This window comes from Pseudomonas quasicaspiana (genome assembly GCF_021147825.1).
In the GTDB taxonomy this organism is placed as follows: domain Bacteria; phylum Pseudomonadota; class Gammaproteobacteria; order Pseudomonadales; family Pseudomonadaceae; genus Aquipseudomonas; species Aquipseudomonas quasicaspiana.
Map to the genome: position 1 here is coordinate 1 of NZ_JAGTPI010000018.1, position 57,671 is coordinate 57,671.

52 protein-coding genes and 2 pseudogenes (1 of these 54 running past the window's edge) are annotated in these 57,671 nt (G+C 56.8%); 12 read left to right on the top strand and 42 right to left on the bottom strand.

The window, feature by feature from the left end; genetic code table 11:
• Positions 1-79: 79 nt before the first annotated feature.
• The 7 genes from KDX30_RS12975 to prfB all read right to left on the bottom strand — a co-directional run bounded on the left by KDX30_RS12975 (position 80) and on the right by prfB (position 7,014).
• Complete coding sequence (locus KDX30_RS12975) at positions 80-409, bottom strand: hypothetical protein (protein WP_099267670.1); 330 nt, start codon at positions 407-409, stop codon at positions 80-82.
• Positions 406-1,260: an alpha/beta hydrolase gene (locus KDX30_RS12980; RefSeq protein ID WP_231676243.1), complete on the bottom strand. Its 855-nt coding sequence runs from the start codon at positions 1,258-1,260 to the stop codon at positions 406-408. Before KDX30_RS12980 ends, KDX30_RS12975 begins: the two co-directional genes overlap by 4 nt.
• A 192-nt stretch (positions 1,261-1,452) precedes the next feature.
• Complete coding sequence (locus tag KDX30_RS12985) at positions 1,453-2,730, bottom strand: flavohemoglobin expression-modulating QEGLA motif protein (protein ID WP_027897880.1); 1,278 nt, start codon at positions 2,728-2,730, stop codon at positions 1,453-1,455.
• Between the two features lie 14 nt (positions 2,731-2,744).
• Positions 2,745-3,332, bottom strand: coding sequence for a hypothetical protein (locus tag KDX30_RS12990; protein ID WP_231676138.1), 588 nt, complete (start codon positions 3,330-3,332; stop codon positions 2,745-2,747).
• A 25-nt stretch (positions 3,333-3,357) separates the two neighbouring features.
• Positions 3,358-4,089 (bottom strand): TetR/AcrR family transcriptional regulator, encoded by a 732-nt coding sequence (locus KDX30_RS12995; RefSeq protein ID WP_231676140.1) that lies wholly within the window; start codon positions 4,087-4,089, stop codon positions 3,358-3,360.
• Positions 4,090-4,342: 253 nt separating this feature from the next.
• Positions 4,343-5,845 carry a lysine--tRNA ligase gene (gene lysS, locus KDX30_RS13000; protein ID WP_099267666.1) on the bottom strand — a complete coding sequence of 501 codons (1,503 nt, stop codon included), beginning with the start codon at positions 5,843-5,845 and terminating at the stop codon, positions 4,343-4,345.
• Positions 5,846-5,918: 73 nt separating this feature from the next.
• A protein-coding gene (prfB, locus tag KDX30_RS13005; protein ID WP_099267665.1) for a peptide chain release factor 2 occupies positions 5,919-7,014 on the bottom strand; the annotation gives its coding sequence in 2 pieces (ribosomal slippage) (positions 5,919-6,941 and positions 6,943-7,014; 1,095 coding nt in all).
• Positions 7,015-7,423: 409 nt separating this feature from the next.
• Here prfB and KDX30_RS13010 point away from each other — a divergent pair.
• On the top strand, positions 7,424-7,768 hold the full coding sequence (locus KDX30_RS13010) for a hypothetical protein (protein ID WP_231676142.1): 345 nt from the start codon (positions 7,424-7,426) through the stop codon (positions 7,766-7,768).
• Between the two features lie 216 nt (positions 7,769-7,984).
• Positions 7,985-9,553, top strand: a complete 1,569-nt coding sequence (locus KDX30_RS13015; protein WP_231676145.1) for a hypothetical protein — start codon at positions 7,985-7,987, stop codon at positions 9,551-9,553.
• A 424-nt stretch (positions 9,554-9,977) separates the two neighbouring features.
• Here the strand turns inward: KDX30_RS13015 and KDX30_RS13020 are convergent, their stop codons facing one another.
• The 11 genes from KDX30_RS13020 to KDX30_RS13070 all read right to left on the bottom strand — a co-directional run bounded on the left by KDX30_RS13020 (position 9,978) and on the right by KDX30_RS13070 (position 23,468).
• Positions 9,978-10,982, bottom strand: a complete 1,005-nt coding sequence (locus KDX30_RS13020) for a response regulator (protein WP_231676148.1) — start codon at positions 10,980-10,982, stop codon at positions 9,978-9,980.
• Positions 10,983-11,027: 45 nt separating this feature from the next.
• Positions 11,028-12,038 carry a chemotaxis response regulator protein-glutamate methylesterase gene (cheB, locus tag KDX30_RS13025; protein WP_231676150.1) on the bottom strand — a complete coding sequence of 337 codons (1,011 nt, stop codon included), beginning with the start codon at positions 12,036-12,038 and terminating at the stop codon, positions 11,028-11,030.
• Positions 12,035-14,428: a hybrid sensor histidine kinase/response regulator gene (locus KDX30_RS13030; protein WP_231676153.1), complete on the bottom strand. Its 2,394-nt coding sequence runs from the start codon at positions 14,426-14,428 to the stop codon at positions 12,035-12,037. The genes cheB and KDX30_RS13030 overlap by 4 nt, the downstream gene beginning before the upstream one ends.
• On the bottom strand, positions 14,425-15,114 hold the full coding sequence (locus tag KDX30_RS13035; RefSeq protein ID WP_231676156.1) for a chemotaxis protein CheW: 690 nt from the start codon (positions 15,112-15,114) through the stop codon (positions 14,425-14,427). The genes KDX30_RS13030 and KDX30_RS13035 overlap by 4 nt, the downstream gene beginning before the upstream one ends.
• Positions 15,111-16,412, bottom strand: a complete 1,302-nt coding sequence (locus tag KDX30_RS13040; RefSeq protein WP_231676158.1) for a CheR family methyltransferase — start codon at positions 16,410-16,412, stop codon at positions 15,111-15,113. Before KDX30_RS13040 ends, KDX30_RS13035 begins: the two co-directional genes overlap by 4 nt.
• Positions 16,409-16,948, bottom strand: a complete 540-nt coding sequence (locus KDX30_RS13045) for a chemotaxis protein CheW (RefSeq protein WP_231676160.1) — start codon at positions 16,946-16,948, stop codon at positions 16,409-16,411. The genes KDX30_RS13040 and KDX30_RS13045 overlap by 4 nt, the downstream gene beginning before the upstream one ends.
• Before the next feature lie 9 nt (positions 16,949-16,957).
• The gene (locus KDX30_RS13050; protein WP_231676162.1) at positions 16,958-18,580 is read right to left on the bottom strand and encodes a methyl-accepting chemotaxis protein; all 1,623 of its coding nucleotides are present in this window, start codon (positions 18,578-18,580) and stop codon (positions 16,958-16,960) included.
• 333 nt (positions 18,581-18,913) lie between these two features.
• The gene (locus KDX30_RS13055) at positions 18,914-19,651 is read right to left on the bottom strand and encodes a tellurite resistance TerB family protein (RefSeq protein ID WP_231676164.1); all 738 of its coding nucleotides are present in this window, start codon (positions 19,649-19,651) and stop codon (positions 18,914-18,916) included.
• A 232-nt stretch (positions 19,652-19,883) separates the two neighbouring features.
• Positions 19,884-20,990: an NADH:flavin oxidoreductase/NADH oxidase gene (locus KDX30_RS13060; RefSeq protein ID WP_122396179.1), complete on the bottom strand. Its 1,107-nt coding sequence runs from the start codon at positions 20,988-20,990 to the stop codon at positions 19,884-19,886.
• A gap of 101 nt (positions 20,991-21,091) precedes the next feature.
• Complete coding sequence (gene recJ / locus KDX30_RS13065) at positions 21,092-22,807, bottom strand: single-stranded-DNA-specific exonuclease RecJ (RefSeq protein WP_027902613.1); 1,716 nt, start codon at positions 22,805-22,807, stop codon at positions 21,092-21,094.
• A 118-nt stretch (positions 22,808-22,925) separates the two neighbouring features.
• Entirely contained in the window at positions 22,926-23,468 is a 543-nt protein-coding gene (locus tag KDX30_RS13070; protein WP_027902612.1) for a YaeQ family protein, read from the bottom strand.
• A 277-nt stretch (positions 23,469-23,745) separates the two neighbouring features.
• On the opposite strand from KDX30_RS13070, the gene KDX30_RS13075 reads away from it, so the two are divergent.
• A complete protein-coding gene (locus tag KDX30_RS13075; protein ID WP_231676166.1) occupies positions 23,746-24,636 on the top strand; it encodes a TIGR02285 family protein in 891 nt (296 codons plus the stop codon).
• 171 nt (positions 24,637-24,807) lie between these two features.
• Here the strand turns inward: KDX30_RS13075 and KDX30_RS13080 are convergent, their stop codons facing one another.
• On the bottom strand, positions 24,808-25,104 hold the full coding sequence (locus KDX30_RS13080; RefSeq protein ID WP_027902610.1) for a DUF3509 domain-containing protein: 297 nt from the start codon (positions 25,102-25,104) through the stop codon (positions 24,808-24,810).
• 42 nt (positions 25,105-25,146) lie between these two features.
• On the opposite strand from KDX30_RS13080, the gene KDX30_RS13085 reads away from it, so the two are divergent.
• Positions 25,147-25,290 carry a hypothetical protein gene (locus KDX30_RS13085; protein WP_231676168.1) on the top strand — a complete coding sequence of 48 codons (144 nt, stop codon included), beginning with the start codon at positions 25,147-25,149 and terminating at the stop codon, positions 25,288-25,290.
• On the opposite strand, the pseudogene KDX30_RS13090 reads toward KDX30_RS13085, so the two are convergent.
• From KDX30_RS13090 to ffh, 10 genes and pseudogenes are all read right to left on the bottom strand, one after another.
• A pseudogene (locus KDX30_RS13090) lies at positions 25,274-27,553 on the bottom strand (transporter substrate-binding domain-containing protein); the annotation flags it as partial. The gene KDX30_RS13085 and the pseudogene KDX30_RS13090 sit on opposite strands and share 17 nt — an antisense overlap.
• Positions 27,554-27,726: 173 nt before the next feature.
• On the bottom strand, positions 27,727-29,136 hold the full coding sequence (gene thrC, locus KDX30_RS13095; protein WP_027902609.1) for a threonine synthase: 1,410 nt from the start codon (positions 29,134-29,136) through the stop codon (positions 27,727-27,729).
• A gap of 106 nt (positions 29,137-29,242) precedes the next feature.
• The gene (locus tag KDX30_RS13100; RefSeq protein WP_231676170.1) at positions 29,243-30,547 is read right to left on the bottom strand and encodes a homoserine dehydrogenase; all 1,305 of its coding nucleotides are present in this window, start codon (positions 30,545-30,547) and stop codon (positions 29,243-29,245) included.
• A 103-nt stretch (positions 30,548-30,650) separates the two neighbouring features.
• Entirely contained in the window at positions 30,651-31,391 is a 741-nt protein-coding gene (locus tag KDX30_RS13105) for a DsbC family protein (protein ID WP_027902607.1), read from the bottom strand.
• A gap of 150 nt (positions 31,392-31,541) precedes the next feature.
• Positions 31,542-32,438: a site-specific tyrosine recombinase XerD gene (gene xerD, locus KDX30_RS13110; RefSeq protein ID WP_027902606.1), complete on the bottom strand. Its 897-nt coding sequence runs from the start codon at positions 32,436-32,438 to the stop codon at positions 31,542-31,544.
• A gap of 111 nt (positions 32,439-32,549) precedes the next feature.
• Entirely contained in the window at positions 32,550-32,900 is a 351-nt protein-coding gene (gene rplS / locus KDX30_RS13115; protein WP_027902605.1) for a 50S ribosomal protein L19, read from the bottom strand.
• Between the two features lie 42 nt (positions 32,901-32,942).
• Entirely contained in the window at positions 32,943-33,695 is a 753-nt protein-coding gene (gene trmD, locus KDX30_RS13120) for a tRNA (guanosine(37)-N1)-methyltransferase TrmD (protein ID WP_027902604.1), read from the bottom strand.
• Positions 33,696-33,698: 3 nt separating this feature from the next.
• On the bottom strand, positions 33,699-34,235 hold the full coding sequence (gene rimM, locus KDX30_RS13125) for a ribosome maturation factor RimM (RefSeq protein WP_027902603.1): 537 nt from the start codon (positions 34,233-34,235) through the stop codon (positions 33,699-33,701).
• Between the two features lie 5 nt (positions 34,236-34,240).
• Positions 34,241-34,498, bottom strand: coding sequence for a 30S ribosomal protein S16 (gene rpsP / locus KDX30_RS13130; protein ID WP_027902602.1), 258 nt, complete (start codon positions 34,496-34,498; stop codon positions 34,241-34,243).
• Positions 34,499-34,746: 248 nt separating this feature from the next.
• Complete coding sequence (ffh, locus tag KDX30_RS13135) at positions 34,747-36,123, bottom strand: signal recognition particle protein (RefSeq protein ID WP_027902601.1); 1,377 nt, start codon at positions 36,121-36,123, stop codon at positions 34,747-34,749.
• A gap of 210 nt (positions 36,124-36,333) precedes the next feature.
• Here ffh and KDX30_RS13140 point away from each other — a divergent pair, with 210 nt between their 5' ends.
• From KDX30_RS13140 to KDX30_RS13150, 3 genes are all read left to right on the top strand, one after another.
• Positions 36,334-37,146 (top strand): cytochrome C assembly family protein, encoded by an 813-nt coding sequence (locus KDX30_RS13140; RefSeq protein WP_122707835.1) that lies wholly within the window; start codon positions 36,334-36,336, stop codon positions 37,144-37,146.
• Between the two features lie 13 nt (positions 37,147-37,159).
• Positions 37,160-38,395 carry an HlyC/CorC family transporter gene (locus KDX30_RS13145; RefSeq protein WP_231676186.1) on the top strand — a complete coding sequence of 412 codons (1,236 nt, stop codon included), beginning with the start codon at positions 37,160-37,162 and terminating at the stop codon, positions 38,393-38,395.
• Positions 38,396-38,709: 314 nt separating this feature from the next.
• Positions 38,710-40,032, top strand: coding sequence for an MFS transporter (locus KDX30_RS13150; RefSeq protein WP_231676188.1), 1,323 nt, complete (start codon positions 38,710-38,712; stop codon positions 40,030-40,032).
• Between the two features lie 175 nt (positions 40,033-40,207).
• Here KDX30_RS13150 and purT read toward each other — a convergent pair whose 3' ends face one another.
• From purT to KDX30_RS13175, 5 genes are all read right to left on the bottom strand, one after another.
• The gene (purT, locus tag KDX30_RS13155; RefSeq protein ID WP_099267645.1) at positions 40,208-41,389 is read right to left on the bottom strand and encodes a formate-dependent phosphoribosylglycinamide formyltransferase; all 1,182 of its coding nucleotides are present in this window, start codon (positions 41,387-41,389) and stop codon (positions 40,208-40,210) included.
• A gap of 99 nt (positions 41,390-41,488) precedes the next feature.
• Entirely contained in the window at positions 41,489-41,956 is a 468-nt protein-coding gene (locus KDX30_RS13160; protein WP_231676191.1) for a VUT family protein, read from the bottom strand.
• A gap of 205 nt (positions 41,957-42,161) precedes the next feature.
• On the bottom strand, positions 42,162-42,356 hold the full coding sequence (locus KDX30_RS13165) for a DUF1289 domain-containing protein (RefSeq protein ID WP_406643857.1): 195 nt from the start codon (positions 42,354-42,356) through the stop codon (positions 42,162-42,164).
• Positions 42,356-42,880 (bottom strand): gamma carbonic anhydrase family protein, encoded by a 525-nt coding sequence (locus tag KDX30_RS13170; RefSeq protein ID WP_027902594.1) that lies wholly within the window; start codon positions 42,878-42,880, stop codon positions 42,356-42,358. Before KDX30_RS13170 ends, KDX30_RS13165 begins: the two co-directional genes overlap by 1 nt.
• A gap of 41 nt (positions 42,881-42,921) precedes the next feature.
• On the bottom strand, positions 42,922-43,518 hold the full coding sequence (locus KDX30_RS13175) for a CoA pyrophosphatase (protein ID WP_122707843.1): 597 nt from the start codon (positions 43,516-43,518) through the stop codon (positions 42,922-42,924).
• A 156-nt stretch (positions 43,519-43,674) separates the two neighbouring features.
• On the opposite strand from KDX30_RS13175, the gene KDX30_RS13180 reads away from it, so the two are divergent.
• Together KDX30_RS13180 and KDX30_RS13185 are read left to right on the top strand one after the other, a co-directional pair.
• Positions 43,675-44,226: an NUDIX hydrolase gene (locus KDX30_RS13180; protein WP_231676194.1), complete on the top strand. Its 552-nt coding sequence runs from the start codon at positions 43,675-43,677 to the stop codon at positions 44,224-44,226.
• Between the two features lie 188 nt (positions 44,227-44,414).
• Positions 44,415-44,834, top strand: a pseudogene (locus KDX30_RS13185) (L,D-transpeptidase family protein); the annotation flags it as partial.
• 171 nt (positions 44,835-45,005) lie between these two features.
• Here KDX30_RS13185 and KDX30_RS13190 read toward each other — a convergent pair.
• Entirely contained in the window at positions 45,006-45,317 is a 312-nt protein-coding gene (locus KDX30_RS13190; protein ID WP_099267641.1) for a Nif3-like dinuclear metal center hexameric protein, read from the bottom strand.
• A gap of 6 nt (positions 45,318-45,323) precedes the next feature.
• Positions 45,324-49,220, bottom strand: coding sequence for a phosphoribosylformylglycinamidine synthase (gene purL / locus KDX30_RS13195; RefSeq protein WP_231676199.1), 3,897 nt, complete (start codon positions 49,218-49,220; stop codon positions 45,324-45,326).
• A gap of 225 nt (positions 49,221-49,445) precedes the next feature.
• Here purL and mltF point away from each other — a divergent pair, with 225 nt between their 5' ends.
• Positions 49,446-50,906 (top strand): membrane-bound lytic murein transglycosylase MltF, encoded by a 1,461-nt coding sequence (mltF, locus tag KDX30_RS13200; RefSeq protein WP_099267639.1) that lies wholly within the window; start codon positions 49,446-49,448, stop codon positions 50,904-50,906.
• 214 nt (positions 50,907-51,120) lie between these two features.
• On the opposite strand, the gene tadA is transcribed toward mltF, so the two are convergent.
• Positions 51,121-51,603 (bottom strand): tRNA adenosine(34) deaminase TadA, encoded by a 483-nt coding sequence (gene tadA, locus KDX30_RS13205; protein WP_027902587.1) that lies wholly within the window; start codon positions 51,601-51,603, stop codon positions 51,121-51,123.
• On the bottom strand, positions 51,603-52,976 hold the full coding sequence (locus KDX30_RS13210; RefSeq protein WP_231676202.1) for a multicopper oxidase family protein: 1,374 nt from the start codon (positions 52,974-52,976) through the stop codon (positions 51,603-51,605). The genes tadA and KDX30_RS13210 overlap by 1 nt, the downstream gene beginning before the upstream one ends.
• Positions 52,977-53,217: 241 nt before the next feature.
• Between KDX30_RS13210 and KDX30_RS13215 the strand changes: the two genes are divergently transcribed.
• A complete protein-coding gene (locus KDX30_RS13215; protein WP_099267638.1) occupies positions 53,218-53,535 on the top strand; it encodes a DUF2388 domain-containing protein in 318 nt (105 codons plus the stop codon).
• Positions 53,536-53,811: 276 nt separating this feature from the next.
• On the opposite strand, the gene KDX30_RS13220 is transcribed toward KDX30_RS13215, so the two are convergent.
• A complete protein-coding gene (locus tag KDX30_RS13220; RefSeq protein WP_099267637.1) occupies positions 53,812-54,480 on the bottom strand; it encodes a DUF3313 domain-containing protein in 669 nt (222 codons plus the stop codon).
• A 401-nt stretch (positions 54,481-54,881) separates the two neighbouring features.
• On the opposite strand from KDX30_RS13220, the gene KDX30_RS13225 reads away from it, so the two are divergent.
• Entirely contained in the window at positions 54,882-55,499 is a 618-nt protein-coding gene (locus tag KDX30_RS13225) for a TetR/AcrR family transcriptional regulator (RefSeq protein WP_231676205.1), read from the top strand.
• Between the two features lie 35 nt (positions 55,500-55,534).
• Here the strand turns inward: KDX30_RS13225 and KDX30_RS13230 are convergent, their stop codons facing one another.
• The 3 genes from KDX30_RS13230 to KDX30_RS13240 all read right to left on the bottom strand — a co-directional run.
• Entirely contained in the window at positions 55,535-56,374 is an 840-nt protein-coding gene (locus KDX30_RS13230) for a TauD/TfdA dioxygenase family protein (RefSeq protein ID WP_231676208.1), read from the bottom strand.
• Positions 56,375-56,650: 276 nt separating this feature from the next.
• Positions 56,651-57,268 (bottom strand): hypothetical protein, encoded by a 618-nt coding sequence (locus KDX30_RS13235; protein ID WP_231676210.1) that lies wholly within the window; start codon positions 57,266-57,268, stop codon positions 56,651-56,653.
• Positions 57,269-57,487: 219 nt separating this feature from the next.
• On the bottom strand, positions 57,488-57,671 hold the 3' portion of the coding sequence (locus KDX30_RS13240; protein WP_231676213.1) for a hypothetical protein. The gene runs 128 nt beyond the window's last position; only the last 184 of its 312 coding nucleotides appear in the window; its start codon lies off the right edge, out of view; the stop codon is at positions 57,488-57,490.

The window sequence follows — 57,671 nt, forward strand, 5'->3', positions numbered from 1 at the left end:
GCTGAATGCGGTTCACTTTAGAACGCATTCAGCCTTATCGCGGGCAAGCCCAGCTCCCACAGGGGATCGCATTTCACAATCAAGGCTGAAGTTGCTGTGGCGTCTCCTGGCCTGCACAGCGCACTGCCTGCTTCCTGTTATTGATCAGAACTCCAGACAGTCCTTTCTGCGACGTGTCAAACAACACCAGCACGCCATCAATGCACTGCGCGACTTCGGCGGCAGGTGTGGCGGCGATTTTGTAGTCTTCGCCCGGCACGGTTTTGAGCATCGTGAATTCGTTGAGCAACAGAGCATCTTCAGGCTTGGCAAAATGCAAATAGCCGTAATACCAAAGCGTGCCGACAGTGACGAAGATCGTGCAGATACCCGTGATGATCAGGGGAATGGCATTGCGCTCTTCACTCATTTGCGGTTCTCAGATGTTTCTTTTTCAGAGGGATCCGGGTAATTCGGCACTTCACCGAGACGACGCAGACCATTGAAGTGCTGCGGATCTTCCAGGTAGCGAATCATCACCTGACGCCAGGTGGGGTCAGAGAATGTCTGCACATGACCGCCACGGGTCAGTTGCAGCACCCGTGGCAGCGGCGCGGCCTGATAGAGGCTGATGCCGTTGTCGAGTGGCACGAGGGTGTCGTCCATGCTCTGGAATATCAGCATCGGCGTCCCCTTCAATTTCGGCAGGCCATTGATGGCGCTGTCTGCGTCGGGTATCAACCAGGAAAGCGGTGTTTTGAACGGCCAGGTCAGCCATGAAGTACTCAGCGTATAACGAGCGACTTTACGGTAACTGGCAGGCGCTCCATCGAGAATCAGCGCCTTGAGCCGCGAACGTTGCTGCGGATGCTCAGACAGGTAATGCACCCCCAGCGCACCGCCGATGCTCTGACCGAGCACTACAAGCGGCTTGCCCTGCACTTCAGGGGCTTTGTTCAGCCAGTCGAATGCTGCATCCACGTCCTGATAAATCGCAGGCAGGCTGGGCGCCCCCTGGGATAAACCATAGCCGCGATAGTCAAGGATCAGAACCTGATAACCCTGCTCCGGCAACCACCAACTACCGCCCAGGTGCCAGGCCAGATTGCCGCCATTGCCATGCAAGTGCAGCACCGTGCCTTTGACTTCAACGCCTTCTTTGGCAGGCAACCACCAGGCATGAAGTTGCGTGCCGTCGGCAGCGGTCAGGGTCACGTCGCGGTATTGCAGGTGGGCTTTTTCAGGGGTAAACGGCAGGCCCGGTTCCGGGTAGAACAGCATCGAGCTGCAGCCGCTCAGGGACAAGAGCAGCGTGAGGGTGATGAGGAATTTCAAGCGGGATTCCTTTTGTTTTTTGATGCGGCTCGGATCAATAAAATACATTTTCTGTAGGAGCTGCCGAAGGCTGCGATCGGATTCTAATGACACACCGCCTTCGCAGCCTTCGGCAGCTCCTACAAGAGATCTGAGGCGCTACAAAATATTCGAATAGTCCGCCTCGATCCGGTCCAGGCTCAGGTGGTTCAGGAAGTTCGAGAAGCACATCCACGCCGACAGCGCATTCATGTCCCGGAACTGCTCGGGCAGGTACTTGGGCGGCACGACCAGGCCTTCATCCACCAGTTGACGCAAGGTACGCATGTCTTCAAGGGTGGTTTTGCCACAGAACAGCAGCGGCACTTGTTCCAGCTTGCCCTTGCGCACGGCGAGCTGAATATAGTTGTAAACCATGATGAAACCCTTGAGATAGGACAAGTCCTTGGTGAACGGCAGGCCATTGGGCACCGAGCCGCGGAAAACCCGGCTGGCATTGCCGTAGCTTTCAGACATGCCAAAACCTTGCTCACGGTAGAACTCGAACACCTGAAGGAAATCAGCGCCCTCCTCGGCCATATGGATGGCGCGAGTACGGTTGGTCAGCTTGCGCAAGCGACTTGGGTAGGAGGCAAAGGCGATGACCTCCATGAGGATCGCCAGGCCTTCCTGCGTCACGGTCGAAGACGGCGGTCCTTTTGACAGGAAGGTACAGATCGGCTGATTCTGGCCATTCAGCGTGGTGCCCACATGCACCAGCCCTTCATGTACTTCCAAGGCTCGCACATCGCGCTCGTTGAACATCGCGTCGGAACGAATCTTGATGTAGTCGGCGCCTGCCGCGGCATCGGCGACAATGCCGTCGGATTCGAAGACGCGAATGGTCTCTTCGGCCTCACCAAAAACCTTGTTCAGACGACTTTGCAGCAAAGACACCGCGTCTTTGGCCGTCAGGATTTTCGGCTCATCCTTGAGGTCACCGCGCCCGGCGATGTTATTGAGGTAGTCAGAAAGCATCAAACCCAGATCAGCCAGGGTTGGATCACCGGCATGGAAAGCGTCAGACGCCGCGCCGTACAACTCCTGGGAGATCAGCCCGAAATCCGCAGTCCCTCGGGCCTCCAGCATGCGGACTACCATGCGGTACTCCTTGCACATGCGGCGCATGATCTGGCCCACCGGGTTGAACTGGCCCAACTGACGGGTGATGTCGCGCTCGATATTCTGGAATTCGAGCTTCAGTTCAGAGGAATCAAAACCCAGAGGCCGATTTTCGTAATAGGCGCGATCCACCGCAGGTAAGGCCTTGCCTTTGGCCGCAAGAAAATCCTTGCGCACCGTGTCGTCCCACTTCACCGCATCCAGAACCCGAATCGGCGTCTGGGCTGCGACGATCCGATCCGACAACGTTCGTATAGTCTGCTGGTACTCGTCCACCCCGTGCTCCTTGGTTATTGCGCCTTGGTCGGCCCTTGGTTGGTCGGGCGTGTGCCCTGCTCGGGCAGCCGCTGGTAACGCGCTACCTCGAGAAAAACATCAGAATTGGCCGGATCGTTCAGGTAACCAAACACTTGATCCAGAGGGCTGGTGATCAACAATCCGTCGTCTTTCCCTATTGGCATTTTTTCGCCGCTGAGCCCATTATGCTCAACCCATTGGTTGAAGCGATCCATGTCCAGGTTGTAGACCACCAACTCGCCGGTTTGCGCCAGTTCAAAGCCTGCCATTACGAAATGGCCGCCATATTTTTCCGGCAGACCGGCGCTCAGATACCAGCGACTGCCATGCCGTGAGACGGTAAAAGCGTACCCATCGCGGTGCTTGCGATCCCCCTTACGGTAGCTGACTGCCTTGTACTCGTTGCTGCCGGTCCGGCTGATTTCCAGCTCAAGCGGCTCGCCCCAGGCATTCTTGCTGGTCCAGTTGCCCAGCAGTCGCGTTGGCGCCGCTTCGCGCGCCGGAATCGAATCCTTGAACGTCACCAGGCAGCCACTCAACAGCAGGAACGACAAGGCGAAAAGCAGACGCCAGGCTTTCATTGGCTACTCCCGAGAGGGGGGCTTGTCACTCGTCGAGCGGCTTTGTCGTGCCTAATACCAGATGCATCTGACGGGTGAGAATACCGAGGTTTTCTTTGTCCGCGTCGGGCTGCGGGCCATGTAGCAGACCTTGATACTCCATCCGACACATGACCCCCGTCAACACTTGAGCGTCCTGAAGTGGCTGAACCGAGCCCATGACCTGCAAAAGGCGGTAGGCACCTTGCAGCAGAATATCCCGATGCGCATCCACCAGTCGGGCCAGCCGCGGGTTAATCAACGCCTCACAATGGAAGGCATGTTCGGCAATCAGGTAATCGCGGCGGGTCGACAGTTGCCGACGAATATATTCGATGGCCATGATCGCGATTTCATCGGCCAGACGCGCACGACCAGCAGTCGTGCCGTCAGTACGTCCCACCATTTCGCGCAAGGTGACTTCGGTACTTTCCCAGAGCTTGGCCATGTACGCGGCACTGCGTTCGACGTACTGAGAAAAGGCGTCGGTGAGCAGGTCATCGATGTCCTTGAAGTAGTACGTGGTGGCCGACAGCGGTACACCCGCCTCCGCAGCTACAGCACGGTGACGCACCGCACGCACGCCGTCACGGACGACGATGCGCATGGCGGCATCGAGAATGTCCTGCCTGCGCTGTTCACTGCCCTGTCGACTTGCCTTGCGACCTTGATACTCGACACTTTGCACCACGGCGCTGGCAGCACCAGCGGCTCCATTTTGAGCAATCGAACGGGTCACGACGGTTCTTTCCTTTTGCTTGAAAACGATCTGTCCGGGATTGCAACGGCAAGAGCCTGTTTGTCGACGCGGCGGTGGTCATGTAAGCGCCTCGCGAACAAGTTCGCTCCTACCAGCCCGGAGCAATCACACCAGGCCAAGATGCCAGTTGCGCTGAAAATGTAAACCAACATGTCTGAACTGAAGCTTTCAGAGGCCAAATCGTCACGCAAAAAAAAGCCGCCCATCACAGGCGGCTCGTTTTTCACGTCACTTACGCTTGTGGGCGCATGTGCGGGAAGAGGATCACGTCCCGGATCGACGGGGCATTGGTTAGCAGCATGACCAGACGGTCGATGCCGATGCCTTCACCGGCAGTCGGCGGCATGCCGTACTCCAGCGCACGCACGAAGTCAGCGTCGTAGTGCATGGCTTCGTCATCGCCCGCGTCCTTGTCGGCAACCTGAGCCTGGAAGCGCTCGGCCTGATCTTCCGCGTCGTTCAACTCGGAGTAAGCGTTGGCGATTTCACGGCCGCCGATGAACAGTTCAAAACGGTCGGTGACGTTCGGGTTGTCATCGTTGCGGCGTGCCAGTGGCGACACTTCGAACGGGTACTGAGTGATGAAGTGCGGCTGCTCCAGCTTGTGCTCGACCAGCTCTTCGAAAATCATCACCTGCAGCTTGCCCAGACCTTCGAAGCCCAGCACTTTGGCGCCAGCTTTCTTGGCGATGGCACGAGCCTTGTCGATGTCTTGCAGGTCAGCAGCGGTCAGATCCGGGTTGTACTTGAGGATCGAGTCGAACACCGACAGACGCACGAACGGTTCGCCGAAGTGGAATACCTTGTCGCCGTAAGGCACATCAGTAGTACCCAGAACCAGTTGAGCCAGTTCGCGGAATAGCTCCTCGGTGAGGTCCATATTGTCTTCGTAGTCCGCATACGCCTGATAGAACTCAAGCATGGTGAACTCAGGATTGTGACGGGTCGAGACGCCTTCGTTACGGAAGTTGCGGTTGATCTCGAACACTTTCTCGAAGCCGCCAACCACCAGACGTTTCAGGTACAGCTCAGGCGCGATACGCAGGAACATTTCCATGTCCAGCGCATTGTGATGAGTTTCAAACGGCTTGGCTGCTGCGCCGCCAGGGATGGTCTGCAGCATTGGCGTTTCGACTTCCAGGAAGTCACGCTTCATCAGGAAGCTGCGGATGTGAGCGATGACTTGAGAACGCACACGGAAGGTATCACGCACTTCTTCGTTGACGATGAGGTCAACGTAGCGCTGGCGGTAACGTTGCTCGGTGTCGGTCAGGCCGTGGTGTTTGTCGGGCAGCGGACGCAGCGACTTGGTCAGCAGACGCACAGTGGTCATTTCGACGTACAGGTCGCCTTTGCCCGAACGCGCCAGCGTGCCTTCAGCAGCAATGATGTCGCCCAGGTCCCAGGTTTTCACTGCGGCCAGGGTTTCTTCCGACAAAGTCTTGCGGTTGACGTAGACCTGGATGCGACCGGTCATGTCCTGAATCACCATGAACGAGCCACGGTTGAGCATAATGCGACCGGCAACCTTGACCGGGATCGCCGCTTCAGCCAGCTCTTCCTTGGTCTTGTCCACGTACTTTTTCTGCAGGTCATTGCAGTAGCTGTCGCGGCGGAAGTCATTAGGAAAAGCCTGACCCTTGGCGCGCTCGGCAGCAAGCTTTTCCTTGCGCAGGGCGATCAGGGTGTTTTCTTCCTGTTGCAGGGCTTGCGGGTCGAGTTGTTGGTCGCTCATGTCTTTAAATATTCCATCACAGGTTCGTTGCCCCCGCGTTTGCACGGGGGTCTTGAAGATCAAGGCTGACGGGTTACAGCCCTTGTTTCAGGCTCGCAATCAGGTACTCGTCGAGATCGCCGTCCAGCACCTTGTCGCAGTCACTGCGTTCGATGTTGGTCCGCAGATCCTTGATCCGCGAGGCGTCCAGCACGTATGAACGGATCTGGTGACCCCAGCCGATATCGGACTTGGTGTCTTCCAGTGCCTGGGAAGCGGCGTTGCGTTTCTGCACTTCCTGCTCATACAAGCGCGCCCGCAACATTTTCATCGCGGTGTCTTTGTTCGCGTGCTGGGAACGTTCGTTCTGACAGCTCACCACGGTGTTGGTCGGTACGTGAGTAATCCGCACGGCCGAGTCAGTGGTGTTTACGTGCTGACCACCGGCACCGGACGAACGATAGGTATCGATACGCAGGTCCGACGGATTGATGTCGATTTCGATGTTGTCGTCGATTTCCGGAGAAACGAAGACCGCCGAGAACGAGGTGTGACGACGATTACCGGAGTCGAACGGGCTCTTGCGCACCAGACGGTGCACGCCGATTTCGGTACGCAGCCAGCCAAAGGCGTATTCGCCCTTGATGTGCACCGTAGCGCCCTTGATACCGGCGACTTCACCGGCGGACAGTTCCATGATCGTCGCGTCGAAACCGCGCTTGTCAGCCCAGCGCAGGTACATGCGCAGGAGGATGTTGGCCCAGTCCTGTGCTTCGGTACCGCCGGAGCCGGCCTGGATATCCAGGTAGGCGTTGTTGGGGTCCATCTCGCCGCTGAACATGCGACGGAATTCAAGCTTCTCAAGCGACGCACGCAGGCGCTCGACTTCGGCAGCCACGTCATCGACGGCAGCCTGGTCTTCTTCTTCGGCGGACATCAGCAGCAGGTCTTTGGCATCGGCCAGACCGGAGGACATTTCGTCCAGGGTGTCTACAATCTGCGCCAACAGCGAACGCTCGCGGCCTAGTTCCTGGGCGTAGCTTGGGTTGTTCCAGACATTTGGATCTTCGAGCTCGCGGTTAACTTCGGTCAGACGATCATGTTTGTGATCGTAGTCAAAGATACCCCCGAATGGTTTCGGAGCGCTCGGACAGGTCCTTGATGCTGTTTAGGATCGGGTTGATTTCCATGGTGGGCAGCACTCGCAGGCGAAATTTTCAAAGCCGGTGAGTATACCCGAGTGAGGGCGATGAAGGCAGCCCGTTGGGCAGTGATGAGCAGCATTCACGCAAGCCCGCTGCAGGACTGGGCATCCTCTTCGAAATATCGGTTCATCGCGGCATCCTGCTATCAATGCTCCACGAGAAAAAGGCTGAGGTCGGCTTGAACAGTGGGAAGCAGAGCAGATCAACATGGATAACTAATCACGGGTACTTTCAACCACCGATAATAGTTACCTCTCAACGACACATATAAAATTTAGCGATTAATACCATAGCGACATGGTCTTTCACTTATCCATCCTTCTGCCAGACTTTCATGACGGTTGGATCCCCTCCTTCCCAGAACTCTCTTTATAAGAAAATCAGGAAGACCACAATGACCTCTCAAACGAATGCACGCTCATCCATCTTGCCGTCGCCCGTTGTGCTGGAGGCGCAAAACGGTACGATTCAATTAAGCACTCTTGGCGATAGTGCGACGGTGAGTGTCACTTACCCAAGCATGGCTGTTGGCCAATCAGTCGGTGCACGCTGGAGTGGCAAGGTGATGTATCACACCCCTATCCAGACAGTAATAGACATTAAAACACTGCAATTCCTCATTCCAAAGGGCAATATCGAAGCCGATTTGAACGCCAGTGGCACGGTGACTTACTCGGTCGGGTCAGGTAACGATCCCATCAACATCTCCGCACCGCTTTCGGTCAAAGTCATTGCTTAGCAAATCACTATCCGATAACTCAAAAGCTTAAAAAAGCGGTGCATCCTGCATCGCTTCCCTGGTACACGGCCAGATATTTAGTCACACCTAAAGATCGTTAAAACTTACCGACAAGCAGTGTAACGTTCCGACCATTCAACGCGCATTGCCTTATAGATAACGAGTTGGACACCCTCTTATATCTACGGCAAAACCAGGCAAAAGCGAGACGTCATCATGCGTTTGACATCACAATGCACTGCCCTTGCCATAACGTTGTCCTGCGCGTTGAGCGCATGTAGTTTAGCTACCGGTTTGCAGAACCGCCTGGGCAGCTCAACATCAAACGTAGAGGTGTCGGTTATCCAGAGCAGTAAAACACGCGCATTGGTATTGCCTGACCCCACGGTAACTGAAGCCCCCAACAAGACAATCGATCTGAACACACTGGGTGCGAATGCCACTGTAAACGTCACGTATCCGGCTGTTGCTACAGGTCATACTGTTTCGGTGTGGTGGACGGGTAAAAACACCTATAAATCACCCGTGCAGACAGTGGGCGCAGCGGGACCGCTGACGTTTACTGTGCCTAAGGCCAACATAGCTGCCGATACAGGCAGCAGCGGCGTATTGACTTACAGCGTGGGCGTCGATAACAGCCCTATCGAAGTATCCAATCGTCTATCGATCAATGTAATAGGGAACGCAGTTCCCGCCACTTTTCCGAAACCGGTTGCGCCACAAGCACAAGCAGGGAAGCTGAACCTTTCAACACTGGGCGCCAACGTGACAGTCAATGTCACCTACCCCACCATTACCAGTGGGCACAATGTAGGACTGAGATGGACAGGTAAATCTCAATACAATGCAACCGTTCAACTCGTGGGTACGGCTCGGCCGGTGGTGTTCACCGTACCCACATCTGCAGTGGCCGGTGACGTGGGTGGCAATGGGGTGTTTACCTACAGCGTGGGGATTGGCCTGGAACCGCTTAAAATATCTGAAGCTTTATCCCTTGAGATTATCAACTCCGCTTCATCAGGTGACGCCATAGCAGCGGCCATAAACGCTCGGTATTTGGATACGAGGGCAGCCTGTCCGAATAACCTGCCGGCTTATTACTGTAACGGAGTTATTATTCGCGCGACGGAGAATGGAGCCTACGACTCCTGGAATCCAAGCGCGTTATCAACCCAGCTAGGCGGTATCTCATTTTCCTATATGAGAGCCGATGCTCATGTTCAAAACCTCTACCACAATAGCGGCTTTACATTCCTGTCACAGAGCGAAGCGACTGCACAAGGCAAGCCGGTAGAATATTTGTGCGTGTATGCCTACGATGCCGGGACTCTGGTGGGCGCCCGGGGCAATCGGGGGTGTGGCCTCAAACCGAGAAACTTTCAACTCGCCGATATCAGTACTTGCGCCGGGGTAGGCGTTCAAACCGTGGACCAATGGTACGCTTATACACGAACTATCCTCAACCGGGATTACCAGTGCTCTTTAAGCACTGCGTCTCCCGAACAATTTATGGTCAGCCTGAAAGTTAGAGAAAACCGTCCTCCCAATATGGAAGCGCTGTGGAACGAGGTGATGGTAAAAGTCTGGGCACAAAACATTCCGACTCAATTACCACTGGAGTCATTCTTCTATAAAAATGCGCCCGGTCTAGCAGAGGCAAAAATCTATCAAAGCAAGTACAAAACCAGAACAGGGCTCTGGCTGCCGATCATAAGACTTAATCTAAGCCAACTAAATGGTAATCCTTTTAGCTACACCGCGGGAGACCAGGCTGTTCAGCCATGAATTACATAACGCTGAGAGGGCTCGAGAATCTGTGCATCTACGCCAATGATGCGGGAACGTTGGTAGGCGTACGCCCGGGCAAGGGGTGCGACCTCAAGACAGAGCGGAATTTAGCAGGCGACTTGGGCACCTGCTCCGGGGTCGGCGTACGAACCCTGGCGCAGATGGAACGAGATCATGATCGCAACGTGGGCTCGGAATATAGGCCATAGTCTGCCTATAGAGTCGTTTTCCTATAAAGTCGGCATCCTTGGCGCATTGGCGAAGGCGTATCAGGCTAAATATAAAAACCAAAACAGGGATCTGGATCCCTGTAGTGAGACTCAATCTGAATAGTTTGGCGGGCAACCCTTTCAGGTACAACGTGGCGGATCAGGCTTTGCAACCCTGAAGCCAACAGCTTAGGCCGGACCTCAATCTGGCCCTACGCCACCGAAACCTGATTACGCCCATTATGCTTGGCCGCATAAAGCCCTTTGTCCGCTTCCTGAATCAACTGGCGGCTGTTGGTGCCAGGCTGCGGGACGATGGTCGATACGCCAATGCTGACCGTCAACGAAGCGCCAGGTGTCGGCGCGATGTGCGGGATGTTCATGCCCGCGACGGTCATGCGCAGCTTCTCGGCCAGCAGACGTGCACCACCCGGTGACGTATTGGGCAGCACCAGCGCGAACTCTTCGCCGCCATAACGCGCAGGCAGGTCCGATGGGCGAGCCGAACTGGCGCGAATGGCCTTGGCCACTTGACGCAGCGCTTCGTCGCCTTCCAGATGGCCGAAGTTGTCGTTGTACGCCTTGAAGAAATCGACATCAATCATCATCAAAGACAACTGGGTCTGATCACGGCTCGCACGACGCCACTCCAGCTCCAGGTACTCGTCGAAATGACGACGGTTGGACAGGCCCGTCAAACCATCAGAGTTCATCAGGCGCTGCAGCACGAGGTTGGTGTCGAGCAACTGCTGCTGACTCACCCGCAAGGCACGGTACGCTTCGTCACGTTGCAACAGGGTCATGTACGAACGTGAGTGGTAACGAATCCGCGCCACCAGCTCGATCGTGTCCGGCAGTTTGACCAGATAATCGTTGGCGCCGGCAGAAAACGCCGCGCTCTTGATCATCGGGTCTTCCTTGGTCGAAAGCACGATGATCGGAATGTCTTTGGTCAGCGGATTATTGCGGTACTCGCGCACCAGCGTCAGGCCGTCCAGGCCTGGCATGACCAGATCCTGCAGGATAACCGTGGGCTTGATCTGGATCGCCTGCGCAATGGCCTGATGCGGATCAGCGCAGAAGTGAAAGTCGATTCGGTCCTCGTTGGCCAGACTACGCCTGACCGCTTCGCCGATCATCGCCTGATCATCGACCAGCAGCACCATGGCCGAGTTTTCGTCATCTGGCTGGAGGGAGTCCAGCAGCAAGTCATTCATTCCCCAACTCCTGTCCAGCGCCTGATGGTGATTTCGCGTAAATACTCATTGGGCGAACACCTCTTTCAAACGCATCGAAATAGTCTCCAGCGGTCTGATCTCAACCGCCGCATCAATGGCCGCTGCCGCTTTGGGCATGCCGTACACCGCGCAGGACTGTTGATCCTGAGCGATGGTCAAATAACCTTGCTGGCGCATGAGTTTGAGGCCTTGAGCCCCGTCGCGTCCCATGCCCGTCAGCAAAACACCTACTGCTTCTCCGGTCCAGTAACGCGCCACGCTTTCAAAAAAAACGTCAATGGATGGCCGATAAATTTCATTGACCGGTTCTGCCGTATAGGCCAGCGTGCCGTTCTTCAATAAACGGATATGGTGATTGGTGCCCGCCAGCAGCACCGTTCCAGGCCGAGGCGGTTCGCCTTCCTGAGCCAGCCGAACCGGCAACCCCGAGGAGCTGCTGAGCCATTCAGCCATGCCAGCGGCAAAAACCTGATCCACGTGCTGCACCAACACGATGGCCGCCGGGAAATTGACCGGCAAGCCTTTCAGCAATATCTCCAGCGCTGCGGGCCCGCCTGCCGACGAACCGATAGCCACCAATTGCTGACGCTGACTACTGGAGCGCAACGGTGCCGAAACAATCGGTTCGGAGCGTTGCTCCGGGCGCATTAACCAGCCGATATTGAGGATCTTGCGCAACAGCGGTGCGGCGGCGTCCCTGGGGTTGCCTGCGCCGATGGCGGGCGTATCCACGACATCCAGCGCACCATGCCCCATCGCTTCGAACACCCGATTCATATTTTGCTGGCGGTCGACGGTGACGATCACAATCGCGCAAGGCGTCGCCGCCATGATCTGCCGGGTGGCTTCGACGCCGTCCATGACCGGCATGATCAGGTCCATCAGAATGACGTCCGGAAGCAGCTCGGCGCATTTACGCACAGCCTCTGCCCCGTTGCCCGCTACCCAAACCACTTCGTGCAAAGGCTCAAGGGCCACCGCCCGACGCAAGGCCTCGACTGCCATAGGCATGTCATTGACGATCGCGATCTTCATGCCTGAGCATCCCCAATCAATTCAGCAACGGCATCGAGTAACGCGTCGTCATGGAAACTGGCCTTGGCCAGATAGTAATCAGCCCCCGCATCCAGACCACGACGGCGATCTTCTTCGCGATCCTTGTAGGAAACGACCATCACTGGCAGGGACTGCAATCGAGTATCCCGACGTACCAGCGTGACCAGTTCGATACCGTCCATGCGGGGCATGTCGATATCGGTGATGAGCAAATCGAAATCTTCTGCGCGCAATGCATTCCAGCCATCCATACCGTCCACGGCAACGGCCACTTCGTAGCCGCGATTGACCAGTAACTTGCGCTGCAACTCACGTACCGTCAACGAATCGTCGACCACCAGCACACGTTTGCGCGATACAGCGTCAACCTGACGGTTGCGCCGGTCGATGCGTTCAAGACGTCCGGTGTTGAGCAACTTCTCTACCGAACGCAGCATATCCTCGACATCGATGATCAGCACTGCCGAGCCATCGTCGAGCAAGGCACCCGCGGAGATGTCCTGGACCTTGCCCAGCCGGGGATCCAAAGGCAATACCACGAGCGTGCGCTCGCCGATAAAACGCTCGACAGCAACGCCATAGACCGCATCCCGCTCACGGATCACCACGACTTTGAGCACACCTTCAGAGCTCTGGCTTGGTGGCCGGTGCAGTAACTGGCTAGCGGCGACCAGGCCGACGTGTCGCCCTTCATGCCAGAAATGCTGGCGCCCTTCGAGCTGGACAATATCGTCGCTGTGCACATCGCTCATGCGCTCAATGTGCGCCAACGGGAACGCATAGGCTTCGCCGCCGACCTCTACTACCAGGCTGCGCACTACCGACAGGGTTAACGGCACTTCCATCACAAACCGGGTGCCATGGTTTGCCTGCTGTTCAGCGAAGACCACGCCGCGCAGTTGGCGAACCATGTCATGGACAGCGTCAAGGCCGACGCCACGTCCGGAAATTTCGGTGACTTTGTCTTTCAAACTGAAACCGGGCAGAAACAGGAACGTCAGCAGTTCTTCTTCGCTCAATTGCGACGCCGTTTCAGCAGGCGATAATTGACGCTTGATGATATTGCTGCGCAACCGCTCAAGGTCCACACCGCCGCCGTCATCGCTGAGCTCGACCTGCAACTGGCCCGCTTGATGGGACGCTTTGAGACGAATCAGTCCTTCTGCCGGTTTACCCGCAGCCAGCCGCGTTTCAGGTAGCTCGATGCCGTGGTCCACAGCGTTGCGCAGCAAATGGGTCAGCGGGGCCTCGAGCTTTTCCAGCACGTCACGATCGACCTGGGTTTTTTCGCCTTCGATTTCCAACCGGACCTGCTTGCCGAGCTCGCGTCCGAGATCACGCACCATGCGCGCCTGACCGGCCAGAACATCGGCAAACGGTCGCATCCGGCAAGCCAGTGCAGTGTCATAAAGCTCCTGCGCTCGCTGCCCCGCCACCCAGCCGAATTCGTCAAGTTCAGCAGTCTGGCTAACCAGCATCTGCTGCGCTTCGGCGAGTAGACGGCGCGCTTCGTCCAGAGCTTTTTGGGCATCCGGACCAAGACCAGCCTCGCCAAAACTGGCCTCAAGATCATCCAGCGCGCGACTGCTGCCGGTCTGGATACGCTTGAGCCGCTGCATATTGGCCAGATAAGGCTTGATGCGTTGCGTCTCGACCAGTGACTTGCTCGACAGATCCAGCAAGCTGTTCAGTCGCTCGGCCGTCACCCGCAACACGCGCTCGCCGCCCTCGGATGCCCGACGGTTACGCCGCATGGCAGGCGCAGCAGCAGGCTCAACCGGGCCTTCGTCGACAGACGACACCGGCTCTGGCACTGGCACAGTGGCAATACCGGGCACCGGATTTTCGTCAGGAAGCTTGAGTGCGAGCAACGGATCAAGACCGGAAGGCGTCGATTGCGTCAACCCCATCGCGGCCGCCAACAAGGCATCGTCAGCGGAGGGGGTTGATAACGTCGCACCGCGCAGCATACCGCTGCCCTGGCTCATCAGGGTGTTCATGCGTTCTACGTAAGCGTCGATATCGGCCTGCGCGACGTTGCTCACGCCAGGCGTCGCAATACGCATCAACAGATCAGTCCCTTGCAGCAAGGCGTCGATATGTTCGGGCTGCAGATAAAGACGACCTTCCTGAGCGCTGACCAGACAATCTTCCATGACATGGGCAACGCTGACACCGAAATGGACACCGACGATACGTGCCGCGCCTTTGAGTGAGTGGGCGGCACGCATGCAGGCTTCCAGGTGATCGGCCTGGGTCGGGTCACGCTCAAGGGCAAGCAAACCACCGCTCAGTACTTGAGTCTGGGCTTCGGCCTCAAGGGTGAACAGCTCGAACAGCGAGGCATCGCGCATTTCATCTGGCGTCATGAAAGGCTCCGATTGATCGCCGACAACAGTTGTTCTTCATCGAGCAGACGCAGGCTGTAATCCTTCCATTGCAAGACACCTCGGGTAAAGCGCGCGTTGGCATGCGTTCCGGAAGTCGAAGCCGAGTCCAGCAGATCTTCTTCGATGGCATGGATACCGTGAATTTCATCCACCGGCACCACCACCGGACCGCCATCAGCGGCCACGATCAGCATGCGCGGCATAATCCGGCTCGATTGCGCAGGCACAACCGTAGTATCGAGCCCCAACAATTCCACCAGTGAAAGGCAGGCAACCAGCGCACCACGCACATTGGCCACACCGAGCAGTGCCCGGGAACGCTGATGCGGCAGCGAATGAATGGTTTGTGATGGTGCAATCTCGACCATACAGCGAGTGGGGAACCCCAGCCACTCTTCGCCCAGACGGAAAACCAGAATCGAGCGCGTCTTGGTCTTGACCTTGAAATCGGCCCTTTGCACATGATCGTCATCGCCTCGGGTCAGCGCGTAGCGATCCAGCAAGCTGGTAGCCGCTGCGGCATAGACCGGGCAGTTACGGCAGTGGATATGCTCGACCAGCAGCGGGCACGACCGGTCACCATGAATGCCGATGCGATTCCAGCAGTCATCGATTGCCTGGGCATCCTCGTGGATGAAGCTCGAATAGCTGAAGATTCTGCTCATCGCGGGCTACCACCTTGCTTGTTCATACTGCGGGCCGCACGTTCATTCAGCCTGCGTGCCCCGGCGCTATCACCCTGGGCCGCCAGCAACGCTGCAAGTTGCGCCAATGCCTCCGGGTGTTGCGGCTGCAAATACAGCGCCTTGCGATAAAAGCCCTGAGCCTGGGCATTGCTGCCTTCGACCTCGCTGAGCAACCCCAACCAGTAAAACACCTGCGCCACAGGTTCATGGCTTTTCAGAAAGCGCTCACACGCAGCGCGTGCATCAGCGCTTTTGCCTTCGTTGGCAAGGCTGGCGATAGTGGCGAGCAATGTCGCAATGTCGTCTCTACCCGTTGCCGTAACGGGGCTCCCCGTTGCAACGGAAGGTGACCGTTGCGTAGGCGCAAGCGACACGGTGGTCGGTCGCGGCGGAGTACGCGAAACGCTTCGCGGGTTGAAACCCGGCGGGACAATTGCACTGCGCGGAGAGGGCTCAGCAGGCAGCGGTACGGGCTCTTGCGGAGCGCTGTAATGACTGAACGCAAAAGTCTGGGGAATACCAATCGAGCGCATGCCCATGCGCGTCAACAGGCTGCCTTCGGCAGGTCCGATAAACAGAATGCCGTCATCGCGGGTCAGGCGCTTGAGCACCTCAAACACATGTTTCTGCGTGGGCTGATCGAAATAGATCAGCAAATTACGACAGAACACGAAGTCATAGGCCGTCTGGTTTGTCAGTGCCGGATCGAGCAAATTGCCGGCACGGAAGCTGATCCGTTCACGCACCCGATCCTGTAACTCGAAACCGTCGTCGGAGGCGTTGAAATAACGATCACGATAAGAAATGTCATCGCCGCGAAACGAGTTTTTACCGTACACGCCGCGCTCTGCGCGCTGAATGGATATCGGGCTGATATCCATTGCATCGATGGTGAACTGCGCTGCCAGCGCACCCGCATCCAGCAAAGCCATGGCGATGGAATAAGGTTCTTCACCCGTGGAACACGGCAGGCTGAGGATACGGATCGGCCGTACGCCGTTCAGCTCGGCAATGCGTGCCTTGGCGAGGTTGCCTAATGAAACAAAGGATTCCGGATAGCGAAAAAACCAGGTTTCGGGAACGATTACAGCCTCGATCAACGCCTGTTGCTCTTCAGCCGATGACTGCAGAAGCTGCCAGTAACCGTCGCTGTCGATAGCCTTGGTGGCCAGATAACGCTGACGAATCGCACGCTCGACGATCGCCTCACCTATGGAAGCGACATCAAGGCCGATGCGGTCCTTGAGAAAACCGAAGAAGCGCGCCTCCTGGCTCATGGTGCCTCTCCAATCAATTCAGCTTCCGGGGGCTGCGCCGGATAGAGCAACTCACGCACCTGATCACTGAGCAAGTCCTGGACGTGGATCCACTGCACAAGCCCTGACGCGTCTTCGCGTACCGGCCCCAGATAGGACGCCTCAGGATTGTCCAGGCCGTAGTCCTTGAACTCGTCCGGCGCGCATCGCAGCATGTCGGTGGCCTGCTCGATAATCAGCCCCAGCAAGCGCTTGGGCTGTCCGGCATCAACCTGGTAATGCACCAACACCAATCGCGTACTGGTTCGCGACTTGGCGATCTGCCCGAACGCCAACGCTGCAAGATCAATCACGGGGATCATATCGCCGCGATGGGCCAACACACCTGCGACCCATCGTGGAGCCTGGGCAATGGCCTTGAGCGGTAGACGCGGCAGCACTTCGGCGACTTGCAGCGCCTCCAGTGCGTAGCGTTCATCGCCGATACGAAATAGCAGGAACAGCTTGTTTTTCGGCGCTACCGAGGAACTGCCGCGACTGACCGGTTGATCGCTCATGGTCAGTACTCAGACTTTGAAACGCGAAACGCCGCTACGCAAACCGACCGCCACCTGACTCAACTCATCAATGGCAAAACTGGCCTGACGCAAGGACTCCACAGTCTGGCTACTGGCATCGCCCAACTGCACGAGCGCCTGATTGATCTGCTCGGCGCCGGTAGCCTGAGCCTGCATGCCTTCGTTGACCATCAACACCCGAGGCGCCAACGCCTGCACTTGATGAATAATCTGCGTCAACTGTTCGCCGACCTGGGTGACTTCGAACATGCCGCGGCGCACTTCCTCGGAGAACTTGTCCATGCCCATCACACCGGCAGACACCGCCGACTGGATCTCACGGACCATCTGCTCGATGTCATAAGTCGCCACCGCAGTCTGGTCAGCCAGACGGCGTACTTCTGTCGCAACCACCGCAAAACCACGGCCATACTCACCGGCTTTCTCAGCTTCGATGGCAGCATTGAGCGACAGCAGGTTGGTCTGGTCAGCAACCTTGACGATAGTCACTACCACCTGATTGATGTTGCCGGCCTTCTCATTGAGGATCGCCAGTTTGGCGTTGACCAGATCCGCCGCGCCCATCACTTGGTGCATGGTGTCTTCCATCCGCGCCAGGCCCTGCTGGCCGGAACCGGCGAGGATCGAAGCCTGATCAGCAGCACTGGTCACTTCGGTCATCGTGCGTACCAGGTCGCGGGACGTGGCCGCAATTTCCCGGGAAGTCGCGCCGATCTCGGTGGTCGTCGCTGCGGTCTCGGTCGCCGTGGCCTGCTGCTGCCGGGAGGTTGCAGCGATCTCGGTGACGGAGGTCGTGACCTGTACCGAAGAGCGTTGCGCCTGGGAAACCAGCCCGGTCAACTCGGTCATCATGTCGTTGAAGCCGGTTTCCACAGCGCCGAATTCGTCTTTGCGATCCAGATTGAGCCGTTTGCTCAAGTCTCCGGTGCGCATGGTTTCCAGGATGCTGACGATGCGTTGCATCGGCGACATGATCGAGCGCATCAGCAACAGCCCGCATGATGTCGCAGCAATGATCGCAATGAGCAGAGAAAGCCCCATGCTGATTTTTGCGCCGGTAACAGCCACGACAATTCGGTCGGTAGCGTCATCAGCTACTTTTTTGTTGATGACGATGATGTCGTTAAGTTGCTTACGACCCGCCGACCATACTGGTCTGGTCTGATCATAAAACTCGGTCTTGGCTTTTATATAGTCGCCGCGCTGGAAACTGGTGTGCACGTCATTGAGCAGGCGCGTGTACGTCTCGCGCTGCCGCTCGAAGTCAGTGAAATTTGCGCGATCGTTATCGTCGAAGATGGTCTGTTTATAGTTGTCCACCTGCTGCTGAAGACGCGCCTCGAAATCCTTGAACTGGTCTTTTTCCGGGCCGGTCAACTCACGTCCTTCTCCTTCACCGATCAGCTCGAGAGTGCGGATGTAACTTTCTCCCCAGGCGCTGCGCAGCAGGGTGCTGTAGTACACGCCTGGAAGTGCATCAAGGCGAACTTCTTCTTCGCTGGACTGAATGGATAGCAGGCGGGAAAACGACACGACAACCATCATGAGCATGATGGCGATAATTACGGCGAAACTCGCCAAGATCCGTTGGCGTAAGGTCCAGTTCTTCACGGTCATCCCTCAAGAGTTCAACACCGGACTTCACGCCGGGTTCAAGAAGCGGACCGACTAACGGCCCAACGCGGCCTGAGTATAGCCCAGGCTCTGACGAACTAAGGGGGTTGTTTCAGAGATAAATTAGGCCTATTCCCACGAAACCCGGAGAATCTTCTTACAGGCCTTAGGTATTCGAATGAATGCAGAGGTTGGATGGGTGTTGCAGATGGGTGGTTGGGCCAGCCTGACGCAGGAACTGTGGGAGCGAGGCTTGCCCGCGATACATGAGACACGGTTGAAAGGCATACCGCGTTGTCATTTGCTGCGAGCAAGCATAATCGACTGCAATCAACCCTGAACCTGGCGCACCTGTATCTCCAACTCAGCTTTCAACGCGGGTGCCAGCTTGAGCTGACGGGCCAGTTCGTCCAGATAAACACGCTCCATGAATTGCTCTTCATCCACCAGCATCACACTGGCGATGTACATTTCTGCAGCCATTTCCGGCGTCTTCGCGGCGCGCGCGACTTCAACGGGGTCCAGTGGCTTGTTCAATTCGGCGTGCAGCCATTGTTGCAGCTCCTGATCACCGGTCAGCTTGGTAAATTCACCTTCGATCAACTCACGTTCGCGCTCATCCACGTGACCGTCAGATTTTGCCGCGGCAACCAGGGCCCGAAGGATTGCCTGACTGTGCTCCTCGACTTGCTCCGGTGGCAGACGATCAATGGTTTGTGGCTCACCCTGAGTGGCCAGACCCTGCTTGGCCTGCCAGTTGCCATATGCCTTGTAGGCAATGACGCCCAGCGCCGCCAGGCCACCATAGGTCAGCACTTTGCCGCCGACTTTGCGCCCGCCCTTGCTGCCCAACAGCAAACCCATGGCGCCGGAAGCCAGGGCACCACCACCCGCCCCCGACAACAGACTGCTCAAACCACCGCCACCAGCACCGCCCAGCAAACCACCCAGGCCGCCCGCGGCAGAGGATTTCTTGCCGCCTTGCTGATGCCCGGCACCACCGGCCTTGTTCTGCAGCATCTCCTGGCCGGATTTAAGAAGTTGGTCGAGTAAGCCACGCGTGTTCATGGAAAGCCTCCACAGACTTTTTTCATTCGATTGGGTACACGGCAGAGTAAAACGAAGTGTGTCAGGACTGGAGAGTCGGTGTGCTTCCAGATGTTGCAACGACGCGAGACCGGCTTTAGCCGGGAAGGCCGAATGACTGGCGACAGAAATGAGCCGACTGTATCGGCCCTTTCCCGGCTAGCCGGTCCCACGGTGTCATGCATGTTCGCAAGCGCCGACTCTCACTCAGGCACTAATCCCGCAAATCAGACTCATGAATCGGCTGGTCGCGATGGGTCGCACGTTGATACTGCGCAGGCCAGGTTGCCTTGCGGCCGCCGAGGTCATCGTCGGCATGCAGCGGCCAGTAGGGATCACGCAACAGTTCGCGGGCGAGCAGGATGATATCGGCCTGCCCAGTGCGCAGGATATGTTCGGCCTGAGCCGGTTCAGTGATCATGCCTACGGTGCCCGTCGCCATGTCCGACTCCTTGCGAACCCGTTCTGCGAAGCGCGTCTGATACCCCGGACCCACCGGAATTTCAGCATTGGCTGAAGTGCCGCCCGACGACACGTCAATCAGGTCAACACCCAAATCCTTCAAGCGGCGCGCCAGTTCAACGGTTTCATCGGGGTTCCAGCCATCTTCCACCCAATCAGTGGCGGAGACCCGCACAAACAAAGGCAACTCTTCAGGCCACACGGCACGGACCGCTTGAGTCACCTCCAGCGTCAGACGAATACGGTTTTCAAATGAGCCGCCGTATTTATCCTGACGCTGATTGCTGAGCGGCGACAGGAACTGGTGCAACAGATAGCCGTGGGCGGCATGCACTTCAACCACCTTGAAACCGGCCGTCAGCGCCCGCTTTGCAGAGGCCACGAATGCCTGAATGACGTCCTGAATCTGCGCCTCGCTCAATTGCACCGGAGCGGTATGCTTGGGATCGAAAGCAATCGGCGATGGCCCCCAAGGCGTCCAGCCGCCCTCTTCGGCTTTGATGCTGCCCGACTTGCCCAACCACGGCCGCCAGGTGCTGGCCTTGCGCCCGGCGTGAGCAAGCTGAATGCCTGCAACAACACCTTGAGCATTGATGAAGCGAGTGATTCGCTGCAAGCCTTCGATCTGCTCATCGTTCCACAGGCCAAGGTCTTCAGGCGTGATTCTGCCGTCTTTGGTGACCGCAACGGCCTCGGTAAAGACAAGGCCGGCACCGCCCACTGCTCGGCTGCCAAGGTGAACCAGATGCCAGTCGTTCGTCAGGCCATCGACCGCTGAGTACTGACACATCGGGGATACCGCGATGCGGTTGCGCAGGGTTAGCTGGCGTAAGGTGTAGGGTTCTAACAACAAGCTCATGGGAACCTCTCAGGCTGTAATAGGCAGCAGGGCACGTGATAAAAAACGTGCCTGAAGCCTAGTCGACAACCCAATACCTTTGAGGGTTCCTGCTGTTTGCCCTAGCGCGGCGCGATGTGCGCGACCATGAGCTGGACGGTTTCATTGCCGCGAAACTCGTTGAGATCCAGTTTATAGGCCAGTTCGACCCAACGGATGTTCGGGTTCGGCCAGACATCACGATCCACACCAAATGCGATGGCATCAAGTTTCACGCTGCCGCACTCACTCTTGAGCACCATCTTCAGATGACGCTCACCTACCACCCGCTGCTCTACCAGCTGGAAGACACCGTGAAACAGCGGCTCGGGGAAGTGCTGACCCCACGGACCTGCATTGCGCAGTGCGCGGGCCAGCTCCAGGTGAAATTCTTCGACCGCCAACGCGCCGTCAGACAGCAGACGACCGGTCAGGTCCTCTTCATTTAATTGGCGCCGCACTTCTACATCGAAAGCTTCGGCGAACGCCGGGAAGTTCTCCTCCGGCAATGACAATCCCGCCGCCATTGCGTGGCCGCCAAACTTGCTGATCAGTTCGGGATGGTGGGCAGCCACAGCGTCCAGTGCGTCACGAATGTGGAAACCGGGTACTGAGCGAGCGGACCCCTTTAGCATGCCCTCACCAGCACTGGCGAATGCGATGGTCGGACGGTGGTAACGCTCTTTCATGCGCGACGCGAGGATGCCAATCACCCCCTGGTGCCAGTCTGGTTCGAACAGGCAAAGGCCGAACGGCATCGACTCCAGCGGCAAGTCCTTGAGCTGGGCCAGCGCCTCACGCTGCATGCCTTGCTCAATGGATTTGCGGTCCTGATTCAGCTCATCCAGTTGCACGGCCATTTCACGGGCCAGGGTTTCGTCTTCGCAGAGCAGGCATTCGATACCCAGACTCATGTCGTCCAGACGCCCCGCCGCGTTCAGTCGCGGCCCGAGAATGAACCCCAGGTCAGTAGAGGTAATCCGTTTGTGGTCGCGACGTGCAACTTCGAGAATCGCTTTCAGGCCTGGACGCGCACGGCCTGCGCGTATACGCAGCAAGCCCTGATGCACCAGAATGCGATTATTGGTATCCAGCGGCACCACGTCGGCGACGCTGCCCAAAGCGACCAGATCCAGCAATTCGCCCAGGTTGGGTTGTGCGCGCTGATTAGCCTCGAACCAGCCACTGTCTCGCAGCCGCGCACGCAACGCCATCAACACATAGAAAATAACCCCGACGCCAGCCAGGGCCTTGCTTGGGAACGTGCAGCCTGGCTGATTGGGATTGACGATAGCGTCAGCCGCAGGCAGTTCGTGGCCTGGCAAGTGGTGATCGGTGACCAGCACCTGCAGGCCTGCCGCTTTAGCCGCGGCGACACCTTCAACGCTGGAGATGCCGTTATCGACAGTCATCAGCAGTTGAGGCTCGCGCTCCAGCGCAACTGCGACAATTTCCGGGGTCAGGCCGTAACCGTACTCGAAGCGATTGGGCACCAGATAATCAACATGCGCGGCACCCAGCAGCCTCAGCCCCAACACGCCTACTGTGCTTGCTGTAGCGCCATCAGCATCAAAATCGCCAACGATGAGGATCCGCTGCCGCTCGTTCAGCGCCGTGACCAACAAGTCTACCGCCGCATCGATCCCCTTGAGTTGCTGATAAGGAATCAACCGCGCCAGGCTCTTGTCGAGTTCGGCTTCTGACAGCACACCCCGCGCGGCATACAGCCGGGTCAGCAACGGCGGCAGATCGCCGAGAAAAGGCAGGGTTTGCGGCAGGAGACGAGGTTCGATGCGCATGCGGTTTTTTTGATTCCGACCAGACGTTAAATAACTGACTAACTGAATTTAAATGCTTTTCTGCAGGAACTCGCGGTGCTCGTGCGCTCCTACAGGAGGCGTCGAGACCTGGACGACCTCAGCCGCGCTCGCCGGTAAGCCATTGCAGCTGGACTTCATGCTGACCACGATCATCCGTGACGAATATGGTCCCTTCGCTGATCATCACATCCCACTTGATGACCCGCGGCATGTCCTTGGCCAGCACCTCGAGCACTTCTTGCGGAACAGCGGCGACGTTGACGTTTTTCAGGTTCTTGATAGCCGGAATAACCTTCCCTTCCCACACGCGCAGGCTGCCATAGGCCAGCAGACTGGTACGTTCGGTACGGCGCGAACACCATGTCAGGCGATCAGAGTCAGGCTGGCCAACCTCGATCCAGTGCAGGACGCGGTCATCAAGACTTTTTTCCCACAGCGCAGGCTCATCCACATCAGAAAGGCCACGACCAAAAGACAGCTGCTCGTTGTACCAGAAGGCATAAGCCAGCAGGCGCACGGTCATACGCTCCTCGGTTTCCGAAGGATGACGGGCAATGGTCTGTTTGACGGTTTCGTAAACCCCACGATCAAGATCGGTAAGGTTGAGTTCGAATTTGTAGGTCGTGGACGGCTGGGCCATGAACGGGCTTCTAGATACGGGGAAAGGCGGCAAGTCTACCCGAAGCAGCCCCATTGAACGACCCGCTCCAGCCGATTGGCTGTGATGTCTGCAGTGGTTGATGATCCGGAGCGGTTTGCACAGTGACAAATACCCTTAAGGGGGGTCAGGCAAAGCCCGATATTCCTGGCGACGGGTTATGAGTGATACTGCGCGGCACGCTCGACCTGGAGCGTCTATTCTCCTGCGCGTCATCTGACGCCTATACTCCAGCCATTTCCCGGGGACGACATCCGCGATGCCTTATCGCAACTCGCATCCCGCCAGACCGACACTGGTCATCTGCCTCGCCCTGCTGAGTCTCATGGCTCTGCCACGCTTCAGCCATGCAAAGGACACGCTGATATGGCTGCTAAGGGACTTGCCTCCTTCGACGATTTTTTCCGGCCCTGATGAAGGAAAAGGCGCTGTCGACAGACTGATGCCATTACTCATCGCCCGGATGCCTGAATATGACCATCTGCTGATGCGCGTGAACCGTGCACGCGGGATGCAAATGCTCAAGGAGGGCGTGTTTGCGTGCGACCCCACCTTACTCTGGACGCAGGAACGGGCCAAAAGCATTGTATTTTCGATCCCGACTTTTGCGGCATTCAGCAACGGTTTGATTGTGCGCCAGCAGGACATGGCCCAGTTCACTCCGTATGTGGATCGCAGCGTGGTCGATCTGGATGCCGTGCTGAAAAGCAAGACCGTGAAGATAGGCGTGGTTGCCGAGCGCAGCTATGGACTGGTCATTGATCAGATTCTGAGCAAGGTTGCGGACGACGAATTGAGCATGCATTACGGCGGCGATGCCGTTGGCAGTTTATTGCAAATGGAGCGACTGGGACGCTTGCAAGGTCTGATCAGCTATTGGCCGGAAGCGCTGTATCAAGCACGCCAGCAAGGAATACCCGAACAGGATCTGGTCTTCTTGCCGGTCAAAGGCGCTCCCAAATACCAGTTCACGCATATAGGCTGCTCGAACACAGTGCAGGGTCGGCAAGCCATGGAGATCATCAATCGCGAGATGCGGATACTGCGCGAGACGAAGCTGGTGGGATTCTATGCGCAGTGGCTACCGCCCTCAAAACGCGAGGAATATCTGGAAGACGCCAAAACGTTTTTCGAGAAGCCAGGCATGTAAAACGGAATTGCGCAGGCTTGAAAAAAAGAAACCCCGAGCAGCGGGGAGACTACTCGGGGTAAACCGTGGTCCATTCGGGACCAGTACGAACAGGTTGAGCCACCGGAGCACAGTGTCTGAACCTGCCGTAAAGAGTCAGAGCACTAATGGACCGTAAGGTTCCAGATCACTTCAAACAAAGCCCGGCGCCGGGATGAACGGACGACCCAGGGCTGCGTTGCGCATTGCCGCAATCACGCAAGGCTCGATGCGCCCTTCGGCCACCATCAAATCACGACGCAAACCATCAACTACATCCGTCAGCTGGCGTTTGTCACACAGATGCGCTGCGGTGAATGTGCGCTCGATTACTACTGCACCGGCTGCATCCTTGATAGACACCAGGCGCTCACCCAATGGTCCAACAGGCCCAAGGTCGGCCTGGTAAGGTGCCAGCGCTTCACTTAGCAGTAAGCTGATATTTTCCATCCGGATCACCACTCAACAATTTGAATGCAAAGGTGCTTATCAATGACCATCGGCATCGATGGAAAGTTTCGATGGTTTAACGATGTCACCGTTCGAGCATGCCTGCCGAACATGACAGAGAAAAAACCATCGACCGGTACTAAGCACAATATCGAGAGATTGCGCATCACGCCGCCTCGTCGCTAACGTCGATCATTTCGAGAACCGAACGGGCTGAAACAAGGGCCACTTCCACAGAGCTGGACGGCGTCTGCCCCTTATGCAGAGCCTCCTTAAGTTCCAATTCCAAAAAGCCGACAATCACTTCCAGATTTCTGCGCATTTCATGACCGACATCCTTCATGAAAAGTTTTTTGGCGTCATTGACTGCGTTCGCTTGCTCCTTGGCTTCACACAGTTGAGTTTCCAGTCGCTTGCGCTCGCTGATGTCGATCCAGCCACCCAGCAATCCCTGAACCTCGCCATCGGCACGATAGAAAGGCACCGTCCAGTGCAAGGCATCAATCTGCTTGTCTCCCAGAAGCATGGTGCGGTCAGCGAAAATGGGCTGACGCGTTTCCAGCAGCTTGATGTAATCCCCGTGCAATTGCTCCGCGGTTTCTCTAGGTATCAGCTCCACGTCAATCAAGCGCCGACCATTCATCTGCTCGAAGCTGATTCCCAGATTCTCTTCATAACTTCGATTGCAGGAAATCAATCGCCCTTTCAGGTCCCTGACGTAGACCGGGTTGGGTATTCCGTCAAACAGCGCGTGCTTGAAGACCAACTGGTCGTTGAGCGCCGCTTCGGCCTGGAGACGCTGAAATATCTGAACCTTGAGACGGCTACTCCAGATCAGCGAAACCAGCCCCAGCGCCAGCGCGACACTTAGCCCCCAATACACCCAGCCGGGAATCCGGCTCAACAGACTGGTCTGCTGCACAGCAGACGACATCCACCTTGTGCGGATGGCACGCATCTCGCTGACCGGAAACTCTTCCAGCGCCTTATTGATGATATTAAGCAGTTCTGGTTGAGACTTGATGACAGTCATTCGGTCAGAGGACCACCATCCCTCCACACTGCGACCAACTTTCAGCACGCCTCGCGGATCCAGATAAGCCCCGGCCTCGTTCTGAATCGTCGCCACAGCATCCCCGGAGGCGACCAGTTGGCGAGCTTCTTCATAGTTGGCTGTAAGGATTAAATTTATACGTGGATGCTCGCGCCTTATGATGCCTTCCAGAGCATGCCTGGCAGGCAACGCCAGAGTGCGCCCGGCCAGGTCTCGCAGTGAATGCAGAGAAGCCTCTCCTGCACGCAACACGAATACCCAGCTATTACCGCCAAATGAATAGCTGAAATCGAGCATCTCCCGACGCTCTGCATTCTCTGCAAGCGTCGTGTTCATCTGGGCCTGACCGCTACGCAGGAGGTTGAACGTCTGCTCAATGCTCAAGGCCTCTTCATGCTTGAACCGCAGACCGGTGATGCGCGAAATTCGATTCAATATGTCGACATTGAGCCCGACCCAATTCCCATCCCCATCACGATAGATGTACGGTGGGTGCTGCTGAGAAGCAACTGTGACCACCGGGTGCCTGCTGATCCAGCGTCTTTCTGCACGACTTAGCGCGATTCGCTGAGTGCTGGCGTCAGCGCCCAGCCCCAGAGTCCAGCGTCCCAGTATCTCCCGGGTAATCGCGGACCCCAGGCTGGCCAGCGCAGTGTCGATCAGAGACAGTAACTGCGTCTGGTCCGAACGCACGGCAAATGAAAAGCTGTCCTGAGGCAAAAGACTGTCAAACAGAACCTGTAATCCAAGATAAGGACGCAGCGCCATGTAGGAGCGGACGATGACGTCATTGCCAATGAAGACATCTGCTTCTCCGTGGCTCACAGCCTCCATGGCACTGAAGAGGCTGGGGGCAATAATGATTTCGCTCTCAGGGTAGGCGATCTGCACCGCCAGGAGATCCATGTAGCCCTCAAGAACCACAACCTTGTTTCCCTTGAGCGACTCCTCCAGACCTCGCCCGTTACCGCGTCCGACGACTACCGAACGATCAGGCATATAGCCCATCGACAACCGAAGGTCGCCAAAAACGCGCTCAAAATCATTGGCAGTGGCAATAATGTCGATGGTGCCATCCCGCAGCGCGTTGATTGCCCCTTCAGGCCTGGGAAAACCGCGCACCTGCATTCTCACATTGAGCTTGCTGGCGATCAGACTCAAATAATCGGCAGTGATGCCCTGATACCGGTTGCGATCACTGGTGATATCCACAGGCTCATAATCGACGGTAACAACCCCGACGCGTAGCGCAGGTTGATCATCGAGCCATTCACGATCCGAGGCAGATAACTCCAGAGGCTCCAGAGCCACGAACGGCGCAACCAGGCTGAACGAAAGATTCCTCTCAGCATGGCTTGGCTGAACGAACAACACAGCCAGTAATAGTGACAGCACAACCAGTGTGCTTTTTATGGGAGCGAGGTTCTTGCCTTCGAAGAAGCTCCCTTTGCTTGCAATTTTCACAGCGACTAACTCATCCGTAAGTGTCTAAAACTCCCGAAGTGTGGCATGCAGAAATGAGAAGGCCCGCTGGGGGGCGGGCCTTAAGTTGTTACATGGATATACCGTTAGAGCGGTTTACCCCGGTTGCCGTGCTGACTAACGAAGGCCTGTATGGCTTTCAGGTCATTCGGCAAAACCGTGCAGCGTTCGTCCCGCTCGAACAAATCAGACAAATGTGCAGGTAGCTCGAGCGCTTTTCCTACACCCGCTTTCTCCACTGCTTCCGGGAATTTGACCGGATGCGCCGTCCCGAGGATCACCATCGGCGTATCCAGGCTGCGACGGCAGGCCCGAGCGGCCTTTACACCGATCGCAGTATGCGGGTCCAGCACCTCGCCAGTCTTTGCAAAAACATCCGCAATGGTCTCGCAGGTTTCAGCGTCGCTGACAGCCAGAGAGTCAAACAGCTTGCGGGTTTCGGTCCAGCGCTCTTCGTCGACGCTGAAACCACCGCCTTGTTTGAAGCTGTCCATCAAGCCTGCGAGCGTGGCACCGTTACGACCGTGCATATCGAACAGCAGACGCTCGAAGTTCGACGAGACCATGATGTCCATGGATGGCGACAAAGTCGCGTGCAAGGTCTCTTTTACATACTGATTGCCGCTCATGAAACGGTGCAGAATGTCGTTGCGGTTGGTGGCGACGATCAGCTGATTGATCGGCAGCCCCATATTGCGCGCCAGGTAACCCGCGAAAATATCGCCGAAGTTGCCGGTAGGTACCGAGAACGACACAGAACGCGCCGGGCCACCCAACTGCAGCGAGGCGTGAAAGTAGTAGACGATCTGAGCCATGATCCGCGCCCAGTTGATCGAGTTAACGGCTACCAGGCGCGTGCCCTTGAGGAAACTCTGGTCAGCAAAGCTGTTCTTGACCATTTCCTGGCAATCATCGAAATTGCCTTCCACAGCGATGTTGTGAATGTTGTCGCCGAAGATAGTCGTCATCTGCCGACGCTGTACATCCGATACCCGGTTGTGCGGGTGCAGGATGAAGATATCGACGTTATCGCACTTGCGGCAGCCTTCAATGGCTGCCGAACCGGTGTCGCCGGAGGTTGCACCGATGATCACTACACGCTCGCCACGCTTGGCCAGCACGTAATCCAGCAGACGACCCAGCAATTGCAGTGCGAAGTCCTTGAAGGCCAGCGTCGGCCCGTGGAACAGTTCCAGCACCCACTCATTGCCATTCAACTGACGCAATGGCGCAACCGAGCTGTGGGCAAATACGGCGTAGGTTTCTTCAAGGATCTTTTTGAAGTCCGCATCCGGAATGCTGCCGGTCACGAACGGGCGCATCACCCGGAAGGCCAGTTCGTGATAAGGCAGCCCAGCCCAGGAAGCGATTTCTTCCTGGGTAAAGCGAGGCAGGTTTTCCGGCACATACAAGCCGCCGTCGCTGGCCAGACCAGTCAGCAATACGTCTTCGAAATTCAGGGCCGGCGCCTGGCCGCGAGTACTGATGTAGCGCATAAGATTTCAAACCTTCGGTTTGAGCTTCAAGTTTCAAGCTGCAAGCTGCAAGTCAAAAGCAGTCCGCCCTCACTTGCCGCTTGTAGCTTGTAGCTTGCCGCTGTGTTTAATTGAGATGTTCGACGCGGATCCGGACTACCGGGCCAACCACGTCCTGCACCGCTTCCAGGGCCTCAATGGCGTCATTCATGCGCTGTTCCACCACACGATGGGTCAACAGAATCATCGGCACCAGGCCGTCATGTTCTTCGACTTCCTTCTGCATGATCGACTCAATGTTAATCCCGCGCTCCGACAGAATGCTTGCCACCTGAGCCAGCACGCCCGGATGATCCTTGGCCTGGATGCGCAGGTAATACGCGCTTTCGCAGGCTTCGATCGGCAGAATCGGATGAGCAGACAGCGAGTCGGGCTGGAATGCCAGATGCGGTACGCGATTTTCCGGATCGGACGTCATCGCACGCACCACATCGACCAGATCGGCAACCACCGACGAAGCGGTAGGCTCCATGCCAGCACCCGCGCCGTAGAACAGCGTCGAGCCTGCAGCGTCGCCATTGACCATGACTGCGTTCATCACGCCGTTGACGTTGGCGATCAGTCGATCAGCAGGAATCAGCGTCGGGTGTACCCGCAGTTCGATACCGGCAGCTGTACTGCGCGCGACGCCCAGATGTTTGATGCGATAACCCAGCGCTTCGGCGTAATTCACGTCAGCAGTGGTCAGTCTGGTGATGCCTTCGGTGTAGGCCTTGTCGAACTGCAGCGGGATACCAAAGGCAATGGACGCCAGAATGGTCAGCTTGTGTGCAGCATCAATACCTTCGACATCGAACGTCGGATCGGCTTCGGCATAACCCAGAGCCTGAGCCTCAGCCAGAACGTCAGGGAAGGTACGGCCTTTCTCGCGCATTTCGGTCAGGATGAAGTTACCTGTGCCGTTGATGATCCCGGCAACCCAGTTGATGCGGTTGGCCGACAGACCTTCACGAATTGCCTTGATGACCGGGATACCGCCGGCAACCGCAGCTTCAAACGCTACGATCACGCCCTTCTCACGCGCCTTGGCGAAAATTTCGTTACCGTGCACGGCAATCAGCGCTTTGTTGGCAGTGACTACATGCTTGCCGTTTTCAATGGCCTTGAGAACCAGATCGCGGGCTACGGTATAGCCGCCGATCAGCTCAATGACGATATCGATTTCAGGGTTGGTTGCCACCGCGAAGACGTCGCTGGTGGTCGGTGTACCGGTAATCTGGCAGTTGGGGTTTGGCGTACGCATGGCAATTTGTGCCACTTCGATTCCACGACCCGCGCGGCGGGCAATTTCCTCGGCGTTACGCTTAAGTACGTTGAAGGTACCGCCACCGACGGTACCTAGCCCACAGATGCCTACTTTGACCGGATTCACTATGAACTCCCCGTAAAAACGGCCGGCTTGGAACCGACCGTGGAAAACAGCCGTGCATCACACACGGCTCTCTATTTACTCAACGGTCATGGGACGCGCTGACTTATTTGGCGCCGAGCGCCAGTTTGGCCACTTGTGCAGCGGGTTGGTAACCCGGAATCAACTGGCCGTCAGCCAAAACGATGGCCGGTGTGCCGTTCACACCGATCGATTGGCCCACTTCAAATTGTTTGGTGACAGGGTTGGCGCACTTGGGCGCCTCGATGTTCTTGCCATCGACCATGCGATCCATGGCAGCCTTGCGATCCTTGGAACACCAGACAGCCTGCAGTTGTTCGTCGCCCGGCGAGCCCAGCCCCTGGCGTGGGAAAGCGACGTAACGAACTTCGATGCCCATTTTGTTCAACTGCGGCACTTCGGCATGCAGCTTGTGGCAATACGGGCAAGTGGTGTCGGTGAACACAGTGATATGCGATTTGGTTTCGCCAATGGCCGGGTACACCACCATCTCGGCGGTCGGAATACCATTGATGGTCTTGGCGATAGCCAGACGTTCGGTCTTTTCGGTCAGGTTGACCGGCTTGCCATCCTGGATCTGAAACAGATAGCCCTGCATCACGAACTGGCCATCAGCGCTGGCATACAGCACGCGGCCGCCCTTGAGTTTGACTTCGTACAGACCGCTTAACGGGCTGGCACCGATGCTTTCAACCGGCAGCTCGAGCTTTAGCGATTCAAGGGTCTTGCGAATGGCTTGATCGGCGGGAGCATCCGCCTGGGCAAACATACTGAACGTACTGGCCAACGCAACGGCTGCGGCGGCGATAATCGTGGTCACGCGCATGAAAACTCCTCGGGCGGTGGGCAGACTGGCTTGGGCAAAAAAAGCGCCCGTCAGCTTCAATCTGCGAAACCGGCAAAGACTACCACATAAGGGCCGTAAACCTTACCCGGACCGACACAGACGGCCTGCAAAAGATACCGTCCTGACCTTTCAGCCGCGCGGGTGATGTTTGGCGTGCATGTCCTGCAATCGGGCACGGGCAACATGGGTATATATTTGTGTCGTGGACAGATCACTGTGTCCCAACAACATCTGCACCACGCGCAAGTCAGCGCCATGGTTGAGCAAGTGGGTTGCGAAAGCATGCCGCAATGTATGCGGCGACAGCGACTTGCTGATACCTGCAACCATGGCCTGATGTTTGATCCGGTGCCAAAAGGTCTGGCGGGTCATCTGCTCTCCCCGCTGACTGGGAAACAACACATCACTGGGACGCCCCGCCAGCAATTCATCGCGAGCCCCGCGCATGTAGCGTTCGATCCAGACAATGGCCTCTTCGCCCATGGGGACCAGACGCTCCTTGCTGCCCTTGCCCATCACCCTCAATACACCCTGACGGAGATTGACCTGCTCCAGGGTCAGACTGATCAGCTCGGTGACTCGCAAGCCACAGGCATAAAGCACTTCGAGCATGGCTTTATCCCGCTGGCCGATAGCTTCACTCAGGTCAGGTGCAGCCAGTAACGCGTCAACGTCTGCTTCCGACAGTGACTTGGGCAATGGCCTGCCAAGCTGAGGCATATCCACCTGCAGCGTGGGATCGACCTGAATCAGTTTCTCTCTCAGCAGGTAACGGTAGAAGCCACGTGCACCTGAAAGAAACCGTGCCGTGGAGCGAGGCTTGTAGGCCTTGTCCACTCGCCAGGCCAGATGATCAAGAATCGCCGAGCGTCCAACATTGATCAATTCCAGGCCTTGCTCCTGCAACCAGCCGTTGAACAGGGCAAGGTCACTGCGATAGGCATCACGCGTATTGTCCGAGAGCCCCTTCTCCAGCCAAAGGGCATCAAGAAACCGGTCGATCAGAGGGTCATCGATAGCAGACATGGGTATTCGCGCTTGAGCAGTGCTACATAAGTTACAGACTGAGGACAATAAAACCCCAGACGCAAAAAAGCAGCCCTTAGGCTGCTTTTTTCTTGCATCGAAAAACTGTACTCAGGACAGTTTTTCCTTGATGCGAGCTGCTTTACCGGACAGGTCACGCAGGTAGTACAGTTTGGCTTTGCGAACGTCACCGCGACGTTTCACAGCCAGGCTGTCGATTTGCGGGCTGTAGGTCTGGAAAGTACGCTCAACGCCAACACCGTTGGAGATTTTACGAACAGTGAAGGCACTGTTCACGCCACGGTTACGCTTGGCAATTACTACGCCTTCAAACGCCTGCAGACGAGCGCGGTCGCCTTCCTTCACTTTCACCTGCACGACAACAGTGTCGCCCGGGGCAAAGGTAGGGATCTCTTTGGTCATCTGCTCTGCTTCGAGTGCAAGGATGATTTTGTTAGTCATGCTGTGCTCCTAAGGTAAATCGTCTGATCTACCATCGATACGTTAACTATCGTCCCGTTCGCGGATGTATTCCGCGAGCAGCTTCTTCTCTTCTCCAGAAAGCGAGCGGCTTTCCAGAAGATCGGCGCGTCGTTCATAGGTCCGCCCGAGGGACTGCTGTAAACGCCAACGCCGGATGTGCGCGTGATTGCCACTTAGCAACACGTCGGGAACACGCTGATCCGCATACACCTCCGGTCGGGTGTAATGCGGGCAATCCAGCAGACCATCAGTGAAGGAATCTTCCTCCGCAGAGTCCGCATGCCCTAAAGCTCCAGGCAGCAGCCGCGTAACCGCATCGATCAGCACCATTGCCGGCAGCTCGCCGCCAGACAGTACATAGTCACCAATCGACCACTCTTCATCGACATGAGCATCAATAAAACGCTCGTCAATGCCTTCATAACGACCGGCGATGAGGATAATCGCTTCCCCCTGCGCCAGTTCGCGTACCGCAGACTGATTCAGTTGGCGGCCTTGTGGCGACAGGTAAATCACCTTCGCCGCATCCCCTGCCGCTTGCCTGGCCTGAACCAGAGCATCTTCAAGGGGCTTGATCTTCATCACCATGCCCGGACCACCGCCAAATGGGCGATCGTCAACAGTGTGATGTCGATCCGTGGTGTAGTCCCGCGGATTCCAACAAGTCAGCTGTAACAGCCCTTGTTTCACCGCACGGCTGGTAATGCCGTATTCGCTGATGGCGGAAAACATCTCGGGAAACAGACTGATCACTTCTATGCGCAGGCTAGCCATTGCTTAGAAGTCCGAATCCCATTCCACCTTCATCTCGCCAGCTTCCAGATCAACTGCCAACACGCATTGCTCCGTATAGGGCAACAAACGTTCGCGATCATCCAGGCTGCCAGCGCAGGGCTTGACCACCATTACATCGTTCGAGCCTGTCTCCAGCAGATGATCGATCTTCCCGAGCAATTGCCCTTGATGGTCGATAACCTTGAGACCCTCCAGCTGGTACCAGTAGTACTCGCCATCGGTGAGATCAGGGAACAGGTTGCGCGGCACACAGATTTCAAAACCGGCCAGAAGACGAGCTTCTTCACGGTCATCGAGACCTTTGAGCTTTGCGACCAGGAACTTGTTTTGCAAGCGTCCGCTGACCAGCTCTACCTGTTTAACGCTGCCTTCGCGCCGAAGCGTCCAGGTTTTGTAATCCAACAGGTTTCCAATCGGATCAGTAAAGGAAAAGACCTTCACTTCGCCGCGAACGCCATGTACCGAATAAATCTTGCCAATGACGATCAAGTCGTCGGCAATCGTAGGCGCCGCGTTCATATTGCTCAGGCCGCGACCTTGGTCTTGGCGTGTTCTTTCAGCAACTGGGCAACGCGCTCGGATGTTTGTGCACCCACGCTCAGCCAGTAGTTAACGCGCTCTTCGTTCACGGACAAACGAACTTCCTGACCACGGGCAACCGGGTTGAAGAAGCCAATTTGTTCCTTGTGCGAACCGTCGCGCGCATTGCGGCTATCGGTAACAGTCAGGTGGTAAAACGGGCGCTTTTTGGAGCCGCCCAGAGCAAGACGAATGGTTAGCATTGAACATCGTTCCTGTAGTCGGTGCTGCAAATCTAAGATGCACAGCGGGCATAGGTGCCCGAAAGGCCGCATATTCTAAGGAATATCCGGACTTTTGCAAATGTCTTTTTCTGACACATGCTCTTGTATCATCCAGATTTGCCAGGGAGCCGTCGCTTCCGACGGCTGGTGTAGACCCGCAAAGCGGGAATTTACGTAGGGGCGAGCCCCCATGTGGAATGCGCGCAGAGCTTCCTGCGCGCGATACATCACATTTTTGGCATGCCGCCGCCGGGCAACATTCCGCCCATGCCGCGCATCATTTTGGCCATTCCGCCTTTGGCGGAGAACTTCTTCATCATCTTCTGCATCTGCTTGTGCTGCTTGATCAGACGCCCGATGTCCTGCACCTGCGTGCCCGACCCCATCGCGATGCGGCGCTTGCGCGAACCACTGATCAGCTCGGGATCGCGACGCTCTGCAGGGGTCATCGAGTTGATGATGGCTTCCATCTGCTTGAACTGCTTCTCTGCCACGCCCTGGGCATTGCCCATTTGCGACAGGTTGACGCCGCCGATACTCGGCAGCTTGTCCATGAGCCCGCCAAGGCCGCCCATGTTTTTCATCTGTTGTAGCTGATCGCGGAAGTCTTCGAGATCGAAGCCCTTACCTTTCTTCAGCTTTTTGGCCAGTTTGTCGGCCTTGTCCTTGTCGAGGGTCTGTTCGGCCTGCTCGATCAGGCTGAGCACGTCGCCCATGCCCAGGATTCGCGACGCAATACGGTCCGGGTGGAACGGCTCGAGCGCATCGCTCTTCTCGCCCATACCGATGAACTTGATCGGCTTGCCGGTGATAGCACGCACGGACAACGCCGCACCGCCTCGGGCATCACCGTCGACTTTGGTCAGGATCACGCCAGTCAACGGCAGAGCATCACCGAACGCCTTGGCAGTGTTCGCAGCATCCTGACCGGTCATGGCGTCTACGACGAACAGCGTCTCGGCCGGTTTGACCGCAGCGTGCAGCGCCTGGATCTCGCCCATCATTTCCGCGTCGATGTGCAGGCGACCCGCGGTATCGAGAATGACGACGTCGATGAACTTGAGCTTCGCTTCCTTTATTGCCGCCTCAGCGATGTCTACCGGCTTCTGGCTGATGTCGGACGGGAAGAACGTAACGCCGATGTCGCCTGCCAGCGTTTCAAGCTGCTTGATGGCCGCCGGACGATAAACGTCGGCCGACACAACCATGACGGTCTTCTTCTTGCGCTCTTTGAGGAATTTGGCCAGCTTGCCTGCAGTAGTGGTCTTACCGGCACCCTGCAGACCTGCCATCAGAATCACGGCAGGCGGCGTGACATTAAGAGTCAGCTCTTCGTTGGCTGCCCCCATCATGTCTTCCAGCTCGGCCTGAACGATCTTCACAAAAGCCTGGCCCGGCGTCAGGCTGCGGGACACTTCGGTGCCGACAGCGCGCTCCTTGACCTTGTTGACGAAGTCTTTGACGACCGGCAAGGCAACGTCGGCCTCAAGCAAAGCCATACGCACTTCGCGCAAGGTGTCTTTGATGTTGTCCTCGGTCAGCTTGGCCTTGCCAGTTACATGGCGCAGCGTCTGCGAGAGACGGTCTGTCAGATTTTCAAACATGCGCGATCCTTTCAGGCTCTTGGCGAACCCCGGTTGATGCGGCCCGGCCCGTTATAAAATGGCGCTCGGCGAGCCTGCGGCTTGAGCAGGTCGCGGATTATAGCGAAGACTCTGCGGCACGGACACCATGGAGTCTGCATCTGTGGTCTTTCGTGAAATGACGGTTGTATGCCAAACTCAGCGTCTTTAGAGGCCCGTCCATCAGGATTTATGTTCCCTTTGCCACCCAGCCTGCTACCCAGCCTCGCCGCCGCCTGCCTTTATGCCGCTGCGACAATCTATCAAGGCATCCGCCTCAGCCAGGCGAAACGCGCCGACAAACGGCTGCTTTGCCTGCTCGGTACGCTGGCCGTTGTTGCTCATGCCTTCGGACTTTTCTCCCAGTTGATCCGCCCCATCGGACTTGGCCTGGACTTTTTCAGCGCCGCCAGCCTGATTGCCGTGGCGGTGATTGCCCTCACGCTGCTCGCGACCACGCGCATACCGGTTGAAAACCTGCTCGTGCTTTTATTCCCGCTGGGGATGGTTACCGTGTTGCTCGCGCAGTTCGCGCCAGTTGGCACCGTGCAACCCATCGTTGAAGAACCGGGCATCCTGAGTCACATCCTGCTGTCGATCCTCGCTTACGGGATGTTCACCATTGCCGTGGTGCAGGCATTGCTGCTGCTGGTGCAGGATCATCAACTCAAACACAAGCACCCTTCCGGGCTGATCAAGAATTTCCCGCCACTGCAAACCATGGAAAGCCTGCTGTTTGGTTTTCTCTGGGCCGGCTGGTCGCTGCTTTCGCTGTCTCTGATTTCAGGCTGGCTTTTCGTCGAGAACCTGTTCGCGCAGCATCTGGTGCACAAAACCCTGCTGGCCTGCCTGGCCTGGGTCGTGTTCAGCGTACTGCTGTGGGGTCGTAACCGTCTCGGCTGGCGTGGACACAAGGCTATCCGCTGGACCCTGGGCGGCTTCTGCCTGCTGATGCTGGCCTATTTCGGCAGCAAGCTGGTCCGCGAATTCATTCTGCACATCTGACGGTTCGCTGATTATGGATAATTTGCCAATCGCGCCGATGCTCGGTGTCGTGGTCCTGTTGATTCTCTGGGCAGCCCTGTTCACGGCCATTGAAACTGCCCACCATCACCTCAAAGTGCTGCGCAACGGCGACCGCCTGCCCACGTCCAGCTGGCCAGAGCTTAAATTCGAGCTGGGTAGCCTGATCCTCGCCAACACGCTTATCAAAGTGTTGATCACCGTAATCGTCACCTTACTGTCGGTGAACTACTGGTTTTACAACGGCCCGACACTGGCCTGGATCATTGTCACCAGCATCACGCTGATCTTCGCCGAACTCATCCCGCGCAGGTTGGCGGCGCGTCATCCGCAAGCCATCGTGCACATGGCCAACAGCTTGCTGCGTATTCCGATGATCATCCTCTGGCCGCTGGCCTGGCTGTTCAACTCCTTAGCCAGGACGCTGCTGCGCCCCTTCGGCACGCGCAACAAGCAGGCTATCGCAGGCGATGAGGATGGCGAGCGCCCGCACGCGCATCATGACGGCGTGAATGAGCACCATCCCGGCCGCTCGCCCGTGCTGTCAGGCATTCATGCACTGGACAGCATCACGGTCAATGACATTCTGGTACCACGCAGTGAAGTGGATGGCGTCAATCTCGACGACGGCATCGAACAGATCGTCGAGCGCCTGATCATTTCGCGCCACACCCGGCTGCCGGTCTACCACAACGACATCAATCAGGTTCAGGGCGTACTCAATACCCGGCAGATCAGTCATCTGCTGCCCAAGGGCGAATTGACCAAAGAACAGATCGTCGCCGCGTGCTATGAGCCGTACTTCGTTCCGGAGAGCACTCCGCTTCAGTTGCAACTGCTTAATTTCCACAAGCAACAGCGCCGCATGGGCGTCGTGGTCGATGAATACGGCGAGGTGCTGGGCATCGTCAGCCTCGAAGACATTCTTGAAGAAATCGTCGGCGAATTCGAAAACGAGCAAACCCTGAACAACCCGCACATTCATCCACAGGCCGACGGTCGTCTGGTGGTAGATGGGGCTGCGTCGATTCGCGATTTGAACAAGAGCCTGGGGTGGCATCTACCGTCCGATGGGCCCAAGACTCTTAATGGTCTGGTCACCGAAGCGCTGGAGACCATTCCGGAAAGCGCGGTTTGCCTGAAGATCGGGCCGTATCGTCTGGAAATTCTCGAAACCGAAGACAACCGTGTCGCACGGGTCATGATGTGGCAGAAACCCGCCGTTCGATAACGTAACAGGCGTTTTTGCCAGACGTCCTTGCCAGAAGCCTCTTGTTATACCGGCGACTCGATTCCTATAATCGGGCCGCTTACCCAGCCCGCCGATCCGTGTGCTACCCGCACCCCATGTGATCCGGCCAGTCACTCAGCCTGAACGTCTCGCGCATCTCCCTGGCTCTGCCCTACCCCCGGCATGACCAACGCCTCTCGCCCTTATCCGGGCTAACCTGATCAGCGCTGTACCCACAATAATTAATGTATGCCGCCGTGGATCGTCGTATCTGGCGATCACCGACAGGCACTATGACTGTCAGGAAGACCCGCATGACTACGACTTCTGCCACCCATGAAACTGAGAGCGCACCGGCTCGCCCGGTCAACTCTGCCACACGTGTCGCCACCGCCAGCTTCATTGGCACCGCCATCGAGTTCTACGATTTCTACGTGTACGCCACCGCCGCTGCGCTGGTGATCGGCCCGGTGTTTTTCCCGCAAACGTCCGGCACCGCACAAATGCTGTCGGCGTTTCTTACGTTTGGTATCGCCTTCCTTGCCCGCCCGCTAGGCTCCGCGCTGTTTGGCCATTTCGGCGATCGTATCGGACGCAAGTCGACGCTGGTCGCCTCGCTGCTGTTGATGGGCGTGTGCACCACGCTGATCGGCGTACTGCCGGGTTACGCGACGATAGGTGCCTGGGCACCGATTCTGTTGTGCGTGCTGCGTTTCGGCCAGGGATTGGGACTGGGTGGTGAATGGGGCGGCGCAGCCTTGCTTGCCACGGAGAACGCCCCCAAAGGCAAGCGCGCCTGGTTCGGTATGTTCCCGCAACTCGGCCCTTCGATTGGTTTCCTCGCCGCGAACGGGCTATTCCTGACACTGGCCATGACGCTGGATGACGAACAGTTTCGCTCATGGGGCTGGCGAATCCCGTTCCTCCTGAGTGCGGCACTGGTAATGGTTGGGCTCTATGTGCGACTGAAGCTGGAAGAAACCCCGGTCTTCACCAACGCCATCGCCCGCCACGAACGTGTGAAGATGCCAATAGTGGAGCTGTTCAGCCAGTACTGGGCGCCGGTATTACTGGGCGCCGCATCAATGGTGGTCTGTTATGCGCTGTTCTACATCTCAACGGTGTTTTCCCTGAGCTACGGCGTATCAACCCTCGGCTATAGCCGTGAGACCTTCCTCGCCCTGCTGTGCTTCGCAGTACTGTTCATGGCAGCAGCGACTCCGCTGGCGGCATGGGCCAGTGACCGCTTCGGACGTCGCCCGGTGCTGATCATTGGTGGCGTGCTAGCGATCCTGTCCGGTTTCACCATGGAGCCGTTGCTGACCCACGGCACGACATGGGCGGTGGCGATGTTTCTGTGTATCGAACTATTCCTGATGGGCGTGACCTTCGCACCCATGGGCGCAATGTTACCCGAGCTGTTTCCGACCCGTGTGCGCTACACCGGCGCGTCAGCGGCCTACAACCTGGGAGGCATCGTCGGCGCATCGGTAGCGCCCTTCTTCGCCCAGAAACTGGTGGCGATGGGCGGACTGAACTGGGTGGGCGGGTATGTATCGGCGGCAGCGTTGATCAGCGTGATTGCCGTGCTGTGCCTGAAGGAAACGCGTGAGGCGGATCTGGATAAAATCGTTTAGCTCAGAGAAGCGCAATTTTCTGTAGGAGCTCACGAGCACCGCGAGGCAGCGATGGCGTCCTGCCTGATACACCGCTATCGCGGCCTCGCGGTGCTCGTGCGCTCCTACAGGCCGCTGCCTGTTTTCACGATAGCGCGGTGTCAGTGACACCGCGCCATTTCCTGCAGGGCTTGCGTTACAGCTGGACCTTCACAGCCCGCGAAGAACGCGTCGCCTTGGCACGTGCTGCTTCGATCGACTCGTCGCGAGCCAGAGCAACGCCCATGCGGCGCTGGCCGTTGACCTCAGGCTTGCCGAACAGGCGCAGCGCGGTATCCGGCTCGCTCAGCGCCTCGTTGAGGTTGGCGAAAGTGGTATTAGTGGACTGGCCTTCCACCAGAATCACCGCAGAAGCCGATGGCCCGAACTGGCGAATTTGCGGGATTGGCAAACCCAGAATCGCGCGGGCGTGCAAGGCAAACTGCGACAGGTCCTGAGAAATCAGGGTTACCAGACCTGTGTCATGAGGGCGCGGCGATACTTCGCTGAACCAGACCTGATCACCTTTGATGAACAGCTCAACACCAAACAGACCGCGACCACCCAAAGCTTCGGTCACTGCCTTGGCAACGCGCTCGGACTCAGCCAACGCAATCGGGCTCATTGCCTGTGGCTGCCAGGATTCCTGATAGTCGCCCTTTTCCTGGCGATGACCCACTGGCGCGCAGAACGTAGTACCGCCAGCGTGGCGCACGGTCAGCAGAGTGATTTCGTATTCGAAGTCGATGAATCCTTCGATGATCACCCGACCTTTACCGGCACGACCGCCTTCCTGAGCGTAATCCCAGGCTTTCTGCACGTCATCAGCAGTACGTAACAGACTCTGGCCTTTGCCCGACGAGCTCATCACCGGCTTGACCACACACGGGAAGCCCAGGTCCTGGACTGCCTTGCTGTAGTCTTCAAAGGTGTCGGCGAAGTGATACGGCGAAGTCGGCAGGTCCAACTCTTCAGCAGCCAGACGACGGATGCCTTCGCGGTTCATGGTCAATTGCGTGGCGCGGGCCGTCGGGATAACCGTGAAACCTTCAGCTTCCAGCTCAACCAGAGTAGCGGTGGCGATGGCCTCGATTTCCGGCACGATGTAGTGCGGTTTCTCGGCTTCGATCACTGCACGCAGCGCGGCACCGTCAAGCATGTTGATCACATGGCTGCGATGGGCAACCTGCATGGCAGGCGCATTGGCATAACGATCAACAGCGATCACTTCAACGCCCAGGCGCTGCAGTTCGATCACGACTTCCTTGCCCAGCTCACCGCAACCGCAGAGCAATACGCGGGTCGCGACAGGCGACAGTGGAGTTCCGATTTGAGTCATCTCAGGTCCTCGTGGAGCAGATATCGAGGGCAGCCCGCGTCAGGTGCGAGCGACCGCTGTGGAGAAAGGCGCGCAATTTACCACGAAGGCCCGTAATTCTCAGCCCGCACTCGCATTCTTGCGTGCACGCCAGGTCATGATCACCCAGACGGCCGTGACGCCGACGAATTTGGAAACCAGCGCCGTGATAATCACGGGCGGGGTCAGCGCATCGATCATGCCGAAAAAGATGAAGGTGTCCACCGGGATACTCAGCGCAGAGCTGAGCCATAAGCGATCACGCAGTGGGCGCCTGGTTACCGTAAATACCAGCCAGTCGATGCACTCCGAGACCGCAAACGCCGTGGCACTGGCCAGCGCGATGGTCGGGTCGGACGTCACATACGACAGCACCAGAGCCGCCAGCATGGCGAGGATCGCCCCATGCCCGAAACGGGTTTGTACCATGTCGCGCAGCACGAACACCAAACCACCCCAGGCGGACCAGATAACGTCCAGGTGCGGGGCGGCAGAGAAAGCAAAGTTGATCAGCACGACACTGCTGATGTAGGCGATCAGGAAGAGCATGAGGTGAGGCTTATGTGGCGGGGAGGATGGGTAATGGTATCAGGCGATGCAAGGCGGTGGCGTATTTGAAATGAGATTCAAACAGTGGGAGCCGAGCTTGCTCGCGATAAGGACACCGCAGATATCATGTAGATTGCGCCCAGCCTCATCGTCGGAATGCCGCCCAGACCAAGCTCGGCTCCCACAGGAAAAGCGCGACTTCGGATTACATTTTCCAGACAAGTCCGTTCGCCTCGGCCCGCTCATGGCAGAGCCTGAGCACGGCGCGGCGCTGGTCATTGTCCATGGCGTGCCAGTCAGTGATTTCTTTGACGGTGCGCTGGCATCCCAGGCAGACATCGTCGTCATCCAGAGCGCAGATACTGACGCACGGAGAGGCTACGCGGCGTTCGGTTTCCATCAGTCTTCCTGCGGCATCAGGTCGCGAGCGTAGCGCTGGGCGTTGTGGACGTAATGGGCGGCGCTGGCTTCGAGCATTTTCTTCTGCACATCAGTGAGTTCGCGCACCACTTTACCCGGTGAACCCATGACCAGCGAGCCATCGGGGATAACCTTGCCTTCGCCAATCAGTGAATTAGCGCCAATGATGCAGTATTTGCCGATCTTCGCGCCGTTAAGAATGACCGCGTTGATGCCAATCAGGCTGTAGTCGTCGACGCTACAGCCATGCAGCATCGCGTTGTGACCAATCGTCACGCCTTTACCGATCTCCAGCGGTGAGCCCATATCGGTGTGCATGACCGTACCGTCCTGAACATTACTGTTCTCTCCAATATGGATCAGCTCGTTATCACCACGCAGCACCGCGTTGAACCAGACGTTGGCCCCCGCCTCCAGCTTGACCTTGCCAATCAGCACAGCATTAGGCGCGACCCAGCTTTGTGGATGGGTTTCGACGCGGAAATCGCCCAGACGGTATTTCATGCACAAGTATCCTCAAGGCTCTGCGGCCCGTTTATCGTTGCTTAGATCACGGAGTGTTCTGGCGGGTGACGCAGGCTGATCTTGCTGTCATAAAGCACATTGATCAATTCGACAATCATGATCGCGGTCAGCCCCCATATCTTGAATTCGCCGTAACGATAGCTGGGCACGTACCAACTTTGACCTTGATAGTCGATGCGGTGGGTATGCTCCCGGGTGTCCTGACGAAAGAACTCCAGCGGCACGCTGAACACGGCGGCGATTTCGGCATCGTTGGGGCGGTACTCTACGAAGTCGGGAATCAACCCCACGTAAGGCGTGACCTTGATACCGTGCTTTGAGATCACCGGACTGAGCGGCCCGATCACTTCAACCAGCCCTGGCGGCAGACCAATCTCTTCCTCGGCTTCGCGCAGCGCGGTAAAGATCAGGTCACGGTCTTCCGGGTCACGCCGCCCACCGGGAAAAGCCACTTCACCGCCGTGAGTCGACAGCCCGCTGGCACGCAGCGTCAGAATCAGCTCCGGCTCGTCGCTGCGGGTAATAGGCAGCAACACCGCAGCTTCGGGGAAAAGTCGATCCGTCTCAAAGGTGCTCGGCGTATGACTGCTTACGCGGCGAAGTAGCTCATCCAGCATGGGAAATCTCGATCTGTTGCCTACCCGGCATCATGCACCAAAGTGGCGAACTGCCCAAGTCCTCCCAGGACAATGTGAACGCGACTAAACCGCAGCTTGCCGATCACCCTTGGCACACGCCAAGATAGCGACTGAATTCAGCAATTGAACGCATCCATGAAATTCTGCAGCCAATGCGGCAAACCGGTCATCCAGCGCATACCCGAAGGCGACAGCCGCCTGCGCTTTGTCTGCGAGCACTGTCAGACCATTCATTATCAGAACCCCAATATCGTGGCGGGCTGTCTGGCCGTTTGGGATGACAAGGTCTTGCTATGTCGTCGCGCCATCGAACCGCGCCTGGGTTTCTGGACCTTGCCAGCCGGATTCATGGAAAACGGTGAAACCATGGAACAGGCAGCGCGCCGGGAAACGTATGAGGAAGCCTGTGCAACACCAGGCGAACTGAACCTGTACATGCTGGTGGATGTGGCGCATATCAATCAGGTTCATGTGTTCTTCCGGGGCGAACTGGCCACACCGGAATTCGCCGCGGGAATTGAAAGCCTGGAAGTCCAGTTGTTCGATGAAGCAGATATACCCTGGTCGGACCTGGCTTTCATGACCGTCCGGCGTACCCTAGAATGCTTCTTCGCTGATCGTCGCGAGCAGGCTTACCCTGTGCGTAACGAAGCCCTGCCGCCGTCGCGGCCCATTCAAGACACTTAATCAGGCCAGCCCCTTACAGGCGCCGCTTCAGGGATACCGTTTCGATGCGTTGGTTGCTCGCTGCTTTGTGCTTGTCTTTCATGCCGTTGTCCCAGGCCTCGTTTACCCAGACCATTGTTCCCAAAGGCAGCGAGCAAAAGATCGTCGGCGAAAAAGTAGTCAACGTTGAGAACATTGCCGACAAGAAAATCGACAAGGTGCTGGTGCTCAAGTCAGCTCGCCAATTGCAACTGATCAGCGGCGGCGAGCCTCTGAAGACTTACCGTATTTCGCTGGGCAAACAACCCAAAGGCACCAAACTCAAGGAAGGCGACCAGCGCACACCGGAAGGTTTCTATTGGCTGGACTGGCGTAAAACCAGCACCAACTACAACCTGTCAATGCACATCTCCTACCCGAATGCGGCGGACGCCGAGCGTTCGAAACGCGAAGGCGTGAAGCCCGGCAGCATGATCATGATTCATGGCACGCCAGTGGATGAGGAATATCCGGAGTGGTACTTCCACACGCTGGACTGGACCAACGGCTGCATCGCGCTGAAGAACAACGACATGCGGGAAGTGTGGGGCCTGGTGAAGGACGGCACGATGATTGAGATCAGGCCTTAATCCAGGCATCGGGAGGACGCATATCTAACTGCCTGCGCGATCCCTGTGGCAGCGAATTCATTCGCGAAGAGGCACGTACAGTCGATAAAGATTCATCGTCTGTGCCGCCTTATTCGCGAATGAATTCGCTCCCACAAGTCCCCATATGCCGCATCATTAGCGCTGGGGAGATCAAAAAACCTCCAGCCGCCAAACCTCATAGGCCGGCGTTTCGTAGGGGTGGCTCTGCTTGAGAGCCGCCACTACTGGCTGAATCAACTCATCCGCAACGACAAGCTCGACTTTCCATTCCTGTACCTGCTCGACCACACCGCTCCGCCCAATAAATGGCTGGCTGCCATCCAGCGGGCGGAACTGGCCTTGACCCAGCACCTGCCATGAACACTGATCATAAGCCCCGATTCGCCCTGCACCAGCGGCGAATACGGCACTTTTGACCTGTTCCACATGGCTCGGCGGTACAAAGAACGCGAGCTTGTACATTGTTTCTTAGTTCACCCACGCACGGGCGTTGCGGAACATGCGCATCCACGCACCGTCTTCGTTCCAGTCTTCCGGACGCCACGAGTTCTGTACCGCACGGAATACACGCTCAGGGTGCGGCATCATGATGGTGACGCGACCGTCGCGGGTGGTGAGGCCACCGATACCGCGCGGCGAACCGTTCGGGTTTGCCGGGTAGGCTTCGGTGATCTTGCCGTGGGTATCGACGTAGCGCAGCGCCACAGTGCCGGAAACATCGGCAGCGACCAGCGCTTCATCGTTGGCGAACTCCGCGTGACCTTCACCGTGAGCGATGGCGATCGGCATACGCGAACCGGCCATGCCTTGCAGGAAGATCGACGGCGATTCCTGGATCTGCACCATGGCAACACGCGCTTCGAACTGCTCGGAGCGGTTGCGCACGAAGTGTGGCCACAGCTCGCTGCCCGGAATCAACTCGTGCAGGTTGGACAGCATCTGACAACCGTTGCATACGCCAAGGGTGAAGCTGTCCTGACGCTCGAAGAAGCCCTGGAACGCATCACGCGCCCGGCTGTTAAACAGCGCCGACTTGGCCCAGCCTTCGCCAGCCCCCAGTACGTCACCGTAAGAGAAACCGCCGCAAGCAACCATGCCCTTGAAGTCGTTCAGATCGACACGGCCCGCCAGGATATCGCTCATGTGAACGTCAATCGCGTTGAAACCCGCGCGGTCGAAAGCAGCTGCCATTTCGACCTGACCGTTGACGCCCTGCTCACGCAGCACAGCCACTTGCGGACGCACGCCAGTCTTGATGTAAGGCGCAGCAATGTCTTCGTTGACGTCGAAGCCCAGCTTGACGGTCAGGCCTGGATTATCTTCTTCCAGCAGCGCGTCGAACTCTTGATCGGCACATTCGGCGTTATCACGCAGACGCTGGATCTGGTAGCTGGTTTCAGCCCATTGACGCTGCAACAGACGACGCTGGCCACTGAACACTGGCTCGCCATTGAAGCTGATGGCGACTTCATCGTTGTTGACCGGCTGACCAATCACCGCGACGCAATCTTCCAGACCGGCAGCGCTGAACTGAGCCAGCACGTCTGGCGTGGCGTCCTGACGAACCTGGATGACTGCACCCAGTTCTTCGTTGAACAGGATCGCTGCCAGTTCAGCCGGCGTTTCAGCAAGGCCGTCCATGTGCAGGTCCAGACCACAATGCCCGGCAAATGCCATTTCCAGCGTGGTGGTCAACAGACCGCCATCGGAACGGTCGTGGTAAGCCAGCAGGTGGCCGTCAGCATTGAGACCTTGAATAACAGCGAAGAAGGCCTTGAGGTCTTCCGCGTCATCGACATCTGGCGCAACGCGACCAAGCTTGCCGTAAACCTGAGCCAGGATCGAAGCACCCATACGGTTCTGGCCACGACCCAGGTCGATCAGGATCAAGTCGGTAACGCCCTTGTCCATGCGCAGTTCCGGGGTGAGGGTCTTGCGGATGTCGGTCACCGGGGCAAAACCGGTCACGATCAGCGACAGCGGCGACGTCACGCTCTTCTCGACGCCGTCATCGCTCCAGCGGGTTTTCATGGACATCGAGTCCTTACCCACCGGAATGGTGATACCCAGCTCCGGGCAAAGCTCCATACCGACCGCTTTCACAGTGTCATATAGACGAGCGTCTTCACCTGGGTGACCGGCAGCGGACATCCAGTTGGCGGACATTTTGATATCGGAAAGCTTTTCGATGCGCGATGCAGCGATGTTGGTCAGCGTTTCGCCGATGGCCATACGGCCCGAAGCAGGAGCGTCCAGCAGTGCCAGCGGAGTACGCTCGCCCATCGCCATCGCTTCACCGGTGTTGACGTCAAAGCTGGTCGCAGTCACGGCGACGTCAGCGACTGGCACCTGCCAAGGCCCTACCATTTGATCGCGAGCGACCAGACCGGTAATGCTGCGGTCACCAATGGTGATCAGGAAGCTTTTGCTGGCAACGGCCGGGTGGTGCAGAACGCGTTGTACGCTTTCTTCGATATCCAGCACGCTTGGGTCGAAATCATCGCCCAACTCGTTTTCGCGATCAGCACTGCGGTGCATGCGTGGAGCCTTGCCCAACAGCACCTCCAGCGGCATATCAACCGGATTGTTACCGAAGTGGCTGTCGGTCACTGTCAGTTGCGGCTCGGCAGTCGCCTCGCCTACTACCGCGAACGGGCAGCGCTCACGTTCGCAGATCGCCTTGAAACGCTCGAAATCTTCGGCGCCAACAGCCATCACGTAACGTTCCTGGGATTCGTTGCTCCAGATTTCCAGAGGGGCCATGCCCGGCTCGTCGTTCGGTACGTTACGCAATTCGAAACGACCGCCGCGGCCGCCATCATTGACCAGCTCCGGGAAGGCGTTGGACAAACCGCCCGCGCCGACGTCATGAATGAAGCTGATCGGGTTCTTGTCACCCAATTGCCAGCAACGGTCGATAACTTCCTGGCAACGACGCTCCATTTCAGGGTTTTCACGCTGAACCGACGCAAAATCCAGATCCGCAGAGCTGGTACCGGTGGCCATGGAAGAAGCCGCACCGCCGCCCAGACCGATCAACATCGCCGGGCCGCCAAGCACGATCAGCTTGGAGCCAACGGTGATTTCGCCTTTCTGCACGTGTTCGGCACGGATGTTACCCATACCGCCAGCCAGCATGATCGGCTTGTGGTATCCGCGAACTTCATCGCCGTGCGGCGTACTGATGGACTGTTCGAACGTACGGAAATAACCGGTCAGGGCCGGACGGCCGAATTCGTTGTTGAACGCTGCGCCACCCAGCGGGCCTTCAAGCATGATGTCCAGCGCGGTCACGATGCGCTCAGGCTTGCCGTAGTTCACTTCCCACGGTTGTTCGAAGCCGGGGATCTGCAGGTTGGAAACGGTGAAGCCGGTCAGGCCAGCTTTAGGCTTGGCACCACGACCCGTTGCGCCTTCGTCGCGAATCTCGCCGCCAGAGCCGGTCGATGCGCCCGGGAATGGGGCAATCGCAGTCGGGTGATTGTGAGTCTCGACCTTCATCAGAATGTGCACAGGCTCCTGAACCGCACCGTACTGGCGGGTTTCAGGGTCCGGGAAGAAACGACCCGCCACGCTGCCGACGATCACCGAGGCGTTGTCCTTATAAGCAGACAGGACGCCTTCGCTGTGCATCTGATAGGTGTTCTTGATCATGCCGAACAGGCTTTTTTCCTGACTCTCGCCATCGATATCCCAACTGGCGTTGAAGATCTTGTGACGGCAGTGCTCGGAGTTTGCCTGGGCAAACATCATCAGCTCGATGTCATGAGGGTTGCGCCCCAGACCATTGAAACTGGTGACCAGATAATCGATTTCGTCTTCAGCCAGTGCGAGGCCGAGCTCGACGTTGGCTTTTTCCAGCGCGGCACGACCGCCGCCCAGCACGTCAATCGCCGTGAGCGGCTTGGGCTCGGCGTGAGTGAACAGGCCTTCGGCTTCCTGTACGGAACCCAGCACCATCTGCGTCATGCGGTCATGCAGGCAACCGGCGATGATTTGCGCTTCAGCTTCGCTGAACTGTCCTTCTACATAGAAGGTAATACCGCGCTCGATGCGCTGGACCTTCGCCAGGCCGCAATTACGGGCGATATCGCTCGCTTTGCTGGACCACGGCGAGATAGTGCCGAAACGTGGCATCACCAGGAACAACCGGCCGCTCGGCTCTTGAACCGGCACGCTCGGGCCGTATTTCAAGATGCGAACGAGAACTTCCTGTTCCTCGCCAGTCAGATCGCCAGTAACTTCGGCAAAGTGGGCAAATTCGGCATACAAGCCGCTGACAGCTGAAACTTTCTGTTTCAGTTGTTCCAGCAATTTGCTGTGGCGAAAGGCAGAAAGGGCAGGAGCACCGCGCAGGATCAACATCTTCGGGACAGCCTCGGGAAGGGGGTGTGCTTTGAGGCCGTGCATTCTAGCCTAAAGCGACTGCTTGAGCACCCAAAACGGCCAGATTGACGGTGTCCGCATATCGGCGGCTCATGTTGCCGTTCACGCAGCCCTCAGCTTGCCCATCAGAAAGGCGGTGCTCTAGCAGACCCGAGCTTCGCTGTCGAGATATGGCGACGGGTGCGCTTTGCGTATACTGCTCCGATGTTTTCCCAATCAGACTTCCGCCCTCGTTGTGCCAGATGGCTCATCGCAACCGGACTCTTCCTGATGCTCGGCGCCTGTGTTGATAAACCCAACACACTGGAGCGAGTAAAGGAGGACGGCGTGCTGCGCGTGGTCACTCGCAACAGCCCCGCGACCTACTTCCAGGATCGCAACGGGGAGACGGGTTTCGAGTACGAATTGGTCAAGCGTTTCGCCGAAGATCTCGGCGTAGAGCTGAAGATCGAAACAGCCGACAATCTTGATGAGTTGTTCGATCAGATCCAGAAACCAGGCGGTCCGGTGCTGGCAGCCGCTGGATTGATCGATACGGAGCAGCGTAAAAAGCAGGCGCGCTTCTCTCACTCCTACCTTGATGTCACCCCGCAAGTCATTTATCGCAACGGCCAGTCACGCCCTACCGACCCTTCAGATCTGGTCGGCAAGCGCATTATGGTCCTTAAAGGCAGCAGTCATGCCGAACAGATGGCCGCTCTGAAAGCACAAAATCCTGCAATCGAGTACGAAGAATCCGACGCTGTTGAGGTTGTTGACCTCCTGCGAATGGTAGATGAGGGCCAAACTGACATCACGCTGGTGGATTCCAACGAACTGGCGATGAATCAGGTTTACTTTCCCAACGTGCGCGTGGCCTTCGATCTGGGCGAAGGTAAAGGGCAGCGCTGGGCAGTCGCACTTGGCGAAGACAACAGCCTGCTCAACGAAATCAACGCCTACCTCGACAAGGTCAATAAAAACGGCACCTTGCAGCGCTTGAAAGACCGCTATTACGGGCACGTTGACGTTTTGGGTTATGTGGGCGCTTATACCTTCGCCCAGCATTTGCAGGAACGCTTGCCTAAATACGAGAAGCACTTCCAGGCGTCTGCCAAGAAAGAACAAGTGGACTGGCGTCTGCTGGCAGCCATCGGCTATCAGGAATCACTGTGGCAGCCCGGCGTTACTTCCAAGACTGGCGTGCGCGGCCTGATGATGCTGACCCAAAACACCGCCCAGGCCATGGGTGTGTCCAACCGACTGGATGCCAGACAGAGCATTCAGGGTGGTGCAAAGTATTTTGCCTACGTGAAGGAACAGCTGGACGACACGATTTTAGAGCCGGATCGTACGTGGTTTGCTCTCGCTTCCTACAACATTGGTAGCGGACATTTGGAAGATGCGCGGAAATTGGCACAAAACGAAGGCCTGAATCCAAATAAATGGCTCGACGTTAAAAAAATGTTGCCCCGCCTTTCGCAGAAAAAGTGGTACAGCAAGACTCGCTATGGATACGCCCGAGGCGGCGAGCCGGTGCATTTCGTGGCCAACATCCGCCGTTACTACGACATTCTCACCTGGGCCACTCAGCCTCAGCTAGAAGGCAGCCAGGTTGCAGAAAGCAATATGCATGTGCCGGGTGTTAACAAGACCAAGCCTGCAGAAGAAAATCCTCCGCTGTAAAAGACTTCCCCCTGCCTCTCTAAAACAATATTGAAATGAAACGCGAGCTCACTGGATCTCCATGATCTCAAGCTCATGATGAACCTATGGGACCGAATTTATTCGGGAAGGCGGTATTTCAGGCGACACATAGGTTGCGATTGTACCGGCCCTTTCGCGAATAAATTCGCTCCCACACAGACTGTGTGAAAACGTAAATTCCAGCGACTCAGAATCACCCCTTCGCCCGTCTCATCCTGAAAAACTCGCTCAGCATCGTGCCGCACTCCTCCCCCAGTACCCCGCCCTCAAACAACACACGATGGTTGAGAAAGCCCTGAGTGAAAAACTGCCCCTGGCTCTGGACAATGCCGGCCTTGGGTTCAAGTGCGCCGTACACCACGCGAGTAACACGCGAGTGAACGATCAGCCCCGCGCACATGCTGCACGGCTCAAGGGTGACGTACAGCGTACTGCCGGGCAGCCGATAATTGCTGACCGCTTGCGCCGCGGCTCGTATTGCGACCATCTCGGCATGCGCGCTGGGGTCATTGCCGCTGATAGGGCAATTGAAGCCGCGGCCAATGATCTCGCCGTCCTGCACCAGCACCGCGCCCACCGGCACCTCGCCCAGCGCAGCACCTTGAGCTGCCAACGCCAACGCTTCGCGCATGAAGTCCTGATCGCGGCTGCGATCAATAATTTGCGGCTGCCGCATCAGGAAACCTCTATTGCTGCCATAAGTCCGGTTTCCATGTGATCGATCACATGGCAGTGGAACATCCACACGCCGGGATTATCCGCCACCAGCGCCACACGTGCGCGCTCGTTCCTGCCCAGCAGGAAGGTGTCGGTGAAATACGGAATGATCTTTCTCCGGTCCGAGGCCAGCACCTTGAAGCTCATCCCGTGCAGGTGAATCGGGTGTTGGTATTGGGTCATGTTCTTGAGCTCGAAGATGTAGCTCTTGCCCAGCACCAGTTTTGCTATCGGGCGATCAGCGCAGGTCTTGTCAGTGATGTCCCAGGCTTCGCCATTGATCTGCCACAGACTCGGCGGCTTGCCATTGTCGACATTGACCGACACCGAGCCCACCCATTCAAAGTTGAAATTGAGTTTCTCGGCGTTTTCCAGATCCGGCTCGGCGATCGGATTAGCCGGCAGTTCCGGCGGCCATTCACCCGGCGCGTCGTCATTGGCGACCGAACGAAAAGTCCCCAGGCGCACCGGGCCATTTCGAAACGACAACTCCTCACCCGCTGGCGGCGCCTTGATCGCCAGACACAGGCGCATGCCCGGACCCAACCAATAATCTTTGCCCAATGGCCGAGGCTTGACCGGATTGCCATCCAGCGCATAAATCTGCGCCTCTGCATCCGGCAGATTCAGGCGATAGGTCACGGTGTTATCAAGATTCAGAATGCGCACGCGAGTGATCTGCCCGGCCGGCAATTCAATCACGCCCTGGGGAATGCCATTAATAGTAGAAAGCCGCCCCGCCGTCCCCTCACGTGCAGCCTCACGAATCACGCTGAATTCTGTAAACGCCCCTACTTCATCCACATGCCAGCTTTTCAGACTGACCGTGCGCTCATGCTTGAAACCCGTGGGCTCGCGCTCTTCGATGATCAGCGGCCCGACCAGCCCACGCCCCAATTCTTCACTGCTGCTGACATGGGGGTGATACCAGTAGCTGCCTGCATCCGGCACCAGAAACTTGTAATCGAAATACTCGCCCGGCTTGACCGGCAGTTGCGACACATAAGGCACACCATCCATCTCTAGCGGAAGACGGATGCCGTGCCAGTGAATGGTGGTTTCAACCGGCAGGTGATTGATAAAGCGCAAGCGCAGCCACTCGCCCTGGCGCACCCGCAACTCGGTCCCCGGCGCAGATCTGCCGAAGGCCCACGCCGGAGTCTGATGCCCGGGCACTAGCTCCACATCAAGCGGCGCGGCGATCAGCTCGAAATCATGCCCCTCCCCCGGCCCACGACGACCCAGCCAATAACGCGAAGCTCCTCCCGCCCCAAGCCCAACCACGGCAAGACCGACAAGGCCACCGAGTATTTGTCGACGGGTAAAAGACATAAACGTGAACACCTCAAAAAACCAGACACGGGTCGCAGTCGAGAGTCGATGCGAGGGGCGAATACGATACACCTGCATCTGGCAAAACTTAAGTGCGGTGGTGTCGCGCGACAGAGATTGGCCCTCAGGAGCTCAACGGATCCGGCGCAACAGGCTTGATTGAAATGGATGAGTTGATCTTTTCATAAATGAACCGTACTGTACGGTTTAGAAAAAACACCACCCATTGAGGTTTATACCCATGCGTCTTAAATTCGCTTTAGCCACCATCGCAGCGCTGTCGGTCCCCATGGCATCGGCAATGGCCGACTCGTTCTGGCGCAACGTACTAACGTCGGGGGCTACCACCGGCTCCAGCTACCTGACTTCCAAGGACAACAAGCAGATCGTCGCCACCCAGGACGATGCCAGCAGCTTTATCGCCAGTGGCGGGAGCATCCGGGGCCCGTACCTGGAAGCGGCTATCGCCAGTGCACGCGCTGAAAACCCTGAGCTGAAGGCCTCGGATATGGAGTTGGCGACTGCAATTCTCTACCAGAACTTACCGACTGACCGCTGATACTTGCTCACTGCCTGCAGATAATACCGGGGGAATATATATCCCCCGGCGTTTTCGTATGTCTGGATAAATAAATAACTAGCCGCGTCACGCTCATATCATACAAACCTATCCATTAAAAAGCACTGCATTATCTGTAGGAGCGCGCTTGCCCGCGATAGCGTTAGAGCAGCCGACATATTTATCGACTGACACACTGAATCGCGGGCAAGCGCGCTCCTACAGATAAAAAGCACTTCAATTAGATAGTCGAAATTGTTTGGTGAGCGCGCGACTTTATTTTTCAGCCAACGTATCAACCAGACTGTCCGCCCCTCTTTCAATACCCGATTTCGCGGCAGATAAGCGGCCATACGTCGAACTGATGTCATACACCTTCGGATATTGCCGAGAGACATAGGACTCAAGGAGACGCATTGTTGATGCGTTGTAGATCTCGACCACGTAACTGACTGAGCCAGTAAACGTCCCCTTGCGATCACGTGCAGCCTGAACGAGATTATAAGAACCCATGCCGATGTCGAACCTCGAGAACGTTGCCAGCACCGGCGTCGTTGTCTCCACCCCGGTCAAGGTCAGCCGAATCCTCAGCGTATCGGGTCCAGGCGTGGACACGAATCGAAAGCGCTTGCCCAAGGCCTCGGAGAACTCGACGGTCATGTAGTTGGCCAGATCACGCTTATCCTCCGACGTAATCCCGGAAAACTGCTCATCTGCGCCGGAATAGAGTGTCACTGGCTCCAGCATGACATTCTTGTACCGACTCCAGTCCACGCGAGTTTTATACGCATACGGAACGCGATCAGACTCATCCGCCTTATTGGGTCGCATCTCTCGAGCAGACTCTATGCCTGCGTACGGAAAAGGCTCTTGAGACGCGCACCCGGCCAATGCCAGTGCCAACAGTAAAAACACACCCGCTTTGGGTTCTTTATCTGCGCACATATCTGTTTCTCCGAAGGTTAAACACGGTAAAGCGTTCAGGGGCCAGTGCTCGATTTACATATCGCAGGCGCAAAGTGTCAGCAGATATATGCTTCTGCAAATAACCAATAAGGCCTGTGCCGTTCAATACTTCTTTTGAAAGTAGTTGTGATCAGGCTGCGCTAATAACACCAGGAGGCCGCGCCAAACTTCGGCCTGATCAAAAGCAACCTTGATCAAGTCAGTTTGTATTGACCCGCTCACTCCGCCTATAAAGACCTACGCCAATACCCCGCTTGGTACTGAAATCAACACCCTATCCGTCACGTCGCCCAAAACCGTACTAGCCTGTATACTTTTAGCCGCTTACCCGGTCACCGTCAACACTAAAATGTACACCAGTGTACTCTTATGGAGAAATAATGAAGGTTCGCACCGAGAGTCGACGTACCGCCATTGTAGAAACGGCTGCCAGCGTATTCCTTGAACTCGGGTACGAAGGCGCCTCCATGAAGGAGGTTTCGACGCGACTCGGAGGTTCCAAGGCCACTCTTTATGGCTACTTCGCATCCAAGGAGGCACTCTTCGTCGCCGTCGTTCAGATGTACGCCACCTCGCACTTGTACAACGCCGTGGCGGACCTGACAGCAAAATCGGATACCGGCATTACGCTCGAACAGAAGCTTCTGGAATTCGGGCGTCAGATGTTAATGATCGTCACGAACGACTTGACCGCCATCAAGGTTTACCGGATGGTGCTCGCAGAATCGGGTCGCTCGGACATCGGCAAGCTGTTTTACGAATCAGGCCCAAGCCAGGGAATCGACGCGCTCGCTTCGCTCATGTCTGCTGCTATCGAAAGCGGTGAAATAAGACCGGGCAATCCAAGGGTCAGGGCGAAACAGTTTCTTTCGCTGATTACATCCGAGCCCGAAGAGCGGCTTTTCCAACAGAACCCGGCGCCCATGACCCACGCTGAAATAGAAGAAATGGTGACAACAGCCGTAGACATGTTTCTCAAAGGTGCCGCACCTCGCTAATGCACCGCGAGCTTGAAGAGCCCGCATCGACCGCGTTACTCGAACGGCTCTTCACCCTCCAGTTTTGTGCGATGCATCATGCGTGAGCAGCCCGGATCGTAAGCCTCCGCGCGATGCATGGTGCCGGTGTTGTCCCAGATCACCAGATCCCCCACCTGCCATTCATGGCTATAACTGAAAGGCTCCGCAGTCGCCCACTCCCGAAGGCCAACCAGAACTTGCGCGCTTTGCGCAACACTCAAGCCGGTGACCTGCAGCGCCGTGCAGCCGAGAATCAACGACTTGCGCCCAGAGCGATGCTTCCATACCAGCGGTATTTCTTTCTCACCGATGGCCTGCATCGCCTGCAGCTTCTTCAGACTGGGTTCCGGCTCGTAATACAGCAACGACGCCCAGGGCGCGTGAATGACCCGCATCTCCTCGTAGCGTTGCTTGTCAGCTTCGGACAAGGCTTCGTAAGCAGCGTAGGTATTACAGAAACCCGTGTTGCCACCCCACGTCGCCGTCACCTTACAAGACAGCAACGAAGCCAGAATCGGCGACTCGTTGCGCGTGCCGTCGATGTGCCAATACAGTGACCCTTTAAGAAACTCGGCACCGGCCGGGTTTTCCTTCGCATCCAGAGTGATCTTGGTGACGCCTTGACCATCGCTGATTTCCGGCGAGAAAACCCCAAGCGTTTGTGTGAACGCTATCTGCTCGGCATCAGTGAAGCTGACCTGCGGAAAAACCAGCACGCCACGCTCGGCCAATAGATCGCGTATTTCACTGGCCAGTCCGCCAGACAGCAAATCATCCTTGCCATTGAGAACACGACTGCCGATTAACGGTTTGATCGGCGCGTGAGCCAGAGAAGCGCTTCTATTGGGTGTCATGACGGCTTCCTCTCTATAAGTGAACACGACTGTACGCTTATAGAAATGGGAACTCAATAGGCTTGTCTTGGGAGACTGGGCTGATCGTCGGTCTCGGATAAAAATTTCGCAGTCTCAAAAATGCAGAAAGCCCGCGAGGATGCGGGCTTTCTGATGCGGCGTTGAACAGCTCAGCCGTGAATTCGTCATGTGTTCGACTTTCAATCTGATGCAAGACTGTTGGCTTGGCGGTGCCAGGTGCGTCGTGCCGTCCTGGGAGCGCCTGGACCTCGAACATTACGAAACGTCAAAATCTAAAAGCTTAAGATCAAAAGCTTTATTTTTGATAATTTTCTTGTTGGATTTCAGTTTCTCTTTCATGCCATCTTTTAATATCGTTGGATCACAGGCAACCGCGCAATGAATAAATGCAGCAGGATAGGAATAGTCTCTCGGCGCGTATAAAACATCATCAATAGTACGCTCCTTCGGCAATACGCAGCCGACGATCAAAGGGATATAATATTCCTCCAGCCTGTTACGAATATGCTTACACACGTCACTCGCCTGCTCAGGGCGAGGAACAGCTATATCGCCGTCAATTTTGGGACTAAATTTTTTATCTTGTTTTGCTGAGGAAATAAAGGAGAAACACGCCTCACTGCCCAGGTTACTTTTGTAAGGCACCTCTATTTTGGACATACCGTCAAAAATGGGCCCTCCAAAGACACGCCCAAGCAGAATAAATGAGTGTGAGCTCATCAGATACTGAAAATAAAACTCCGCAACAAGCTTCTTTTCAAAGCGAAATTTCAGACCTCTTTTAACTGCCGTAACTACCAGATCCTCGCACTTGATCAGTTTGAGTTCCTTTTGCAACTCGGCTTCAAAAAAAATACGATTTTCCTTGCCCATGAATCACTCCTGCATCAAGCACATGTTTTAAACATCTTTGCCAACGAACGTCTTGACCTAAACCTCCACGACAGATCGTTCCATTCCCAGATCATAATACGAAATCCTGGCTTGGTGCAGCATCAATGCTTCTGCGATTTCAGACCTCGCTTAACGGATTCAACATGGGCGTCTACGTGGAGTCCAAGCGCGGCGCTTCGCTTCACTCAAGATAATATCTCAAGCCCCTTCGAATAAATCGTATGCTTTTTCCTGAAGAGCTATTCCGATATCTTCATATCGCTTGATCTCATCGTCGCTATAGAACCCTTCGGCAACACTGAAGCCAGCATATATATCTACAAAAGCAAGCGCCAGGTTCTTGGGAACCGTGTCCTGTTCTCTGTAATGTCTGATTAAAAAA

What these genes read in the sequence shown, in the direction of transcription:
- recJ (WP_027902613.1), bottom strand. Translation starts at nt 22,807, where the DNA reads ATGCGCATCGAACCTCGTCTCCTGCCGCAAACCCTGCCTTTTCTCGGC.
- mltF (WP_099267639.1), top strand. Translation starts at nt 49,446, where the DNA reads ATGTTTTCCCAATCAGACTTCCGCCCTCGTTGTGCCAGATGGCTCATC.
- trmD (WP_027902604.1), bottom strand. Translation starts at nt 33,695, where the DNA reads ATGGCTAGCCTGCGCATAGAAGTGATCAGTCTGTTTCCCGAGATGTTT.
- cheB (WP_231676150.1), bottom strand. Translation starts at nt 12,038, where the DNA reads ATGAAGATCGCGATCGTCAATGACATGCCTATGGCAGTCGAGGCCTTG.
- KDX30_RS13010 (WP_231676142.1), top strand. Translation starts at nt 7,424, where the DNA reads ATGACCTCTCAAACGAATGCACGCTCATCCATCTTGCCGTCGCCCGTT.
- KDX30_RS13030 (WP_231676153.1), bottom strand. Translation starts at nt 14,428, where the DNA reads ATGACGCCAGATGAAATGCGCGATGCCTCGCTGTTCGAGCTGTTCACC.
- KDX30_RS13235 (WP_231676210.1), bottom strand. Translation starts at nt 57,268, where the DNA reads ATGGGCAAGGAAAATCGTATTTTTTTTGAAGCCGAGTTGCAAAAGGAA.
- KDX30_RS13220 (WP_099267637.1), bottom strand. Translation starts at nt 54,480, where the DNA reads ATGTGCGCAGATAAAGAACCCAAAGCGGGTGTGTTTTTACTGTTGGCA.
- KDX30_RS13020 (WP_231676148.1), bottom strand. Translation starts at nt 10,982, where the DNA reads ATGAATGACTTGCTGCTGGACTCCCTCCAGCCAGATGACGAAAACTCG.
- KDX30_RS13080 (WP_027902610.1), bottom strand. Translation starts at nt 25,104, where the DNA reads ATGGAAAATATCAGCTTACTGCTAAGTGAAGCGCTGGCACCTTACCAG.
- KDX30_RS13150 (WP_231676188.1), top strand. Translation starts at nt 38,710, where the DNA reads ATGACTACGACTTCTGCCACCCATGAAACTGAGAGCGCACCGGCTCGC.
- rpsP (WP_027902602.1), bottom strand. Translation starts at nt 34,498, where the DNA reads ATGCTAACCATTCGTCTTGCTCTGGGCGGCTCCAAAAAGCGCCCGTTT.
- KDX30_RS13015 (WP_231676145.1), top strand. Translation starts at nt 7,985, where the DNA reads ATGCGTTTGACATCACAATGCACTGCCCTTGCCATAACGTTGTCCTGC.
- KDX30_RS13225 (WP_231676205.1), top strand. Translation starts at nt 54,882, where the DNA reads ATGAAGGTTCGCACCGAGAGTCGACGTACCGCCATTGTAGAAACGGCT.
- KDX30_RS13180 (WP_231676194.1), top strand. Translation starts at nt 43,675, where the DNA reads ATGAAATTCTGCAGCCAATGCGGCAAACCGGTCATCCAGCGCATACCC.
- KDX30_RS13085 (WP_231676168.1), top strand. Translation starts at nt 25,147, where the DNA reads ATGACCATCGGCATCGATGGAAAGTTTCGATGGTTTAACGATGTCACC.
- KDX30_RS13105 (WP_027902607.1), bottom strand. Translation starts at nt 31,391, where the DNA reads ATGCGCGTGACCACGATTATCGCCGCCGCAGCCGTTGCGTTGGCCAGT.
- KDX30_RS13230 (WP_231676208.1), bottom strand. Translation starts at nt 56,374, where the DNA reads ATGACACCCAATAGAAGCGCTTCTCTGGCTCACGCGCCGATCAAACCG.
- KDX30_RS13045 (WP_231676160.1), bottom strand. Translation starts at nt 16,948, where the DNA reads ATGAGCGATCAACCGGTCAGTCGCGGCAGTTCCTCGGTAGCGCCGAAA.
- ffh (WP_027902601.1), bottom strand. Translation starts at nt 36,123, where the DNA reads ATGTTTGAAAATCTGACAGACCGTCTCTCGCAGACGCTGCGCCATGTA.
- KDX30_RS13170 (WP_027902594.1), bottom strand. Translation starts at nt 42,880, where the DNA reads ATGAAATACCGTCTGGGCGATTTCCGCGTCGAAACCCATCCACAAAGC.
- KDX30_RS13070 (WP_027902612.1), bottom strand. Translation starts at nt 23,468, where the DNA reads ATGGCCCAGCCGTCCACGACCTACAAATTCGAACTCAACCTTACCGAT.
- purL (WP_231676199.1), bottom strand. Translation starts at nt 49,220, where the DNA reads ATGTTGATCCTGCGCGGTGCTCCTGCCCTTTCTGCCTTTCGCCACAGC.
- rplS (WP_027902605.1), bottom strand. Translation starts at nt 32,900, where the DNA reads ATGACTAACAAAATCATCCTTGCACTCGAAGCAGAGCAGATGACCAAA.
- KDX30_RS12980 (WP_231676243.1), bottom strand. Translation starts at nt 1,260, where the DNA reads ATGCTGTTCTACCCGGAACCGGGCCTGCCGTTTACCCCTGAAAAAGCC.
- KDX30_RS13040 (WP_231676158.1), bottom strand. Translation starts at nt 16,412, where the DNA reads ATGAGCCAGGAGGCGCGCTTCTTCGGTTTTCTCAAGGACCGCATCGGC.
- KDX30_RS13215 (WP_099267638.1), top strand. Translation starts at nt 53,218, where the DNA reads ATGCGTCTTAAATTCGCTTTAGCCACCATCGCAGCGCTGTCGGTCCCC.
- KDX30_RS13060 (WP_122396179.1), bottom strand. Translation starts at nt 20,990, where the DNA reads ATGAGCTTGTTGTTAGAACCCTACACCTTACGCCAGCTAACCCTGCGC.
- KDX30_RS13055 (WP_231676164.1), bottom strand. Translation starts at nt 19,651, where the DNA reads ATGAACACGCGTGGCTTACTCGACCAACTTCTTAAATCCGGCCAGGAG.
- tadA (WP_027902587.1), bottom strand. Translation starts at nt 51,603, where the DNA reads ATGCGGCAGCCGCAAATTATTGATCGCAGCCGCGATCAGGACTTCATG.
- KDX30_RS13140 (WP_122707835.1), top strand. Translation starts at nt 36,334, where the DNA reads ATGTTCCCTTTGCCACCCAGCCTGCTACCCAGCCTCGCCGCCGCCTGC.
- lysS (WP_099267666.1), bottom strand. Translation starts at nt 5,845, where the DNA reads ATGAGCGACCAACAACTCGACCCGCAAGCCCTGCAACAGGAAGAAAAC.
- KDX30_RS13160 (WP_231676191.1), bottom strand. Translation starts at nt 41,956, where the DNA reads ATGCTCTTCCTGATCGCCTACATCAGCAGTGTCGTGCTGATCAACTTT.
- KDX30_RS13165 (WP_406643857.1), bottom strand. Translation starts at nt 42,356, where the DNA reads ATGGAAACCGAACGCCGCGTAGCCTCTCCGTGCGTCAGTATCTGCGCT.
- KDX30_RS13190 (WP_099267641.1), bottom strand. Translation starts at nt 45,317, where the DNA reads ATGTACAAGCTCGCGTTCTTTGTACCGCCGAGCCATGTGGAACAGGTC.
- KDX30_RS12975 (WP_099267670.1), bottom strand. Translation starts at nt 409, where the DNA reads ATGAGTGAAGAGCGCAATGCCATTCCCCTGATCATCACGGGTATCTGC.
- thrC (WP_027902609.1), bottom strand. Translation starts at nt 29,136, where the DNA reads ATGCGCTACATCAGTACTCGCGGCCAGGCGCCGGCCCTGAATTTCGAA.
- rimM (WP_027902603.1), bottom strand. Translation starts at nt 34,235, where the DNA reads ATGAACGCGGCGCCTACGATTGCCGACGACTTGATCGTCATTGGCAAG.
- KDX30_RS13035 (WP_231676156.1), bottom strand. Translation starts at nt 15,114, where the DNA reads ATGAGCAGAATCTTCAGCTATTCGAGCTTCATCCACGAGGATGCCCAG.
- KDX30_RS13175 (WP_122707843.1), bottom strand. Translation starts at nt 43,518, where the DNA reads ATGCTGGATGAGCTACTTCGCCGCGTAAGCAGTCATACGCCGAGCACC.
- purT (WP_099267645.1), bottom strand. Translation starts at nt 41,389, where the DNA reads ATGACTCAAATCGGAACTCCACTGTCGCCTGTCGCGACCCGCGTATTG.
- KDX30_RS13075 (WP_231676166.1), top strand. Translation starts at nt 23,746, where the DNA reads ATGCCTTATCGCAACTCGCATCCCGCCAGACCGACACTGGTCATCTGC.
- KDX30_RS13210 (WP_231676202.1), bottom strand. Translation starts at nt 52,976, where the DNA reads ATGTCTTTTACCCGTCGACAAATACTCGGTGGCCTTGTCGGTCTTGCC.
- KDX30_RS12990 (WP_231676138.1), bottom strand. Translation starts at nt 3,332, where the DNA reads ATGAAAGCCTGGCGTCTGCTTTTCGCCTTGTCGTTCCTGCTGTTGAGT.
- KDX30_RS13145 (WP_231676186.1), top strand. Translation starts at nt 37,160, where the DNA reads ATGGATAATTTGCCAATCGCGCCGATGCTCGGTGTCGTGGTCCTGTTG.
- xerD (WP_027902606.1), bottom strand. Translation starts at nt 32,438, where the DNA reads ATGTCTGCTATCGATGACCCTCTGATCGACCGGTTTCTTGATGCCCTT.